The 56,813-nt window shown below is 66.8% G+C and carries 50 protein-coding genes and 1 tRNA gene (1 of these 51 running past the window's edge); 31 read left to right on the top strand and 20 right to left on the bottom strand.

Annotated features, from left to right (window positions below; all coding sequences use genetic code 11):
* From pyk to AC06FB_RS14980, 3 genes are all read left to right on the top strand, one after another.
* Nucleotides 1-75 carry the 3' end of a pyruvate kinase gene (gene pyk, locus AC06FB_RS14990; RefSeq protein WP_065175757.1) on the top strand. 1,392 nt of this gene lie to the left of the window's left edge, so the window shows 75 of its 1,467 coding nt (coding positions 1,393-1,467); its start codon lies beyond the left edge, outside the window; it ends in the stop codon at nt 73-75.
* A gap of 166 nt (nt 76-241) precedes the next feature.
* Complete coding sequence (locus tag AC06FB_RS14985; RefSeq protein ID WP_478053841.1) at nt 242-1,246, top strand: class I fructose-bisphosphate aldolase; 1,005 nt, start codon at nt 242-244, stop codon at nt 1,244-1,246.
* A 130-nt stretch (nt 1,247-1,376) separates the two neighbouring features.
* The gene (locus AC06FB_RS14980; protein WP_065175758.1) at nt 1,377-2,516 is read left to right on the top strand and encodes an ABC transporter substrate-binding protein; all 1,140 of its coding nucleotides are present in this window, start codon (nt 1,377-1,379) and stop codon (nt 2,514-2,516) included.
* A 74-nt stretch (nt 2,517-2,590) separates the two neighbouring features.
* Here the strand turns inward: AC06FB_RS14980 and AC06FB_RS14975 are convergent, their stop codons facing one another.
* Nucleotides 2,591-3,190, bottom strand: coding sequence for an O-acetyl-ADP-ribose deacetylase (locus AC06FB_RS14975; RefSeq protein ID WP_053517092.1), 600 nt, complete (start codon nt 3,188-3,190; stop codon nt 2,591-2,593).
* 273 nt (nt 3,191-3,463) lie between these two features.
* Nucleotides 3,464-4,423: a cysteine synthase A gene (gene cysK, locus AC06FB_RS14970; protein WP_478053840.1), complete on the bottom strand. Its 960-nt coding sequence runs from the start codon at nt 4,421-4,423 to the stop codon at nt 3,464-3,466.
* 206 nt (nt 4,424-4,629) lie between these two features.
* On the opposite strand from cysK, the gene AC06FB_RS14965 reads away from it, so the two are divergent.
* The 8 genes from AC06FB_RS14965 (at nt 4,630) to AC06FB_RS14930 (ending at nt 15,940) form a co-directional block, all read left to right on the top strand.
* Nucleotides 4,630-5,613 (top strand): LysR family transcriptional regulator, encoded by a 984-nt coding sequence (locus AC06FB_RS14965; RefSeq protein WP_478053839.1) that lies wholly within the window; start codon nt 4,630-4,632, stop codon nt 5,611-5,613.
* A gap of 351 nt (nt 5,614-5,964) precedes the next feature.
* On the top strand, nt 5,965-7,071 hold the full coding sequence (locus AC06FB_RS14960) for an efflux RND transporter periplasmic adaptor subunit (protein ID WP_065181660.1): 1,107 nt from the start codon (nt 5,965-5,967) through the stop codon (nt 7,069-7,071).
* Entirely contained in the window at nt 7,068-10,193 is a 3,126-nt protein-coding gene (locus AC06FB_RS14955) for an efflux RND transporter permease subunit (protein ID WP_065181659.1), read from the top strand. The genes AC06FB_RS14960 and AC06FB_RS14955 overlap by 4 nt, the downstream gene beginning before the upstream one ends.
* Nucleotides 10,186-10,770: a GNAT family N-acetyltransferase gene (locus tag AC06FB_RS14950; protein ID WP_197600542.1), complete on the top strand. Its 585-nt coding sequence runs from the start codon at nt 10,186-10,188 to the stop codon at nt 10,768-10,770. Before AC06FB_RS14955 ends, AC06FB_RS14950 begins: the two co-directional genes overlap by 8 nt.
* Nucleotides 10,771-10,897: 127 nt before the next feature.
* A complete protein-coding gene (locus tag AC06FB_RS14945; RefSeq protein ID WP_065175761.1) occupies nt 10,898-12,406 on the top strand; it encodes an alanine/glycine:cation symporter family protein in 1,509 nt (502 codons plus the stop codon).
* Entirely contained in the window at nt 12,407-13,243 is an 837-nt protein-coding gene (locus AC06FB_RS14940; protein WP_065175762.1) for a TrmH family RNA methyltransferase, read from the top strand.
* Nucleotides 13,244-13,489: 246 nt separating this feature from the next.
* On the top strand, nt 13,490-14,479 hold the full coding sequence (locus AC06FB_RS14935) for a hypothetical protein (protein WP_478053838.1): 990 nt from the start codon (nt 13,490-13,492) through the stop codon (nt 14,477-14,479).
* 9 nt (nt 14,480-14,488) lie between these two features.
* Entirely contained in the window at nt 14,489-15,940 is a 1,452-nt protein-coding gene (locus AC06FB_RS14930) for an alanine/glycine:cation symporter family protein (protein ID WP_197600540.1), read from the top strand.
* 118 nt (nt 15,941-16,058) lie between these two features.
* Here the strand turns inward: AC06FB_RS14930 and AC06FB_RS14925 are convergent, their stop codons facing one another.
* The 4 genes from AC06FB_RS14925 to AC06FB_RS14910 form a co-directional block, all read right to left on the bottom strand.
* Nucleotides 16,059-17,480 (bottom strand): M28 family peptidase, encoded by a 1,422-nt coding sequence (locus tag AC06FB_RS14925; protein WP_053517073.1) that lies wholly within the window; start codon nt 17,478-17,480, stop codon nt 16,059-16,061.
* A 178-nt stretch (nt 17,481-17,658) separates the two neighbouring features.
* On the bottom strand, nt 17,659-18,063 hold the full coding sequence (gene mscL, locus AC06FB_RS14920; protein WP_053517072.1) for a large-conductance mechanosensitive channel protein MscL: 405 nt from the start codon (nt 18,061-18,063) through the stop codon (nt 17,659-17,661).
* A gap of 52 nt (nt 18,064-18,115) precedes the next feature.
* Nucleotides 18,116-18,832 (bottom strand): fumarylacetoacetate hydrolase family protein, encoded by a 717-nt coding sequence (locus tag AC06FB_RS14915; RefSeq protein ID WP_065181655.1) that lies wholly within the window; start codon nt 18,830-18,832, stop codon nt 18,116-18,118.
* Nucleotides 18,833-18,910: 78 nt separating this feature from the next.
* On the bottom strand, nt 18,911-19,192 hold the full coding sequence (locus tag AC06FB_RS14910) for a hypothetical protein (RefSeq protein WP_128988456.1): 282 nt from the start codon (nt 19,190-19,192) through the stop codon (nt 18,911-18,913).
* Between the two features lie 180 nt (nt 19,193-19,372).
* Between AC06FB_RS14910 and AC06FB_RS14905 the strand changes: the two genes are divergently transcribed.
* Nucleotides 19,373-19,708: a Rieske (2Fe-2S) protein gene (locus tag AC06FB_RS14905; RefSeq protein WP_053517065.1), complete on the top strand. Its 336-nt coding sequence runs from the start codon at nt 19,373-19,375 to the stop codon at nt 19,706-19,708.
* Between the two features lie 125 nt (nt 19,709-19,833).
* On the opposite strand, the gene AC06FB_RS14900 is transcribed toward AC06FB_RS14905, so the two are convergent.
* The 4 genes from AC06FB_RS14900 to thiS form a co-directional block, all read right to left on the bottom strand.
* A complete protein-coding gene (locus AC06FB_RS14900; protein ID WP_053517063.1) occupies nt 19,834-21,681 on the bottom strand; it encodes an SLC13 family permease in 1,848 nt (615 codons plus the stop codon).
* A 27-nt stretch (nt 21,682-21,708) separates the two neighbouring features.
* Nucleotides 21,709-22,443 (bottom strand): tRNA (guanosine(46)-N7)-methyltransferase TrmB, encoded by a 735-nt coding sequence (gene trmB / locus AC06FB_RS14895; protein WP_053517060.1) that lies wholly within the window; start codon nt 22,441-22,443, stop codon nt 21,709-21,711.
* On the bottom strand, nt 22,443-23,237 hold the full coding sequence (locus tag AC06FB_RS14890; protein WP_053517058.1) for a thiazole synthase: 795 nt from the start codon (nt 23,235-23,237) through the stop codon (nt 22,443-22,445). The genes trmB and AC06FB_RS14890 overlap by 1 nt, the downstream gene beginning before the upstream one ends.
* Before the next feature lie 114 nt (nt 23,238-23,351).
* Nucleotides 23,352-23,552: a sulfur carrier protein ThiS gene (gene thiS / locus AC06FB_RS14885; protein WP_053517056.1), complete on the bottom strand. Its 201-nt coding sequence runs from the start codon at nt 23,550-23,552 to the stop codon at nt 23,352-23,354.
* A 240-nt stretch (nt 23,553-23,792) separates the two neighbouring features.
* Here thiS and AC06FB_RS14880 point away from each other — a divergent pair, with 240 nt between their 5' ends.
* The 9 genes from AC06FB_RS14880 (at nt 23,793) to AC06FB_RS14840 (ending at nt 31,439) form a co-directional block, all read left to right on the top strand.
* Nucleotides 23,793-25,595, top strand: a complete 1,803-nt coding sequence (locus AC06FB_RS14880; RefSeq protein ID WP_180875532.1) for an autotransporter outer membrane beta-barrel domain-containing protein — start codon at nt 23,793-23,795, stop codon at nt 25,593-25,595.
* 128 nt (nt 25,596-25,723) lie between these two features.
* Nucleotides 25,724-25,797 (top strand) — tRNA-Gly (locus AC06FB_RS14875).
* 219 nt (nt 25,798-26,016) lie between these two features.
* Nucleotides 26,017-26,463, top strand: coding sequence for a hypothetical protein (locus tag AC06FB_RS14870; RefSeq protein WP_065181652.1), 447 nt, complete (start codon nt 26,017-26,019; stop codon nt 26,461-26,463).
* Between the two features lie 142 nt (nt 26,464-26,605).
* A complete protein-coding gene (gene rimK, locus AC06FB_RS14865; RefSeq protein WP_263175475.1) occupies nt 26,606-27,484 on the top strand; it encodes a 30S ribosomal protein S6--L-glutamate ligase in 879 nt (292 codons plus the stop codon).
* 253 nt (nt 27,485-27,737) lie between these two features.
* Nucleotides 27,738-28,214 carry a hypothetical protein gene (locus tag AC06FB_RS14860; protein ID WP_263175474.1) on the top strand — a complete coding sequence of 159 codons (477 nt, stop codon included), beginning with the start codon at nt 27,738-27,740 and terminating at the stop codon, nt 28,212-28,214.
* An 89-nt stretch (nt 28,215-28,303) separates the two neighbouring features.
* Complete coding sequence (locus AC06FB_RS14855) at nt 28,304-28,777, top strand: hypothetical protein (RefSeq protein ID WP_065175768.1); 474 nt, start codon at nt 28,304-28,306, stop codon at nt 28,775-28,777.
* Between the two features lie 8 nt (nt 28,778-28,785).
* Nucleotides 28,786-29,463: a response regulator transcription factor gene (locus AC06FB_RS14850; protein ID WP_053517044.1), complete on the top strand. Its 678-nt coding sequence runs from the start codon at nt 28,786-28,788 to the stop codon at nt 29,461-29,463.
* Nucleotides 29,426-30,796: a sensor histidine kinase gene (locus tag AC06FB_RS14845; protein ID WP_053517042.1), complete on the top strand. Its 1,371-nt coding sequence runs from the start codon at nt 29,426-29,428 to the stop codon at nt 30,794-30,796. Before AC06FB_RS14850 ends, AC06FB_RS14845 begins: the two co-directional genes overlap by 38 nt.
* Before the next feature lie 259 nt (nt 30,797-31,055).
* Entirely contained in the window at nt 31,056-31,439 is a 384-nt protein-coding gene (locus tag AC06FB_RS14840; protein ID WP_478053837.1) for a hypothetical protein, read from the top strand.
* Nucleotides 31,440-31,493: 54 nt separating this feature from the next.
* Here the strand turns inward: AC06FB_RS14840 and coaE are convergent, their stop codons facing one another.
* The 3 genes from coaE to AC06FB_RS14825 are packed head-to-tail and all read right to left on the bottom strand — an operon-like array spanning nt 31,494 to nt 34,245.
* A complete protein-coding gene (gene coaE, locus AC06FB_RS14835) occupies nt 31,494-32,105 on the bottom strand; it encodes a dephospho-CoA kinase (protein ID WP_053517038.1) in 612 nt (203 codons plus the stop codon).
* 10 nt (nt 32,106-32,115) lie between these two features.
* Nucleotides 32,116-32,979 carry a prepilin peptidase gene (locus AC06FB_RS14830; RefSeq protein ID WP_053517036.1) on the bottom strand — a complete coding sequence of 288 codons (864 nt, stop codon included), beginning with the start codon at nt 32,977-32,979 and terminating at the stop codon, nt 32,116-32,118.
* A gap of 6 nt (nt 32,980-32,985) precedes the next feature.
* On the bottom strand, nt 32,986-34,245 hold the full coding sequence (locus tag AC06FB_RS14825) for a type II secretion system F family protein (protein ID WP_263175469.1): 1,260 nt from the start codon (nt 34,243-34,245) through the stop codon (nt 32,986-32,988).
* Nucleotides 34,246-34,606: 361 nt separating this feature from the next.
* Here AC06FB_RS14825 and AC06FB_RS14820 point away from each other — a divergent pair, with 361 nt between their 5' ends.
* From AC06FB_RS14820 to pilB, 3 genes are all read left to right on the top strand, one after another.
* A complete protein-coding gene (locus tag AC06FB_RS14820) occupies nt 34,607-35,053 on the top strand; it encodes a pilin (protein WP_053517032.1) in 447 nt (148 codons plus the stop codon).
* 178 nt (nt 35,054-35,231) lie between these two features.
* Nucleotides 35,232-38,279: a fused MFS/spermidine synthase gene (locus AC06FB_RS14815; RefSeq protein ID WP_478053836.1), complete on the top strand. Its 3,048-nt coding sequence runs from the start codon at nt 35,232-35,234 to the stop codon at nt 38,277-38,279.
* A gap of 11 nt (nt 38,280-38,290) precedes the next feature.
* Nucleotides 38,291-40,018: a type IV-A pilus assembly ATPase PilB gene (pilB, locus tag AC06FB_RS14810; RefSeq protein WP_053517028.1), complete on the top strand. Its 1,728-nt coding sequence runs from the start codon at nt 38,291-38,293 to the stop codon at nt 40,016-40,018.
* Between the two features lie 69 nt (nt 40,019-40,087).
* Here pilB and AC06FB_RS14805 read toward each other — a convergent pair whose 3' ends face one another.
* Nucleotides 40,088-41,461, bottom strand: a complete 1,374-nt coding sequence (locus AC06FB_RS14805) for a sigma-54-dependent transcriptional regulator (protein WP_053517026.1) — start codon at nt 41,459-41,461, stop codon at nt 40,088-40,090.
* Between the two features lie 54 nt (nt 41,462-41,515).
* A complete protein-coding gene (locus AC06FB_RS14800; RefSeq protein ID WP_478053835.1) occupies nt 41,516-43,135 on the bottom strand; it encodes a sensor histidine kinase in 1,620 nt (539 codons plus the stop codon).
* 330 nt (nt 43,136-43,465) lie between these two features.
* On the opposite strand from AC06FB_RS14800, the gene sucC reads away from it, so the two are divergent.
* The 3 genes from sucC (at nt 43,466) to AC06FB_RS14785 (ending at nt 47,379) form a co-directional block, all read left to right on the top strand.
* Nucleotides 43,466-44,635: an ADP-forming succinate--CoA ligase subunit beta gene (sucC, locus tag AC06FB_RS14795; RefSeq protein ID WP_005418614.1), complete on the top strand. Its 1,170-nt coding sequence runs from the start codon at nt 43,466-43,468 to the stop codon at nt 44,633-44,635.
* Nucleotides 44,636-44,659: 24 nt separating this feature from the next.
* Nucleotides 44,660-45,535, top strand: coding sequence for a succinate--CoA ligase subunit alpha (gene sucD, locus AC06FB_RS14790; RefSeq protein WP_005418610.1), 876 nt, complete (start codon nt 44,660-44,662; stop codon nt 45,533-45,535).
* A gap of 209 nt (nt 45,536-45,744) precedes the next feature.
* On the top strand, nt 45,745-47,379 hold the full coding sequence (locus tag AC06FB_RS14785; protein WP_053517022.1) for an NAD+ synthase: 1,635 nt from the start codon (nt 45,745-45,747) through the stop codon (nt 47,377-47,379).
* A 72-nt stretch (nt 47,380-47,451) separates the two neighbouring features.
* Here AC06FB_RS14785 and AC06FB_RS14780 read toward each other — a convergent pair whose 3' ends face one another.
* On the bottom strand, nt 47,452-48,339 hold the full coding sequence (locus AC06FB_RS14780) for an outer membrane protein assembly factor BamD (protein ID WP_053517021.1): 888 nt from the start codon (nt 48,337-48,339) through the stop codon (nt 47,452-47,454).
* 113 nt (nt 48,340-48,452) lie between these two features.
* Here AC06FB_RS14780 and rluD point away from each other — a divergent pair, with 113 nt between their 5' ends.
* Genes rluD through AC06FB_RS14760 form a run of 4 tightly spaced genes read left to right on the top strand, consistent with a single transcriptional unit; the run spans nt 48,453 to nt 51,130 of the window.
* The gene (rluD, locus tag AC06FB_RS14775; RefSeq protein ID WP_053517019.1) at nt 48,453-49,442 is read left to right on the top strand and encodes a 23S rRNA pseudouridine(1911/1915/1917) synthase RluD; all 990 of its coding nucleotides are present in this window, start codon (nt 48,453-48,455) and stop codon (nt 49,440-49,442) included.
* Nucleotides 49,439-50,212 carry a peptidoglycan editing factor PgeF gene (gene pgeF / locus AC06FB_RS14770; RefSeq protein WP_478053834.1) on the top strand — a complete coding sequence of 258 codons (774 nt, stop codon included), beginning with the start codon at nt 49,439-49,441 and terminating at the stop codon, nt 50,210-50,212. The genes rluD and pgeF overlap by 4 nt, the downstream gene beginning before the upstream one ends.
* A gap of 20 nt (nt 50,213-50,232) precedes the next feature.
* On the top strand, nt 50,233-50,739 hold the full coding sequence (locus AC06FB_RS14765) for a DUF4166 domain-containing protein (RefSeq protein ID WP_429000949.1): 507 nt from the start codon (nt 50,233-50,235) through the stop codon (nt 50,737-50,739).
* A complete protein-coding gene (locus AC06FB_RS14760) occupies nt 50,714-51,130 on the top strand; it encodes a thiol-disulfide oxidoreductase DCC family protein (RefSeq protein WP_253120073.1) in 417 nt (138 codons plus the stop codon). Before AC06FB_RS14765 ends, AC06FB_RS14760 begins: the two co-directional genes overlap by 26 nt.
* Before the next feature lie 25 nt (nt 51,131-51,155).
* On the opposite strand, the gene AC06FB_RS14755 is transcribed toward AC06FB_RS14760, so the two are convergent.
* The 4 genes from AC06FB_RS14755 to otsB form a co-directional block, all read right to left on the bottom strand.
* Nucleotides 51,156-52,466 (bottom strand): OmpA family protein, encoded by a 1,311-nt coding sequence (locus AC06FB_RS14755; RefSeq protein ID WP_180875512.1) that lies wholly within the window; start codon nt 52,464-52,466, stop codon nt 51,156-51,158.
* Between the two features lie 322 nt (nt 52,467-52,788).
* The gene (gene otsA, locus AC06FB_RS14750; protein WP_053517011.1) at nt 52,789-54,153 is read right to left on the bottom strand and encodes an alpha,alpha-trehalose-phosphate synthase (UDP-forming); all 1,365 of its coding nucleotides are present in this window, start codon (nt 54,151-54,153) and stop codon (nt 52,789-52,791) included.
* On the bottom strand, nt 54,150-55,931 hold the full coding sequence (locus AC06FB_RS14745) for a glycoside hydrolase family 15 protein (RefSeq protein ID WP_053517094.1): 1,782 nt from the start codon (nt 55,929-55,931) through the stop codon (nt 54,150-54,152). Before AC06FB_RS14745 ends, otsA begins: the two co-directional genes overlap by 4 nt.
* Nucleotides 55,932-55,971: 40 nt before the next feature.
* Complete coding sequence (gene otsB / locus AC06FB_RS14740) at nt 55,972-56,730, bottom strand: trehalose-phosphatase (RefSeq protein WP_478053833.1); 759 nt, start codon at nt 56,728-56,730, stop codon at nt 55,972-55,974.
* Between the last annotated feature and the right edge of the window lie 83 nt (nt 56,731-56,813).

Raw genomic sequence — 56,813 nt, 5'->3', positions numbered from 1 at the left:
CACGGTGCGACCAACACCCTGCGCCTGCTCGAGGTGGGCGAAGACGGTCGCGCCAGCGGTCTGGGCGATCTGTAACGGCTGCGGAACCGGGTCGGAGCCCCACCGGGGCTCTGACCGGAACGGCGCAGGACAGCGCCTCTCCTGAACGGACATTGGAATCGTTTCCAGTCTGGCCTCCACGTCGAGGCCACGGGCTGCGGGGCTATACTTACGTTTTTCCCGCACCCGCCACAGGAAGTACATGAGCATCGAACAGCTGGCTGAAACCGCCCAGGCCATGGTTGCCCCGGGCAAGGGCATCATCGCGATCGACGAATCCACCGGTACCATCGCCAAGCGCTTCGCCGGCGTGGGCATCGAGAACACCGAGGAGAACCGTCGCGCCTATCGCGAACTGCTGCTGACCACGCCGAAGCTCAACGAGCACATTTCCGGCGCCATCCTGTACGACGAAACCATCCGCCAGTCGACCAAGGACGGCGTGCCGTTCGCCAAGTACATGGCCGACCACGGCATGATTCCGGGCATCAAGGTGGACAAGGGTGCGCATCCGCTGGCCGGCTGCCCGGGCGAACTGGTCACCGAAGGCCTGGACGGCCTGCGCGAGCGCCTGCAGGAGTATTACAAGCTGGGTGCGCGCTTTGCCAAGTGGCGCGCGGTCATCAACATCGGCGAGAGCATTCCGTCGGGCACCTGCATCGAATCCAACGCCCATGCGCTGGCCCGCTACGCCGCGCTGTGCCAGGAATGCGGCCTGGTGCCGATGGTCGAGCCGGAAGTGATCATGGACGGCGACCACGACATCGAGACCTGCTACGAAGTCACCGAAGCCACCCTGCGTTCGCTGTTCGACGCCCTGTACCAGCAGAACGTGCTGCTGGAAGGCACCATCCTGAAGGCTTCGATGGTCATCTCGGGCAAGGACTGCGAAGAGCAGGCCGACGTCGAGGAAGTGGCCGAGTCCACCGTGATGTGCCTGAAGAGCACCGTGCCGGCGATCCTGCCGGGCGTGGTGTTCCTGTCCGGCGGCCAGAGCGATGAACAGTCCACCGCCCACCTCAATGCGATGAACCAGCTGGGCAACCTGCCGTGGCCGCTGAGCTTCTCCTACGGCCGTGCCATGCAGCAGGCGGCACTGAAGCTGTGGGCCAAGGACATGAAGGGCGACTACGCCGCCGCGCAGAAGACCGTGTTCGAGCGCGCCAAGGAAAACGGCCTGGCTGCACTGGGCAAGTGGAACGGTTGATCGGTTCCATCGCAGGATGAACAGGGCAACGCCGGCCTCACGCCGGCGTTTGCTTTTGCGGGTATCTTTTCCGCCTCCCGCGGGCCCGGCCGGCCCGGGGGACACACATGGAAGGCCAAGGAGAAAAAACATGCGTTTGGCAGCAATCACGCTGGCCGTTGCTACGGTCCTCGCCGCAGGCGGTTGCAACCGCTCCGGCAGCAATGCGGATGTGGGCAAGGCCCCGTCGCTCGAGTTCGACAAGCCCGTTTCCGGCGAGATCACCTCGCGCAGCGGCATCAATTTCAATGACGGCAGCCACCACCAGCTGTACCAGATCACGCTGGAGGACAAGCAGCTGGTGGGCATGAAGCTGACCGGTGCCCTCAGTGGCTCGATTGCCGTGTTCAACAATGGCAGCCTGGTCGCCAGCAGCCGCACCGGCTATGAGCGCAGCGGGGATGTATCGCTGGCGTTCCGCGCCAACGGTGCCGGCACCTACCAGGTGGCGGTCAACGCCGACAGCCCGACCGCCTACGGCCCTTACCGCCTGCGGGTGGAGAAGCTGGTGCCCTACGACGGCAAGCCCATCGCAGGCAGCGGCGAAGTCGTGGACATGCTGGTCTCCGGATCGCAGGACTACACCCTGCAGGTGGACAAGGCCGGCCTCTATGAGGTCAACCTGTCGTCCGATGCGTTCGATACCGTGCTGAAGCTGAAGGGCGGCGAGATCGACGCGGAGAACGACGATGGCGGTGACAGCACCAATTCGCGCCTGTCGCTGCCGTTGCAGCCCGGCAAGTACACGCTGGGCGTGCGCGGGCTGGACGACGATGCGTCCGGCACCTTCAAGCTGACCGTTGCCCGCACCGAGCTGCCGGGCAACATCGTCGAGCGCGACGGTACCCAACTGCCGCAGTCGGGCAGCGTGTTCACCATGCTCGACAGCGAAGGTCGCCGTCGCTTCCTGCTGACACTGGAGCGTCCGGGCGACGTTCGCCTGGATGCGATCTCCGGTCAGGTGGACACCGTGCTGCGTGTGGTCGGCGGTGATGTCGAGCTGGTCGACGACGACGGCGGCAACGGCACCAACGCGCGTCTGCAGGAATCGTTGCCGGCCGGTCATTACACGGTCGATGTTTCCAGCCTCAGCGACGAGCAGGGCCTGGTCGAGGTGCGCGTGCAGATCGATGGCGCCAGCGCTGCCGGCGCCGCGGCGTCGGCGGCCCGCGCAGCGGCGGATGCGGCGGCCGTGCCGGATGACGCCGCAGTCGACGCGGCCAGCCGCTGACGCGTCCAGGGGCACTTCCGCAATGAAAAGGCCGGGCATTGCCCGGCCTTTTCTTCAGTGCCGCCGCCCCGTGTTCAATGCGCGGCAGCGAAGCCGGTATCGCCCAGTGGCGGCAGCAGCGTGCCGCGCACTTCGTTGTCCGCGTTCTGCCCGGCACTGGCCAGGGCCTGCTGATACGCCTTGGCCGTGGCGGTATTGAAAGCAACCAGCACGATCCGCATCGGCTGTGCATGGCTGCGTTGCCACGCCAGGGTTTCCGTCACGGCGATCTGCGCGGCCTGGTACAGCGGATAGCCGTACACGCCACAACTGATGGCCGGGAACGCGATCGACTGCACCCCGAGCGATTCGGCCAGCTGCAGCGATTTCCAGTAGCAGTTGGCCAGCAGCGCGGGTTCATCGCGCAGGCCGTCGTGCCAGACCGGGCCCACCGTGTGCAGCACGTGCCGCGCCGGCAATGCATGGGCGCCGGTGGCGCGCACTTCACCGGTCGGGCAGCGCACGCCTGGGCGCAGTTCCGGCAGTTGCCGGCATTCGGCCAGCAGGCCGGGGCCGGCGGCACGGTGGATCGCACCGTCCACTCCGCCGCCGCCCAGCAGCGATTCATTGGCCGCGTTGACGATCGCATCCACCGCCAGGGTCGTGATGTCGCCCTGCCACACTTCGATCTTCATGCGTCCGTCTCCTGCCTGTCGGATGTTCCGCGCAGTACCTGCGGCGGCTGTACCCAGCGTAGGGGACAGGCCATCGATGCTGCGTCATGACCGTCTCACGCGCTGCGATCCGACGGTCTTCACGCACGATGGCGGTCGCCACCTTCACGCAGGCTGAAGCAGAAAGGGGTCAGAGCCTTTTCCGTATGGAAAAGGCTCTGACCCCATGTTTCCGAGGTGCGCCGGCAGGGTCAGAGCCCTCTCCCGGACGGGAAAGGGATCCGACCCTGTGCATCACGGCAGGCCGGCCAGCCAGTCGTCGTCGGAACCTTCGTTCACGTCGGCGAACAGGGGCGTGGAGAAGTAGCGCTCGCCGGTATCCGGAAGCATCGCCAGGATCACCGAACCCGGCTCGGCACGGGTGGCCACATCCAGCGCACTGGCGACCGTGGCGCCGGCGGAGATGCCGACGAAGATGCCTTCCTCGGCGGCCAGCCGGCGCGCGGTGGCGATGGCGCGTTCGTCGTCCACGCTCAGCAGCTCGTCCACCACGTCGCGGTTGAGCACGTCCGGCACGAAGTCCGGCGTCCAGCCCTGGATCTTGTGCGGCTTCCAGTCATCGCCCTTGAGCAGCGCGGCGCCGGCTGGCTCGGTGGCGATGATGCGGGTCTGCGGCCGTGCGACCTTCAGCACCTCGCCGACACCGGTGAGGGTTCCGCCGGTTCCCCAGCCGCTGACGAAATAGTCCAGGCGCCTGCCGGCGAAGTCGCGCAGGATCTCCGCCGCCGTCGTGTTGCGGTGGTAGGCCGGGTTGGCCGGATTGGCGAACTGGCTGGCGAGGAACCAGCCATGCTGTTCGGCCAGTTCGCGCGCCTTGCGCACCATGCCGCTGCCACGTTCCGCCGCCGGGGTCAGGATCACCTTGGCGCCGTAGGCACGCATCAGCTTGCGGCGTTCCACCGAGAACGTCTCGACCATGGTCGCCACGAACTTGTAGCCACGGGCGGCGGCCACCATCGCCAGCGCCACGCCGGTGTTGCCCGAGGTGGCTTCGACGATGGTGTCACCCGGCTTGAGCAGGCCACGGGCCTCGGCGTCGAGGATGATCGCCAGCGCCAGGCGGTCCTTGACCGAACCGCCGGGATTGAACGACTCGACCTTGGCGTAGAGGCTGACCTGCGGCGGCGCCAGGCGCTGCAGCTTGACGATGGGGGTGTTGCCGACGGTGTCGAGGATGGAGTCGTACAGGGCCATGGAAGCGCTCCGGAGGCGGGGCCACGCCAGGACGGCGGGCGGAAGAGGGAGGGCTGGCTGTTCACGCCAGCGGCTGCCGGCTGACCGTAGCGCCGGCATATGACGCCCGGAAATGACCAGATGCCTTTCTTAAACAACCTTTGGTTATAAGCTGGTGACGGTAATTGACCCTAGAGTGGACCTCCGCCCCTGCTGCCTGCCCGCCCATGACGCTGACCCAGCTGCGCTATCTGGTCGCCATCGCCGACGCCGAGCTGAACATCACGCTGGCTGCCTCGCGCGTGCACGCCACCCAACCCGGCCTGTCCAAGCAGCTCAAGCAGCTGGAGGACGAGCTGGGCTTCCTGTTGTTCGTACGCAAGGGTCGCAGCCTGGAGTCCGTTACCCCGGCCGGTACCGAGGTGATCTCCCGCGCGCGCGCCGTGCTGGCCGAGGCCAACAACATTCGCACCTACGCGGCCAACCAGCGCCGCGAAAGCCAGGGCCAGCTGATCCTGACCACCACCCATACCCAGGCGCGTTTCGTGCTGCCGCCGGCGGTGGCGGCGATCAAGCAGGCGTATCCGCAGGTCAGCGTGCACCTGCAGCAGGCCGCCGAAGCCGATGCGCTGGATCGGTTGAACCAGGGTGATGCGGACATCGCCATCATCAGTACGGCTGGTGGGGAGCCTGGCGATGGCATCGCCGTACCGTTGTTCCGCTGGCGGCGGCTGGTGGTGGTGCCCAAGGGCCATCCGCTGGATCGCGTGGGCCGCGCACCGGACCTGGCGGCGCTCGCCCGCCAGCCGCTGATCAGCTATGAATCGTCCACGCGCCCGAACTCGTCGCTGCAGCGTGCCTTTGCTGCCAACGGGCTGGTTCCGGATCTGGCGCTGACTGCGCTGGACGCCGATCTGATCAAGACCTATGTCCGTACCGGTCTGGGTGTGGGCCTGCTGGCCGAAATGGCGGTCAGTTCCCTCGACGAAGACCTCAAGGCATGGCCGGCACCCGCTCCGATCGCCGAGTGCATCGCCTGGGCGGTGCTGCCGCGTGACCGCGTGCTGCGTGATTATGCGCTGGAGCTGGTGCATGTGTTGGCGCCGCAGATCGATCCGCGGGACCTGCGCCGGGTACTGGACGGCAACCAGGTGGCCGCGTGGCCGCTGCCGCCGACCTGGGAATCGCTGACCCAGACCATCACGGTGTGAGGATGCTCGGGCAGGGCTGCGCCCTGCACCTGCGAAGAACTGGCGCAACAGCAACAACGCGGCCAGGCCCCGATGGATCGGCCGCGGAGAGGAACAACCGGATCGGATCCCCGCCAGGATCCGACCCGGTCCGACGCCCTCCGCCGGACCTGTCCGACTCTACGGCAGCCGCACGCCCAGCGGTCGTCCGGATACATCCCGACATACGCCGACACCGCCGCACAGACCCTTGCATGGAACGGGTTCAGGCCGCTATCGCGACGCCGGTTCCACGCCGGTAAACGCTTGGCATATACCGCCTTCGCGGGGGGATGCCTACACTCGGCGGCCGTGCATCAATCAGGACCGTTCATGTTGGCTCGTATCGCTTCGACCCTGGCCCTTGGCCTCAGCCTGGCTGTCCTGGCCGGGTGCGCAGGCAAACAGGAGGCCGCCGCGCGACGGCAGGGGGAAGCGGTGCCGGTCACCGCGCAGATCGTGCAGCCCACGCAATGGAACGACACCCTGCAGGCGCTGGGTACGGCCAAGGCGCGGGAGTCGATCAGCGTCACCGCCAAGGTCAGTGAGATCGTGGAGAAGGTGCACTTCGAAAGCGGCCAGCAGATCGCTGCGGGTGCGCCGATCGTGACTCTGCGTGGCCAGGCCCAGGAAGCGGCGCTGGTGCAGGCGCAGGCCACCTTCCACGAGGCCGACCAGCTGTACCGCCGGCAGCGCGAACTGGCCACGCAGCGGTTGGTGTCCAGCGCCACGCTGGATACGCAGAAGTCGATCCGCGATGCCGCCGAGGCCCGTGTCGCGCAGATGCAGGCCGACATCGGCGACCGTCGTGTGCGTGCGCCGTTCGCAGGCGTGCTGGGTATCCGCCAGGTCAGCCCTGGCACGCTGCTGACGCCGACCACGGTGATTGCCACCCTGGACGACATCGAGCGCATGCACGTCGATTTCCAGGTGCCCGAAGTGGAACTGGCCGCGCTTTCGGCGGGCGACAAGGTCAGCGCGACCAGCGTCGCGTGGCCGGGGCGCACGTTCGAAGGAGAGGTCACCACCATCGATGCACGTATCGACCCGGCCACCCGCGCGGTGACCGTGCGGGCCGACTTCGCCAACGCCGACCATGCGCTGCGCCCGGGCATGCTGCTCGATGTGCGCCTGTTCCGCCCCGAGCGCCCGGCGCTGGTGATCCCGGAGATCGCGGTGGTGCAGGTGGGCCGTGACAGTTTCGTGTACCGCATCGGCGCCGACGACAGCGTCGAGCGCGTGGACGTGGTCACCGGCGCGCGCCGTGCGGGCGTGGTCGAGATCAAGCAGGGGCTGGCCGCCGGTCAGCGCATCGTGGTCGACGGCACCGGCAAGCTGCGCCCGGGTCTGAAGGTGGCCGCCCGTGATGCGGCGCCGGCCAGCGGTGCCAAGCCTGCCGATGCGCCTGCGCCGGTCGCGACCGAGGAACACGGCGGATGAAGCTGTCCGACGTTTCCATCCAGCGGCCGGTGTTCGCCGTAGTGATGAGCCTGCTGCTGCTGGTGCTGGGCATCATGTCCTTCACCCGCCTCACGCTGCGCGAACTGCCGGCCATCGACCCGCCCATCGTGTCGGTGTCGGTTGACTACACCGGTGCCTCGGCGGCAGTCATCGAAAGCAGGATCACCCAGGTGCTGGAAGATGCGCTCGCCGGCATCGAAGGCATCGATACCATCAACGCGCGCAGCACCAACGGCCGCTCGCAGGTCAGCATCGAGTTCACCTCCAACCGTGATATCGAGGCCGCGGCCAATGACGTGCGCGATGCCGTCAGCCGGGTTGCCGACCGCATGCCGGAAGAGGCGCGCCCGCCGGAGATCGCCAAGGTCGAGAGCGATGCCGATCCGATCATCTGGTTCAACATGGTCTCCTCGACCATGGATACGCTGGAGCTGAGCGACTACGCCGACCGCTATGTGGTCGACCGCTTTTCCAGCCTCGATGGCGTCGCCCAGGTCCGTATCGGTGGTCGCCAGCGCTATGCGATGCGCATCTGGCTGGACCGCGATCAGCTGGCCGCGCGTGGACTGACCACCGGTGATGTGGAAACCGCGCTGCGCAACGAGAACGTGGAACTGCCCGCCGGGCGCATCGAATCCACCGACCGCGATTTCACCCTGCGCGTGGAACGCAATTACATCAAGCCCGAAGACTTCGCGACCATCCCGCTGGGCAAGGGCAGCGACGGTTACGTCGTGCGCATGGGCGACGTGGCGAAGATCGAGCTGGCGTCGGCCGAGCGCCGCGCCTATTACCGCAGCAATGGCGAGCCGGGCATCGGCCTGGGCATCGTCAAGACCTCCACCGCGAACTCGCTGGACGTCGCGCGCACCGCGCGCGCCGAAGCCGAGCGGGTCGCGTTGACGCTGCCCAAGGGCACGCAGATCTTCGTTGCCTTCGACAACACCACCTTCATCGAAGCGGCCGTCGATCGCGTCTATGCCACATTGGTGGAGGCGATGATCCTCGTGCTGGCGGTGATCTGGCTGTTCCTCGGCAGCTTCCGCGCAGCGCTGATTCCGGCCGTGACGGTACCGGTGTGCCTGGTGGCCGCATTCATCGCGCTGTACGCGTTCGATTTCTCGATCAACCTGCTGACATTGCTGGCGCTGGTGCTGTGCATCGGCCTGGTGGTCGACGATGCGATCGTGGTGGTGGAGAACGTGCAGCGCCGGATCGATCTGGGTGAGCCGCCGCTGGTGGCGTCCAAGCGGGGTACCACGCAGGTGGCCTTCGCGGTGATCGCGACCACCGCGGTGCTGGTGGCGGTGTTCCTGCCGGTCGGGTTCCTCGAGGGCAACACCGGGCGCTTGTTCCGCGAGCTGGCGGTGGCGCTGGCCGCGGCCGTGGCGCTGTCCGCGTTCGTGGCGTTGACGCTGACACCGATGATGGCCTCCAAACTGCTCAAGCCGCATACCGGGCAGGCGCCGCGGGGCCTGCATGGCTTCGTCAACCGCAACCTGGAGCGGCTGGCCGGCGCCTACGGCCGCATCCTGCAGCGCCACGTCGACCGTACCTGGATCTACCTGCTGGTGATGGCGGCGGCATTGGCTGCCAGCTGGCTGCTGATCAAGGTGCTGCCCTCGGAGCTGGCGCCAGCTGAGGACCGCGGTTCGTTCCAGATCATGATCGACGGCCCGGAAGGCGCAGGCTACGACTACACCGTGCAGCAGGTGCAGCAGGTCGAAGCGATGCTGGCGCCCCACGTCGGAGCGGACAAGCCGATCGTGCGCGCCAACCCGCGCGTGCCCGGTGGCTGGGGCGCAAGCGAGGAAATGCACACCGGCCGGGTGAGCATCTTCCTGCAGCCGTGGCGCCAGCGCAGCGAAGGCACCCCGGAGGTCGCCAATGAGCTGCAGAAGGAGCTGGACACCATCCAGGGCGTGCGCGTGCGCACGCAGGTCGGCGGTGGCCTGGTCCGCAGCGGCGGCCAGCCCTTCCAGATCGTGCTGGGAGGCCCGGAGTACGCCGAGATCGCGCAGTGGCGCGACCGCATCCTGCTGCGCATGGCCGACAATCCCGGCCTGGTCGGCCCCGACTCGGACTACAAGGAAACCCGCCCGCAGATGCGGGTGAACATCGACCGCCAGCGTGCGGCCGACCTGGGCGTGCCGGTCACCGCAATCGGCTCGGCGCTGGAAACGATGATGGGCTCGCGTCGTGTCACTACCTTCGTCGACAACGGCGAAGAGTACGACGTGCTGGTCCAGGCGGGCCGCGACGGGCGCGCCACGCCGGCCGATCTGGCCGCGATCCGCGTGCGTGCCACCTCCGGTGAGCTGGTGCCCTTGTCGAACCTGGTCACCCTGAGCGAGGTTGCCGAGGCAGGCACCTTGAACCGCTTCAACCGCCTGCGCTCGATCACCATCAGCGCCGGCCTTGCGCCGGGCTACCCGTTGGGCGAGGCCATTGCCTGGGCACAGAACGTCGCGCGCGAGGAGCTGCCGCAGTACGCGCAGGTGAACTGGAAGGGCGAGTCGCGCGAGTACCAGAGCGCCGGCGGTGCGGTCCTGCTGACCTTCGCCATGGCCCTGCTGGTGGTGTACCTGGTGCTGGCCGCACAGTTCGAGAGCTTCATCCATCCGCTGACGATCATGCTGACGGTACCGCTGGGCGTGCTCGGCGCGCTGGTCGGCCTGTGGTTGAGCGGGGGCACAGTGAACCTGTTCAGCCAGATCGGCATCGTGATGCTGGTCGGCCTGGCGGCGAAGAACGGCATCCTGATCGTCGAGTTCGCCAACCAGCTGCGTGACGACGGCCGCAGCGTGCGCGAGGCCATCATCGAATCATCGATGGTGCGCCTGCGTCCGATCCTGATGACCTCCATCGCCACCGTGGTCGGCGCGATTCCGCTGGTGGTGGCCGGTGGACCGGGTTCGGCGAGCCGTGGCACGATCGGTATCGTGATCATCTTCGGCGTCACCCTGTCCACCTTCCTGTCGCTGTTCGTGGTGCCGGCGTTCTACGCACGGCTGGCCCCGTACACCCGCTCGCCGGAAGCAGTGAAGCGCGAGCTGGAAAAGCAGGAAGCAGCGTCGCCCTCGGTGGGCGGGCATGCCTGACCGTCGCGCCGACGGGGGCGGATCCCTTTCCCCGCAGGAAAGGGCCCCGACCCCAGTGCTGCGCGGCGACGGTTTCCAGCTGCGTCCATGGCGCGGCGGCGACCTCGAATCGCTGCTGCGTCATGCCAACGATGCCGAGGTGTCACGCGGCCTGCGCGATCGCTTCCCCTATCCCTACACACGTGAGGACGGTGAGGCGTTCCTTGCCGGTCGCGTGTTGACCCCGGGCACCCTGGCACTGGCCATCGAGATCGACGGCCAGGCCTGCGGCAGCATCGGTGCCCAGCCGGGCGTGGCCGAGCGTGGGCATACCGCCGAGCTGGGCTACTGGCTTGGCCGGGCGTACTGGGGGCGGGGCATCATGACCCGCGTGGTGGGCGTCTTCGCGCCGTGGGTGATGGACGAACTGCGCCTGTTCAGGCTTCAGGCCACCGTGGTGGACTTCAATCTGGGGTCGGCCCGGGTGCTGGAAAAGAACGGTTTCCAGGAAGAGGGCGTGGAGCGCTGCGCCATCTACAAGCGCGGCACCCTGCATGACCTGCGTCGGTTCGCGCGGGTGCGCACCGAGCTGCCCTGAACGGCGCCGGGCCATGCCTGGCGGATGCGTTCCGGCGCTATCGCAGCGACCTTCGATCAGGGAGAATCGACCGGTCCCTTCCAGCCGACGGGACGTCCATTCACCCCGCCGACTGGAGAGAGCGCGCGTGGAAGCTACCGTACATTTCGTCAACAGCATCATCTGGAGCAAGGCACTGATCTTCGTGTGCCTGGCGGCCGGCCTTTATTTCAGCGTCCGCACCCGCTTCATGCAGATCCGCGGCTTCGTGGAAATGTGCCGCCTCACCGTCAAGGGCGAAAAGTCCGACGCCGGCGTTTCTTCGTTCCAGGCCCTGGCCATGTCCATGGCCGGGCGCATGGGTATCGGCAACATCGCCGGCGTGGCCACAGCCATCGCCTTCGGTGGCCCCGGTGCGATCTTCTGGATGTGGGTGATGGGCTTCCTCGGTGCATCCACCTCATATGTGGAATGCACCCTGGCGCAGATCTACAAGACCAAGGATGCCGAAGGCCGCTACCGTGGTGGCCCGGCCTACTACATTGAAAAGGCGATGGGCCTGAAGTGGTATGCCATGGCCTTCGCCATCGCCACGATCATCGCCGCCGGCTTCCTGATGCCGGGGGTGCAGGCCAATGCCATCGCCGACAGCATCATCAATGCCTGCCGTGGCGGTGCGCTGTGCGGTCCGCTGGATGGCCAGGCCTTCGGCATGGAATCGGTTGCCGCGCTCAAGCTCGGCATCGGCATCGTGGTCGCGCTGCTGCTGGGTGTGGTGATCTTCGGCGGCGTCAAGCGCATCGCCACCTTCGCCGAGATCGTGGTGCCGTTCATGGCGGCGGCCTTCATCCTGATGGCCATCGTCATCATGATCCTCAATGCCGACCAGGTGCCGGAGATGTTCGGCATCATCTTCAACAGCGCGTTCGGCACCCATGCGGCGTTCGGCGCGATGATGGGCCTGGCGATCGAATGGGGCGTCAAGCGCGGCATCTACGCCAACGAAGCCGGACAGGGCTCGGGCCCGCACGCGGCGGCGGCCTCGGAAGTCTCGCATCCGGCCAAGCAGGGCTACGTGCAGGCGTTCGCGATCTACTTCGACACCATGATGGTGTGTACCGCCACCGCGTTCCTGATCCTGGCCAGCGGCACCTACAACGTGTACTCGCCGGTGGAAGGCGCGGCTCCGGTGTTCCAGGGCCTGGCCGGCATTCCGGAAGGGGCGGGCTATGCGCAGGCCGGCGTTGAAGCCGTGCTGCCGGGCTGGGGCGCGTCGTTCGTCTCGCTGGCGATCTTCTTCTTCGCCTTCACCACCATCATGGCGTACTACTACATGGCCGAGACCAATCTCAGCTATGTGAACCACAACAAGCACCGTCCGCTGACCGTGTTGTGTCTGCGCCTGGGCATCATCGCCATGGTGGTGTTCGGTGCGTTCCACAACGCGACCCTGGCCTGGGGCCTGGGTGACATCGGCGTGGGCCTGATGGCCTGGCTGAACATCATCGCCATCTTCATCATCCAGAAGCCCGCCATGCTGGCGCTGCGCGATTACGAACGACAGAAGAAGCTGGGCCTGGATCCGACGTTCGATCCCGATGCACTGGGCATCCGGAACGCCGATTTCTGGCGCCAGCGCAAGCAGGAGAACGTGTAAGTGAACAACCCCTGGAACAACCGCCGCCCGTCCGCTCGTCCGCCGCGCGCCACACCGTTGCCGCGCACGGACCTGCCGGCAACGGGCGGCGGTGGACGCGGAGGCAGCGATGAGCTGCGCCTGTACGGCCTGAATGCCGTGCTGGCCGCGTTCGCAGCGCGGCCGCAGGCACTGCGCAAGCTGTATCTGCTGGAGGCCCGGATTCCGCGCCTGCAGCCGCTGTTGAAGTGGTGCGTGGCCAACCGCGTGGGTTACCGCGTGGTCGAGGAAGGCGATCTGAACAAGCTGGCCGGCACCACCCACCACGAAGGCGTGGTGGCCGACGTGCTGCGTGCGCCGACCGTGCCGCTGGCGCAGTGGCTGCAGCAGATCGGCGAAGGCCCGTCACTGGCGCTGTGGCTGGATGGCGTAGGCAATCCGCACAACCTCGGCGCGATCCTGCGTTCGGCGGCGCACTTCGGCGCGAAGGCGCTGCTGTTGCCGGCCGGCAGCACGCTGGCGCTGTCCGGTGCGGCTGCCCGCGTGGCCGAAGGCGGTGCCGAAGCAGTGCCGCTGGTGCAGCTGCCTGCGACCCCGCAGGCGATGGCCCAGCTGCGCGATGCCGGCTTCGGTCTGGCGGCCACACTCGTCGATGGCGGTGACGATGTATTCCGCACGTCGCTGCCGGCGCGTCTGGTCTACGTCATGGGCGCCGAAGGCGAGGGGATGGACCGCGACCTGGCCGGGGAATGTGACCTGCAGGTCTCCATTCCCGGCAGTGGCGCGGTGGAGAGCCTAAATGTGGCCTCGGCCACCGCAGTGCTGCTGGCGCAGTGGGCGAGCCGTCGCGACGGCTGACGGACAGGTCGCCGCCATCGGCTGCCAGGACCCGGCCCCCGTGGCCGGGTTTTTTTTGCGCGATGTGCCGGCGGGACCACCGCGGACGTCGTGCAGCGTCAAGGCGGCTTAAGGCGGATTGCGTCGTCTTGCGTTGCGTACAGCCTGATTTTTCCGATCAAGCATGCTTTTGAAACTTGCCTCATTGTTGCGCCCTCTTGCTCGACGCAGGTTGGAGTTCCATTCCTGTCAGGCAAGGTGTTCCACATGCATGGTCGTCATCGTTGCGCCCTCGGCGCGCTCCTCTCGCTGTCAAGCCTGCTTGCGTCGGTCGATGTGCATGCCAGTGCACGCAGTCTGGAAGGCGTCAATTTCACGGGTCCGCTGATCACCCCGAATCCGGCCGGCATGCCGAAGGGGCGCGGCTACATCGAACCCTATCTGGTACGTGTCGACAGCCGTGATCACTTCGATGACCGTGGCCAGCGCCAGCGCAGCGGTGAACGCAGTGGCGGCTGGACGGTGGTGGTGCCCATCGCCTATGGATTGGGCGAGCGGATCACCGGCCAGGTCAACCTGAGCGCGTCGCGCGCCGAATCCGGTGCCGCGCACAGCCGGGGTTTCCGCGCGGGTGACACCACTGCGCGCCTGCAGTATCTGCTGCAGGCGGCCAATGCGGATGGCACCCGGCCCGCGGTTTCAGTGGCGCTCGTGCAGCGTTTCAGCACGGGCAGCCATGACCGCATCACCGGCAATCCGCTCGACGCGCAGGGTGACGGCGTGCAGCGTACCGTCGCCGCGCTGGGCGTGCAGCAGGTGGTGTGGTTGGGCAACGAGCGGCCGCTGCGCTGGCGTGCCCAGCTCAGCGCGGGTCCGGCGCCTTCCCGCACGGCCCTCTCCGGTGCCAGCGTGTACGGTACCGCCGCAGGCTTCCAGGGCCACATCGCGCGCGGTTCGGTACTGGGCCTGTCGATCGGCGCCGAATACAGCGTCAACCCCCGCTGGGTGGCGGTGATGGAAGTGGCGGCCAGCCGCGAGACCCGGCAACGCCTCAGCGGCTTCGCTCCCGGCGCGGACGGCGCCATCGCGCGCGTCGACGAATGGCGCCCGGCCAGCCGTACGCTGACTTTCGCCCCCGCGTTGCAGTACCACTTCAGTCCCTCGCTTGGCCTGATCGCCGGCGTGGAGGTCACGGTGGCCGGCCGCAATGCCGCCCGCCTCATCAGCCCCCAGGTCGCCCTGGGCATGTCCTTCTGAGGGGGCGCGATGAACGTCGAATCGATCGTCAATGCCCTTCTCGGCGTGGTGTGGAGCCCTTACCTGGTGGTGCTGTGCCTGCTCGCCGGCCTGTACTTCAGCGTGCGCACCCGCTTCATCCAGCTGCGCGCGCTGCCGGACATGCTGCGCCTGGTGTTCCGCCATGAGCGGTCCGATGCAGGGGTGTCCCCGTTCCAGGCGTTGTCCCTGTCGCTGTCCAGCCGGGTGGGCGTTGGCAATATCGCCGGTGTGGCGATGGCCATCGCCTTCGGTGGTCCCGGTGCGATCCTGTGGATGTGGGTTGTCGCTTTCCTGGGTGCGTCCAGCGCCTTCATCGAATCGACGCTGGCGCAGATCTACAAGGATCGCGACGCCGGTGGCCAGTATCGGGGTGGCCCGGCCTACTACATCGAGAAGGGACTGGGCCAGCGCTGGTATGCGGTGCTGTTTGCACTGGTCGCCGTGCTGGCCGGCGCGATGCTGGCGGGTACGCAGTCCAATGCGATCACCAGCGCGGTGAATGAAGCCTGGGACGTACCGGTCGTGTTCACCACCGGCGTACTGCTGGTGGCGCTGGGTGCCATCCTTGTCGGCGGTGTACGCCGCATCGCCGGTGTCGCCCAGTGGCTGGTACCGCTGATGGCCATCGCCTATCTGCTGGTGGCCGCGATGGTAATGGTGCTCAACGCGGACAAAGTGCCGGAGGTCGCAGCGCTGGTGCTGCGCAGTGCCTTCGGCATGGATGCAGCGTTCGGCGCCATGATCGGCACGGCGATCCAGTGGGGCGTGCGCCGCGGCGTGCTGTCCAACGAAGCCGGCATGGGCAGTGGTGCGCACCCGGCGGCCGCAGCGGAGGTCTCCCATCCGGTCAAGCAGGGCCTGGTGCAGTCGTTCTCGGTCTATATCGACACGATGGTGGTGTGCAGTGCGACCGCCTTCCTCATTCTGTCGACCGGCCTGTACAACGTCTACGACCCGGCGGTGAACGGCATTCCGGATGATGCGCGTCTGCTGCTGGGCAATCTGCCGGGCGTCGAGGCCGGACCGCGTTTCGTGCAGCACGCGGTGGAATCGGCATTGCCGGGCTTCGGCCGTTCATTCGTGGCGTTGGCCATCCTGCCCTTTGCGTTCACCACCATCCTGGCGCTGTACTACATGGCCGAGACCAACATCAGTTACCTGTGCCGGGACCGCCCGATGCCGTGGGTGATGGGCGGGTTCCAGCTGCTGTTCCTGCTGGCCACCGGCTACTCGGCGCTGAACAGTGCCACGGTCGCCTGGTCGCTGGGGGATATCGGCGTGGGCCTGATGAGCTGGTTGAACATCTTCGCCATCCTGCTGCTGCAGAAGCCGGCGCTGGCCGCGCTGCGCGATTACGAGCACCACCGTCGCTTGGGGACGGATCCCCTGTTCGATCCGCACCGGCTTGGTGTTCGCAACACCTGCGCGTGGGAACGGTAACTGTCCGGGCAGATGGGGTGACCCAGCCTGGTGGGTGCGATCCCCTCTGGTGGGTGCGGACCTCGGTCCGCACCTCCTTTCCCGCTGCACCCGCCGGGCATCGCCCGGCGTGGCCCCCTCACTCGTTCGGCGGTGTGGTCGCTTTGGCTTCACTGCCGAAGTTGCCGTCGGCTTCTGCGGCCAGGTAGGCGAATACGGTGTATGCCGCCACATTCTGCGCCAGCGCCTTCGGGTCGATCTTGTCCAGCGTGTCGTCGGCGGTGTGGTGCAGGTGGAAGTAGTCCGAACCATCCTGTGCCAGCCACGCCCAGGCGCCACCCTTGGCCGCCAGCGGGCCGATATCCGGCCCCGGGCCGCCCTTGTCGGCTGCGTACTCGATGCCCAGCGGCTTCATCACCTCGGCGATCTGCCGGGTCGCTTCGCGCGAGCCTTCCGGGTTTGGCGAGCCGGTATTGAACGCATAGATGCGGCCGGCACCGAAATCGCTCTCGGCAGCCAGCTGGTGCAGCGCCACGTCCTTTGCATGTGCTTCGGCGTAAGCCTTGCCGCCGTACAGCCCCTGCTCTTCGTTGGCGAACGCGATCACCCGGATCGTGCGCTTGGGGGCCTGCTTGAGCTGGCCGATCAGATGCCCCGCGGCCATGGTGATGCCGACACCTGCGCCGTCATCGACGGCACCGGTGCCCAGATCCCACGAATCCAGATGGCCACCGATCACCACGACTTCCTTGGGCAGGGTGCGGCCAGTGATCTCGCCGATCACGTTGTAGGAGGTCGCCGTACCGTCCCAGCCGCAGTCCAGCGCGACTTTCACCGTAGTGCTGCCACGTGCCAGCAGACGTGCCAGCTGGTCGGCATCGGGCACCGACAGGGCCGCGGACGGTACCGGGGTCAGGCCGTCATCGAATCGGGTGATGCCGGTGTGCGGCACGCGGTGCGAATCGGTGCCGGCCGATCGCATCAGGAAGCCGACGGCGCCCTTGCGGATCGCTTCGGAAGGTCCCTTGCTGCGGATCGCGCCACCACGGCCGTAGTCGCGGCCATCGCGGAACGGCAGCATCTGGTAATCGACGAAGGCGATCTTGCCCTTCAATGAACCGGCGGGCGCAGCCTGCAGCGCGGCCAGGTCGGCGAAGCGCACAACCTCTGCTTCAACGGTACCGCCCGGGCTGCCACCCAGTGCGGTGATCTGCAGCGGCTGCGGGTTCCTGCCGGTCACGGCGGCGTGTTCGCTGCGGCGCTCCCACTTCGGGAAGGTCACCGGTTCTTTCCAGACCTTGTCGAAACCCAAGGCCTTGAACTTGGCTTCGGCCCAGGCGACCGCACGCGCGTCGGCTTCGCTGCCGGCGATGCGTGGACCGATTTCGGTGGTCAGCGACTCGACCACCTTCCAGCCGGTGTCATCGGCCAGGGCCTGATCGCGCAGCTGCGCGGCCGTGGCCAGCGACGCCGGGGGCAGGGTAGTGGCGCGCGGTGCCGCGAAGGCCGGGGCGGCCAGCAGGGCAAGGGAGGATGCGATGGCAAGGACGCGGCGACGCATGGACAACTCCGGGAAGGGACCAAGCCTTGGAGCTTAACAGTCGTTCAGACGCGCGCATGGGCGGGAGGTCATGTCCGGAGCGAACGCTGTTTTCCGCCACATCCGGCAAAGCGAAAGCCCCGCCGGAGCGGGGCTTTCACATGCGGCGGGCTCGCCGGGTACGGCCCGGCGCTACGCCTTATTTCTTCAGGCTGTCGCGGATCTCGCGCAGCAGCACCACTTCCTCGGCCGGGGCGGCGGGAGCGGCTTCCTTCTTGCGCGACAGACGGTTGATGACCTTGATCACCAGGAAAATGGCGAACGCCACGATCACGAACTGGATCAGGGTGTTGATGAAATCACCGTAGCCGATCACCACCGCCGGAATCTCCTTGCCGTCCGGCCCGATGCGTGCCGGCGACAGCGTCCACGCCAGCTGCGAGAAGTCCACCTTGCCGATCAGCAGGCCCAGCGGCGGCATGATGATCTTCTCGACCAGTGCAGTGACGATCTTGCCGAAGGCGGCGCCGATCACCACGCCGACGGCGAGGTCGATGACGTTGCCGCGCATCGCGAATTCCTTGAATTCGGTGAGCACTCCCATGTGTTTTCTCCTGTGGGGGATGTGGACAGCGCGCAGAGTAGCGCAGGTGGTGTCAGCCGGCGATCACGCCGTGGCGCTCGGCCACGTTTTCCAGGCGCGCGCTGAAACGGTCGCCCGGCTTCAGTGCGGCCACTCCGGACGGCGTGCCCATGAACACCAGGTCACCGGCGCGCAGCTGCCACAGCTTGGACAACTCGTGCAGGATTTCCGGCACGTTCCAGATCATCTGGTCCAGCAGGGCCTGCTGACGCACTTCGCCGTTGACTTCCAGCGACAGGTTCAGCGCCGCCAGATCGCCCACTTCGCCGGCATGCACGATCTCGCTGATCGGTGCGGAGGCATCGAAGCCCTTGGCGGCGTCCCAGGGATGGCCCTTCTCCTTGGCGGCCGCCTGCAGATCGCGGCGGGTCAGGTCCAGGCCGACGGCATAGCCGTACACCAGCGCTTCGGCATCGGCCACGGGAAGCTCGCCGGCCGGGGCATCACGACCGATGGCCACCACCAGCTCCACTTCGTGATGCAGGTTGGCCGTCGCGGGCGGATAGGGGATGGCATCGTCATGGCCGACCACCAGCGCATCGGCAGGCTTGCTGAAGAACATCGGCCGGCCGCGGTCGTCGGCCGCCGGCACCGCGGCTCCCATTTCGCGCGCATGGTCGGCAAAGTTGCGACCCACGCAGTAGACGCGGTGCACGGGGAAGCTGCCACCGCCCACCACCGGAACACGCGGCGTGGCAGGTGCAGGGATCACATCGGAAACATCGGACATGCGGGCATCCAGGAAGGGAATGCCCGCAGTCTAGAACGCATGGCGCCCGCCGTCAGCGGGCACGCCGGCCGGCAGGGCTCAGCGCGAGGCCGGCAGCACCGGCTTGCGCACCACCCGGTACTCGCCCTCGACCACGGTCGGGTCGGCCGGTCGGGCTGCACCCGCCTTGCGCGAGGCCAGCAGCTTCCACGCCAGGCCGACCAGGATCATCGCCGCACCGACGAACACGCCGATGAACACCATCGCGGCCAGGATCGCCAGGCCGAGCAGGCCCACGGCAACGCGCACCAGCGGGTGACGCGGCTTGCGCGGCGCGAACAGGGTGCGGAACTGGTTGAAGGCGGAATCGCGATTGAACATGGCGGCTCGATGGGCTGGGAAATCAGCGAAACCAGAGTATCGGGAGCCCGCACTGTCATTGAGTGAAAAACTCGTTAAATATAGCCTGTGCTTATTACGAATCAATGACTTGTGTTCATCCTGCAGCCAGTCACCTGAGCAGGCATGCGACAATGCTTCTTTACTGTCCGAGCCTTCGCCATGACTGCCGCTGTTGCCCTGATCGCCCTTGATGCCATTGCCGATGGTGCGTTTGCCGAGGTCGAAGCAGTGGTCGAGGGCGATGCCGAGTCGTTGCTGCTGTATCGCGACGGCGCACAGGTGCGCGCCTTCCTGAACATCTGCCCGCATGCCGGCCGTCGCCTGGACTGGGCGCCGGGGCAGTTCCTGAAGAGCCGCGAGGGGCATCTGGTCTGCGCCGCCCACGGCGCCTCGTTCGCGCTGGACAGCGGTGACTGCATCGCCGGCCCCTGCAAGGGCGACCGCCTGCGCGCGGTGCCGGTGGACGTGCGTGATGGGCAGGTCTACCTGGCCTGAGGCCAGATGCAGTCGAGCATGGCTCGACGCTACCGATCTGTCGAAGGCGGAGTGCCTGCCTTTGGCGTTGGTGTTGACGTTGCTTCTGCGGGTGCAGGGCGCAGCCCTGCCGATGAACCCGACCCTCAGAACATCAGGTTGATCATCAGCACCACCACACAGGTGTAGATCAGCGACAACGGTCCGCCGACCCGCCACATCTCGCGCGGGGTGTAGTTGGCCGGGCCGGTGATCATCGAGATGACCGGATTGGAGGCCGTCATCAGATTGTTGGAGGCCGACAGCGCCACGATCAGTGCGAACGCGGTGGGGTTGCCACCCGCCGCCAGCGCCAGATTCACCGCGATGGGCACCATCACGATGGTTGCGCCGACATGGCTGATCACCAGCGAGAACACCGTTGTCAGCAGCGCCAGGGCCAGCTCCAGCACCCACACCGGTATGCCGGTGGGGAGCTTGTCGATGGTGTGGCCGGCGACCCAGGCCGCCGCGCCGCTGGAGTCCATCGCCCAGCCGAGCGGGATCAGTCCGGCCATCATGAACACGGTTTTCCAGTTGATCGAGGCATAGGCCTCGTCCATCCGCAGCACGCCCGTCAGCAACATGCCGGCCACGCCGGTCATCAGGGTCAGCGCTACCGGAAGCTTGCTGGTCAGCGCGATCAGGATCGTCAGCGCGAAGATCGCCATGGCGATCTTGAACTTGTGCGGGCGCTGTTCGCCGGTCGGGTAGTCGGTGACCACCACGAAGTCACGGCTCTTGGCGGCCTGCGCCAGGTCGGTCCAGATGCTGTGGAAAACCAGCATGTCGCCAGCGCGCAGCTGCACGTCGCGCACGTCCTCGCGGATCACCTGTTTGTCGCGGTTGATCGCCAGCAGGCTGATGCCGCGCTCCTTGCGCAGGCGCAGGTCGGCCGCACTCTTGCCGATCACGTTCGAGGTCGGCGGCACCACCGCCTCGGAAATGCCCGCGCGGCTGGGATTGAACAGGTCGCCCAGGTGCTTCAGCCGCGAGGACATGCGCAGGAACTGGTTCTGGGCGAAATCGCCGATCTGCTCGCGCGGTCCCATCGCGCCCAGCACACTGCCCACCCAGATGCGCATTTCCGCCGGTGGCGCCAGCCGCGTATCGTTGCCGGTCTTCAGCGCCAGCAGCAGCGGCGCGTCATGCAGGCTCTCGGCCTCGCCCAGGGTCATGCCGACCAGCGGGCTTTCGGCGGTGACCACCAGTTCGAACACATCGCCTTCGATGCCGTAGGTTTTGGCGAAGTAGCTCTCGGTACGGGCCGGGGTGACCCCATCGTTGACCAGAGTCTCTTCCTCGATCAGCTTGCGATCGCCGTAATAGCGGAAGTACAGCAGCGAGGCGATCAGCAGCGCCACGCCGATCGGCAGCGGCGCGAACATGCGCAGCGGCTCGATGCTGGCCAGGCCGGAGGGCAGGTTGTTGTTGGCCGAGGCCAGCAGGTCGTTCAGCAGGATCAGCGGCGAGTTGCCGACCATGGTCAGCGCACCGCCCATCACGATCGCCGCCGAGATCGGCAGCAGCAGCCGCTGCATGGTCAGCCCGGTGCGTGCCGCCAACCGCGAGGCGACCGGCAGGTACAGCGCCATCACCGACGGGTTCTGCATGAAGGACGAGTTCAGGCCGGCGATGGCCGTGGTCATCATCAGCAGGCGCTGCTCGATGCCATGTCCGCGTCGCAGCAGCCAGGCCGCGAGCCGGTTCAGTGCGCCGGTGCGGTCAAGGCCCGCACCGAGGATGGTGGTGGCGATGATGCTCATCACCGCGTTGCCGGAGAAGCCGCCGAAGATTTCCTCCGGGGCGATCAGGCCGGTCACACCCAGTACCACCAGCACCACCAGCGCGACGACGTCGGCGCGGATCCGCTCGAACAGGAACATCGCCATCGTGAAGCCGACCAGCCCGAGTACGAGCTTCATGTCGTTGGTCAGCGTCAGCGCGGTATCCATGTGGGGCGCGGCGTCCTCGGGCGATCGTCAGGTGCGGTCGTACAACAGGTCCCAGACGCCATGGCCGAGCTTCTGGCCGCGGGTCTCGAAGTGGGTCTGCGGCCGCCATTCCGGGCGCGGCACGCTGCCCCGCGGACCGGCCCGGTTGACCAGGCCGGCGGTCGCATCGAGCACGTCCCACATCTGTTCGGCGTAGTCTTCCCAGTCGGTGGCGCAGTGCAGGCGGCCGCCCGCACGCAGCTTGCGCACCAGCAGCTCTGCGAAGGCCGGCTGCAGCAGGCGGCGCTTGTTGTGGCGCTTCTTGTGCCACGGGTCCGGGAAGTAGATGCGCACTTCATCGAGCGCGCCATCGGCGATCTCGTTCTGCAGTACTTCCACCGCGTCATGGTGGTACAGGCGCACGTGGTCGGCGTTGTCGTCGGCCAGGGCGTTCAGCAGGCGGCCGACACCGGGCGCGTGCACTTCGATGCCGATGTAGTCGCGCGACGGGTCATGCTGGGCAGCAAAGCGCAGTGCAGCGCCGTTGCCGAAGCCGATCTCCAGCACCTTGTGCGCCGGGCGACCGAAGGTGGCGTCCAGGTCGCGCGGCTGGCCGCTGTAATCCAGGCCGAAGCGCGGCCAGCGTTCGTCGAACGCGCGCTGCTGGGCAGGCGTGAAGCGGCCCTGGCGCAGCACGAAACTGCGCACCTCGCGGCGCCCTTCGCTGACGGTGAACGGCTTGGGCGGGGCCTTGGACCCAGCGCTGTCGAAAGGATTGGTCATCAGCCGATCAACCCATCCACCGGCGACGACGCGCTGGCGTAGCGCTTGCGCGGGATGCGCCCGGCCAGGAACGCCTCACGGCCGGCTTCGACCGCCTTGCGCATCGCGCTGGCCATCAGCACCGGGCTGCGCGCGCCGGCAATGGCCGTGTTCATGAGCACGCCATCGCAGCCCAGCTCCATCGCGATCGCCGCATCCGATGCCGTACCGACGCCGGCATCGACGATGATCGGCACCCGGGCGTCTTCGATGATCTGCAGCAGGTTGTACTTGTTCTGGATGCCCAGGCCCGAACCGATCGGCGCGGCCAGCGGCATCACCGCAGCGCAGCCGATCTCTTCCAGGCGCTTGGCCAGGATCGGGTCGTCGGAGGTGTAGACCATGACCTCGAAGCCATCCTTGACCAGCTGTTCGGCGGCCTTGAGGGTCTGCATCACGTCCGGGTACAGGGTCTTCTGGTCGCCCAGCACTTCCAGCTTGGTCAGGTTGTGGCCGTCCAGCAGTTCACGGGCCAGGCGGCACGTGCGCACCGCGTCTTCGGCGGTGTAGCAGCCGGCGGTGTTGGGCAGGATGGTGAAGCGCTCCGGCGGCAGCACGTCCAGCAGGTTCGGCTCGCCGGGGTTCTGCCCGATGTTGGTGCGGCGGATGGCCACGGTGACGATCTGGGCGCCAGCGGCCTCGGTGGCCAGGCGGGTTTCTTCCAGATCCTTGAACTTGCCGGTGCCGGTGAGCAGCCGCGAGCCGTAGGTCTTGCCGGCGATCACCAGCGAATCGGGGGAGACATGAACGTTCATGGCGCGATTATCGCTTATCCGCCTGAAGATGGGGTCGTCACTTCGATGCCGCCGGGAGGCAGGCGCAGGGGCAGCGCCTGCCTCCCGGCGAGCGCGCAGCGCGGGCGTCGTGCCTCAACCCCCACCCAGGGCGTGCACGATCTCCACCACGTCACCTTCGGCAAGGCGATGCTCGCCATGGCGGCTGCGGCTGACGATCTCGCCATTGACCTCGACCGCCACCCGGCGCTGCAGCAGCTGCTCGGCCTCGAGCAGGTCATGGAGGGTTGCCGAAGCGTGCAGGGTGCGGGGTTCGCCGTTGAGCTGGATGTTCATGGCGGCATTGTCGCGTATGGCCCGTCAGGACGGAAACCATCCGTTCCTCCGCACGGCGCCCGCATCGGCGCAGCCTGCGATTGGCGGGCTGCGCGGCAATTCATGCGGCGGCGCAGCGTGAGCAATCGTCGGTGCGGTGAAACCATTCACCGTGCGCCGGCGTACGCACGCCGGATCCTCAATGACGTCCCCACAGGAGTTCTTTACATGCTGCTCAGCAAACGCCCGATCCGCTCCCTGATGGCGGCCGCGATCGCACTGGCCGCGGTTCCGGCCATGGCAGGCGAATCCCCTTACTCGCACGCGGTGTTCTTCGGCGACAGCCTGACCGACGCGGGCTATTTCCGGCCGCTGCTGCCCCCGGCAACACAGCAGGTCACCGGCCAGTTCACCACCAATCCGGGCTGGGTCTGGTCGCAGCAGGTCGCCAACTACTACGGCCTGAACGGTACGCCCAACGGCAACGGCCAGAACGGCGACAACTATGCCGCCGGCGGTGCGCGCGTGTCGGTGGAGGTCACTGGTGCCCTGGGGCCCATTCCGTCGCTGAAGACGCAACTCACCCGCTACCTGGCCGCAAATGGCGGCAAAGCCGATGCCAACGCGCTGTACACCGTCTGGGGCGGCGCCAACGACCTGTTCGCGGCCGCTGCGGCGCCGGCACAGGCGCAGGCCATCATCGGCGCGGCCGTCACCGACCAGATCGCCCTGGTCGGCGCGCTGAAGCAGGCGGGCGCCCAGTACGTGCTGGTGCCGAACCTGCCCAACGTCGGCCTGACGCCGTCCTTCCGTGGCCCCAATGCCGCCGCCGCCACCGCGCTGTCGGCCGGCTACAACAACGCCCTGTATGGCGGGCTGAAGCAGGCGGGCATCGAATTCATCCCGTTGGATACCTTCACGGTGCTCAGTGAAGTGGCCGCCAATCCGGCCATGTACGGTTTCACCAACGTCACCAGCACGGCCTGCACCATCGACCCGGCCAATTCGACGCAGAGCATCATCGGCTGCAACCCGACGTCCTACGTCAGCCCGGATGCCGCGAAGACCTACCTGTTCGCCGACGGCGTGCATCCGACCACGGCAGGCCATGCACTGCTGGGCCAGTACGCGGTATCCGTGCTGGAAGGCCCGCGCCTGCAGCAGGTGCTCAGCCATTCGGCGCAGACCATCGGCCGTTCGCGCGCCGACCAGGTCGGCATGCATCTGGGCGGTCGTCCGGCTGACGGCCTGTCGTGGTGGGGCGGTGTGCGCGGCGACATGCAGCGTTATGACCACGCCGATCTCTACGACGGCCTGGCGCCGGCCGGCCTGTTCGGTGTCGACTGGTCGCGTGACGGCATGGTCTTTGGCGGCTTCGGTGGCTATGGACGCATGGATGCCGATTTCGGCAACAGCCGCGGCGATTTCACCCAGTCCGACACCACGCTGGGCCTGTTCGCTGGCTGGTACGGCGAGCGTGCCTGGGTCAACGGGCAGGTCAGCTACAGCTGGCTCGACTACGACGTGACCCGCAAGGTGCAGCTGGGTCCGGCCACCCGTGAGCATGGCGGTTCGGCAGATGGCAGCAATCTCACCGCCGCCATCAATGCGGGGTACGAGTTCGGCACCGAGGGCGGCTTCCGCCACGGTCCGGTGGCTGCCGTGATCTGGCAGAAGGTGAAGATCGACGGCTATACCGAGAGCGCCGACGCTGGCACGCTGGCCACTGCGCTGGGTTACAACAACCAGGAGCTGGACTCCACTGTCGGTCGCATCGGCTGGCAGGCGCGCTTCGATGGCGGCACCTTCAAGCCCTACGTGCAGGCCACCTACGATCACGAGTTCGAAGACACCAAGCAGGCCAGCGCCTGGCTGCAGTCCCTGCCGGAGCTGGGCAGCTACCGCGTGCCGGGCCTGAAGTTCGACAAGGACTACGCCACCGTGGTGCTGGGCGCCCGCACGGAGCTGTTCGGGCTGCAGAGCAACATCGGCCTGAGCACCTCCACCGCGCAGAAGCGTGCACGTGACGCGACGCTGTTTGCCAGCTTCAGCGGCAGTTTCTGACGAACGCACCTTCCCAGGCCCCGCAAGGGCCTGGGAAGGCTGCATGGCAGCGTCGGGCCATGCCCGGCGCATGCGGTGGCCACCATTGCGCAACACCGGCCCGACCGCATAGACTTTCACCACGCGACGCGGGCGTAGCTCAATGGTAGAGCTGTAGCTTCCCAAGCTACTGACGAGGGTTCGATTCCCTTCGCCCGCTCCATCTTCCGCAACGATGCGTGTGTTTTCCGGATCGGCCGCGAACCTGGATGTTTCCCCTTTTGCATCTTTCTGTGCCTGCCGGCTCTGTGAGTCGGTGAAGCGTGGGCGCTTCCCGTGCTTGCCGATGGTCTGGCGGGGCGATAAGCCGGTAAAGTGCGGCAACATTCAAGCCAGTGGCAGGGGGGGGGGAATGCGGAATCGGATTCTTGCGGTTGCGTTGATGGGTATTGCGGCGGCGTGCACGCCGACCGAAGAAGATGCAAGAAAACAGAAGGTCGAGGCTGATCGGGCCATAGCGGAGGCGGGGGTCCGTCGGGCGCTGAAGGATCCTGACTCGGCAAAGATCGTCATCCGTCAGGCGTTTGCGATGTTCGACGGTACGATTGTCTGCGGGATGGTCAACGCGAAGAACAGCTTCGGCGGCTACACGGGCGACCGCGCGTTCATGATCAACGTCAATGCGGATGGCAGTACCGGTGCGCCCTCCGTTGCGCAGGACGACGTCAGCAGCGCGGTATCCGTGGAAATGTGCGATTTCCAGCGGGACTATGCCGCACAGCCTGGCCACGTCGGCAAGGCGGTCACGCCGGAGCAGTCCAGAGAGCTTTTGGCGGCCTACACCAAGAGGGTGCGGGAGGTCGTTGCACGGATCAACACGGGCCGATAAAACGCGGCAGCCGCAGCCCGACGGCATCGGTGTCGGGCTGTTGCTGGCTGGACTGTGGCGCCCTGTCTCGGCAACCACGCGGCATCATCCGCCCGCCACACGGCCGCGCTATGCTGCGCGCCTGCCGACCGATCCCGCCGCGATGAAGCTCGCCATCCTGTCCCGCAACAGCTCCCTGTATTCCACCCGCCGGCTGGTCGAGGCGGGGCGTGCGCGCGGCCACACGGTGCGCATCCTCGATCCGCTGCGCTGCTACATGCGCATCGCTGCCGACGGATTCTCGATGCACTACAAAGGGCGGCCGATGACCGGTGTGGACATGGTCATTCCGCGCATCGGTGCGTCGATCACGCGCTATGGCACTGCGGTCCTGCGCCAGTTCGAGCTGATGGGCGCGCGTACGCCCAATCCGTCCGACGCGATCCTGCGCTCGCGCGACAAGCTGCGCGCGCATCAGCTGCTGGCGGCCAAAGGCATCGACATGCCGGTCACGGTGTTCGGCGATAACCCCGATGACACCGTCGATCTGCTGTCGATGCTGGGGCCGCCGCCGCATGTGGTGAAGCTCAACGAGGGAACGCAGGGGCGCGGCGTGATCCTGACCGAAAAGGCCAGTGCCTCGCGCGGGATCGTCGAGGCGCTGCGTGGCCTGTATGCCAACTTCCTCATGCAGGAGTTCATCGGAGAAGCCAAGGGGGCCGATCTGCGCTGTTTCGTGGTCGGCGACCAGGTGGTGGCCTCGATGCAGCGGCAGGCGCCTGAAGGCGACTTTCGTTCCAACCTGCACGCCGGCGGCACCGCCGTGGCGGCCAAGGCCAGCCGCGCCGAACAGCAGGTCGCGGTGCGCTCGGCCAAGGCTCTGGGGTTGTCGGTCTGCGGCGTCGACCTGATCCGCTCGCAGCGGGGCCCGCTGGTGCTGGAGGTCAACTCGACCCCGGGCCTGGAAGGTATCGAGGCAGCCTGCGGGGTGGACGTGGCCATGCGCATCATCGAGCACGTCGAGAAGCTGAAAAAACCCTGATTTTTCAGTAAGTTGAGATTCTCTTTGGGCGGCGAGACGCTGCTTTAACATGCCTTTAATCGGTGCGGGCGTAGGCTTCAGCGAACCGCAGCTCTGCCTCTCAGCAGGATCGGTATCGGGATACGACTTCAGGCCCAGGCGGGTGCACCGCCTGGGCCTTTTTTATGCGCGTCCGTAGGCCACGCGCCACTTGTGGCGACCCAGGGGCGCTCGTAGAGTTGGGCCTTCGTTCCGATGGACCGGGAGGTAGGCGATGTACCGCATCACGATGATCGCGTTGTTGCTGTGCCTGTCGGGCGCTGCTGTCGCCAAGACAGAGAAGAGCGCCCTGCAGATGGATCGCCAGGCTCCGGTTGCCGGCCAGGTCCAACAGGTCGAGAAGGCGCTGCAGGCGCCGGAGTACGCCGAACTGAGCGCCGATGACCGCAGCCAGATCCAGCAGGCGCTGGCCCGCATCACCCAGCGCATGGGGGACCGGCAGCGGGTCGATGAGCTGCCGCCGCAGGTACAGGCGCAGGTGTTCAACGACCAGGAGCGGGTCAACCAGCTGCTCGCCCGCGCGCACGACGACAGCCGCCAGGTCTGCACCTACCAGCGCACCACCGGCAGCAACATGCCCAAGGGCCGTTGCCTCACTGTCGCCGAACGTCGCCGCATCGAAGAAAAGGGCAAGGCGCTGATCAATGACCAGCGCACGTTCAACAATCTCAACCCTGCCAGCAACCGCTAGGCCGTCCGCCGCCCCCACGCGTGGCACTTGCTGGCGTGAAGGTGGTGCGAATACAGTCGGCTCTCAACTCAGACAAGGATCCGTTTGCCATGAAGTCCCTCCTTTTGCCTGCGCTCCTGTTCTCCGGATTGGCCCTGGCCGCCACCGCCTCCGCATCCAAGCAGGGCGGCGAGGTCTTTGCCTCCGGCAAGCCGCTGCAGCAGCAGCTCGAGCGCATCGAAGTCGAACTCAACGACGGCGAGACCTACAGCGAACTGACGATGGCCGACCGCAGCCGGGTCCGCGAAGCGCTGGTGCGCCTGCGCGCTGCCGTGGAGCAGTACCCGAACCGGGATCTGATGCCTGAACGGGTACGAACCGATGTCATCAACGACCAGCAGGTCGTGAACACGGTTTTGACACAGTCACGTGAAGATAGTCGTCTAATATGCCAACGTGAGAAAGCCACGGGTTCGAACCGGCACACGACGCAGTGCATGACTGTCGCCGAGCGCGCCCGGCAGAAGGACAAGGCACAGCGTGATATGGGCCAGGCCCAGCGCGTCGGAAAATTCGTCAACTAGAGGTGACAGTGAGAATCCTGGTAATCGAAGACAACAGCGACATTGCGGCCAATCTGGGCGACTACCTCGAGGACCGGGGCCACACCGTGGACTTCGCCGCCGATGGCGTGACCGGACTGCATCTGGCCGTAGTGCACGAGTTCGACGCGATCGTGCTGGATCTCAACCTGCCGGGAATGGACGGAATCGAGGTCTGCCGCAAGCTTCGCAACGAAGCACGCAAGCAGACCCCGGTGCTGATGCTGACCGCTCGTGACTCGCTGGACAACAAGCTGGCGGGTTTTGATTCCGGTGCGGACGACTACCTGATCAAGCCGTTCGCGCTGCAGGAAGTGGAAGTGCGTTTGAACGCGCTGTCCCGACGTGGCAAGGGGGTGCAGACCCGCGTGCTGGAAACCGGCGACCTGGAGTACAACCTGGACACGCTGGAAGTGCGCCGCCAGGGCAAGCTGCTGCAGCTCAACCCGACCGCACTGAAAATCCTGCAGGCGCTGATGGAAGCGGCGCCGGCCGTGGTCACCCGCCAGGAACTGGAAACCCGCGTGTGGGGCGAGGAGCTGCCCGACTCGGATTCGCTGCGCGTCCATATCCACGGTCTGCGTGCCGTGGTCGACAAGCCGTTCGAAGTGCCGCTGATCCAGACCCGCCATGGCATCGGATACCGCATCGCCACCCCGGAAAGCTGATCCCGTGGCAACCAAGGGGGAGCGCCGGCGCACGCCGTATCGGCGCCGCCTGCGCAGTCGAATCATCGTGTCATTCGTGTTGTTGGGCTTCTGCCTGACAACACTGTTCGCGTTCGCCACCAACTGGGCCCGGATTCGGGTGGAGAACCAGCTGGTCGAGGATGTGATCAACCACAACATTGAAGAATACGCCCGTCGCTTCTACGAGCACCCCGGACGCAATCCGGCCGTGCCGGTACAGCAGATCCGCGCGTATGCCTATTCGGCGGACAAGTTCGACAAGGCGCGTGAGTCCTGGCCGCAATGGGCTGACCTGCAGACCGGCAACTACAACCTCAGCGGGACCGACGAACAGGGGCAGCCGTACGCCTACAAGCTTGCCGTGCGCAAAGCCGACGATGCGTGGTTCTTCCTGGCCTATGACATGACCGACAGCATGCGCGGCAGCAAGCAGCTCAACCGCGCGCTGGTGCTGTCGGTGCTGGTGTTCAGCCTGCTGTCGCTGGTGCTGGGCTGGTGGTCGGCCTCGAAGGTGATGAAGCCGGTATCGGACCTGGCGGCCCGCCTGCGCGCCTACCGGGGCGGCACCAGCGAGCCTGAGCCGCTGGCGCCGCGCTTCCCCGACGACGAAGTGGGCCAGCTGGCCCAGGCGCTGGACGACTACTCCTCGCGATTGACCGAAGTGGTGCAGCGCGACCGTGAGTTCAATGCGGACGTCAGCCACGAACTGCGCACGCCGCTGGCGGTGATCCGCGGCGCCACCGAGCTGCTGCTGACCCGTCCCGGCCTGGATGAAAAGGTGCTGCAGCGCCTGCAGCGCATCCAGCGTGCCGAGCAGCAGTGCAGTGATCTGATCGGCGCTTTGCTGCTGCTGTCGCGGAACGAGCGGGGGCAGGGCACCAGCAATGTTGCCCGCGTGGCCGAGCAGCTGCTGGACGCGCACCGCGCGCAGCTGGGTGGCAAGCCCCTTGAACTGGCACTGGAGGGCGAGCGCAACCTGGTGATCGATGCGCCCGAGGCCGCGCTTTCGGTGGCGCTGGGCAACCTCATCGGCAACGCGGTGAAGTACTCGCAGGATGGCGAAGTGCGCGTGCACGTAGGGGCCAACTCGGTCTCGGTCACCGACAGTGGTCCGGGCCTGAGCGAGGAAGATGCGGCCAAGCTGTTCCAGCGCGGTTACCGCGGTACGCACGCGGGCCATTCGCAGGGCGGCGGCATCGGCCTGTCGATCGTCAGCCGCCTCTGCGACCTGTACGGCTGGCAGGTCAGCGTGCGCCCCGGGGGCGAGCGCGGCGTGATCGCAACGCTGACGTTCTCGCCCAGGCCGCTGTAGCAGATCCTTTGCCTGCCGAGCAGGGCCCGGCCCTACAGGGACGCCTCTTCCAGGGCGTCGCTGTCGCTAACGGCATGAACGTATCTGTTCTGCACGGCCAGACACCCGGCGCGCGCACGCTCTGCCGCGTCCGCTGCGTGTCCGATCTCACGGTTCCGGGTAGTCATAGGGCAGTTGACGCTTTTACCTCCTGATTGCCAGACGTGCAGATGGCCAAGATGCCAGTCCGCGCACTTTGCCGGCTGCCAGGAGCATCGCCATGTCGCATCGCATCCGTTACCCCAACCTGCATCAACTGGTCGGTGATTCGATCAGCCAGTTGTCTCCGGACGTCGCCCAGCGCGTCGAGGACGTACTGTCCCGCTGCGACGGCCAGATGCCGGCCCAGCAGGCGCCAGTCGACGCCGGCGGCGTCAGCGCCGACGCAGCGCAGCCTGCCGATCTCAGGCGCGCCGTCGAAGGTCTCGGCACCCTGACCCGGATGATGTACGCCGCGCACATCGCGCGCACGCGGGGTGGCCAGCAGAACGTGCTGCCACCGGGCGCGATGGAAGGCCTGATTCTGGCCGCGCGGGAACTGACGTGTCACGTGCAGCAGCAGCTGCAGGCCGAGAGAATCAGGGGGACAGCCACATTGCAGTGATGGTCGGGGGCACTGCCACGACGATTCTGCAACGCCGGGCACGTGCCCGGCGGGTCAGCCCGCGGCCAGTGCCAGATAGCGCTGGTGCAGCGCCTCCACCTGCGCCTGCAGGTCGTCCGGCTGCCCATCGTTGACCACCACGTCATCGGCCAGTGCCCGGCGCTGCGCGCGGCTGGCCTGGGCGGCGATCATCTGGTCGGCCAGGGCGGCGTCGATGCCATCGCGCTGCATCAGCCGGGCGTGCTGTACGGCCTCGGGTGCATCCACCAGCAGTATCCGGTCCAGCCATGGATAGGCCTGGCGGCCGCCCACCTCGGTCAGCAGCGGAATCGCAGCAATGGCGTACGGGCTCGGCGCCTGCGTGCACTGCTGCTGCATCAACAGGCGGATGGCGGGGTGGGTGATGGCTTCCAGTGCCGTCCGTTCGGCCGGGTCAGCGAAGACATGGGTGCGCAGGCGCGCCCGGTCCAGGCTGCCATCGGCCAGCAGCATGTCCGTGCCGAACCGGTCGGCAATGCGGGCCAGTGCCGGGCTGCCGGTGGCCACCACCGCGCGGGCGGCCAGATCGGCGTCGGCCACCACGATGCCCAGCGCTTCGAAGCGCCGCGTCACTTCGCTCTTGCCGGCCGCGATGCCGCCGGTCAGGCCGACCACGTAGCGGCTCACGGCGGCCCCCTCAGCGCAGGCCGCTCAGGGCCAGGTAGCGCTCCACCAGCGGTTCGCCCCACATGAAGAACAACCAGCCGGCGATGGCCAGGTACGGGCCGAACGGAATCGGCGTGGCGCGATCGCGTCCCCGGCTGTAGAGCCAGATCGAACCGACGATGGCGCCGATCACCGAGGACAGCAGGATGATCGGCAGGATGCCCTTCAGGCCGCACCAGGCGCCGAGCGCCGCCAGCAGCTTGAAGTCACCATGGCCCATGCCCTCCTTGCCGGTCAGCTGCTTGAACAGCCACCAGACCGTCCACAGCGACAGATAGCCCACGGCCGCGCCGACCAGGGCCGGCTTGGCGGGCATGTACAGATTGTCGATGCTGCCGATCAGGCCCAGCCACATCAGGGGCAGGGTCAGCTGGTCGGGCAGCAGCTGGGTGCGCAGGTCGATGCCGGACAGCGCGATCAGGAAACAGGTCAGCACGATGGCGCCGAAGCCCTGCCAGCCGAAGCCGAACTGCCACACGCAGGCCAGCACCAGCAGGGCGGTCATCGCTTCCACCAGCGGGTACTGCAGCGAGATCGGCGCCTTGCAGTGGCGGCATTTGCCCCCCTGGATCAGCCAGCTGAACAGCGGGATGTTCTCGTACCAGGACAGCTTGTGCTTGCAATGCGGGCAGTGCGACGGCTCGACCACGATGCCCGGCGGTGGCGGCTCGTAGAAGTCCGGTTCCTCCAGCACTTCGCGCGCATCGCGCTTCCACTGCCATTCCAGCCGCTTGGGCAGGCGCAGGATGACAACATTGAGGAAACTGCCCAGCAGCAGTCCCAGTCCGGCCGCGGCGGGGTAGCCGAGGCCGGGGTGCTGGTCGAGAAAAGCCATGTATTTTTATCCGACGACGGCGCCCAGTTTGAAGATCGGCAGGTACATCGCAATGACCAGGCCGCCGACAATGGTACCAATGAACACCATGATCATCGGTTCCAGCAGGCTGCTCAAGGCATCCACGGCGTTGTTGACCTCCTGCTCGTAGTATTCGGCGACCTTGAACAGCATGGTGTCAAGGGCGCCGGCCTCCTCGCCGATGCCGGTCATCTGGATCACCATGTGCGGGAACAGGTTCAGCTGCTTCATCGCCATGTTGACCGGATAGCCGACCGAAACGTCGTCGCGCATGCGCAGCACCGCCTCGCCGTAGACCTTGTTGCCGGTGGCGCCGGCGACGATGCCCAGGGCCTCCACCAGCGGCACGCCGGCCTTGAAGGTCACCGCTGTGGTGCGGGAGAAGCGGGCGATCGCACTGTTGTGCATGATCTGTCCGATCACCGGCACCTTCAGGATCAGCCGGTCGACGGTGTGCTGCATCTTCTCCGATCGCCGGTAGGTCATGGCGATCGCCACCACCGCGCCGATGGCGACGATGGCGATCAGCCACCACCACGACACCATGAACCGCGACAGGTTCACCACCATCTGGGTGAATGCCGGCAGGTCCGCACCGAAGCTCTGGAAGACTTCCTCGAACTGCGGGACCACCCAGACCAGCAGGATCGTGCTGACCAGGAACGCCACCACCAGCACCATGGCCGGGTAGAACAGCGCCTTCTTGATCTTGCCCTTCAGCGCCTCCAGGTTTTCCTTGTAGGAGGCGATGGTGTCCAGCACGGTCTCCAGCACGCCGGCGCTTTCGCCGGCCCGTACCAGGTTGCGGTAGAGCTCATCGAACTGCACCGGATGCTTGCTGATGGCCTCGTACAGCGACGAGCCGCCCTCGATGTCGGTGCGGATCGTGTCCACCATCTTCTTCATGCGCGGGTTCTTGTGCCCGCTGCCGATGATCTCCAGCGCCGACACGATCGGCACGCCGGACTTCATCATCGTGGCCATCTGCCGGCTGAAGAACGCGATGTCCTTCGGCGAGACCGGCCTGCCAGCCGCACCGAACAGCGGCTTCGGCTTGGGCTTGACCTGGCCCGGGCTGATGCCCTGTTTGCGCAGTTCGGCGCGCAGCAGGTTGGCGTTTTTCGCCAGCTGCTCGCCCTTCATCTTTATGCCCCGCTTGTCGGTCCCCTCCCAGACAAACGGCTGCAGCTCCATCGTGGCGCGGGCCACGGGCTCCTTCTTGATCGCACTGCGACTCACAGACATGTTGGCTCCCCAGGCCCGCCATCCCCAGGCGGGCATCCTGAGCGGCGATGGTAGCCGGTTCAGGCCCGTCCGGGGAGCCTGCCGACGTGACGGCGTGCAGGGTTCTCGACGCGTCGAGGCGGAAGGTGACGCGCTGCGTCACATTGCCGCGTCCATCGCAGATTCGGAGCAGGGGGGTTCCCATCCGCGAAATAGCTGCCATCATTGGCGCGGGGAAATCGGGGGAGGCGTGGCCATGGGAGATTGGCACGCAACCTGCGTTGATCCACCCGCGGGGACGGGCAGCCTGCTCATCCGGTCATCTGGCCGGCCGGTTGCCGCACCCGGAAAATCAACCACCACTACTTGGGGACGTACCACCATGAAGAACCAGAAGGGCTTCACCCTGATCGAACTGATGATCGTCGTTGCGATCATCGCCATCCTGGCCGCCATCGCGCTGCCGGCTTACTCGAACTACACCAAGAAGGCCAAGGTCTCGGAAGTGATCCTTGCGGCTTCTTCGCTGCGTACCGACGTGTCGGAATACGTGGCCAGCAACAATGCCCTGCCGCCGGCGTCGTGGAAGCCGGACTTCCAGGAAACTCAGTACGTCTCCAAGCTGGAATGGGATGGCAAGTCGATCGTTGCCACTGCGAAGGGCGTTGGCGATACCCTGATTGACAACAAGACCATCACGCTGACCCCGTCGGGTGATGGCTCGAAGGGCGTGGTTCCGAGCTGGAGCTGCGGTGGCTCGATCGATGTCAAGTTCCGCCCGGGTTCCTGCCAGGCCGCTGCCGGTGAAGAAGAAACTCCGGAAGAGTGATTCTCACAGCTAGTGTGATCGGATGAAGGACAGGGAGCTTCGGCTCCCTGTTCTTTTTTTATGGCAGCCATCAAGACGATTCCTGTTCGCAGTCTCAACACAGTCATGTAAATCCTTGCGAGATGCCCCCCGGATGGTGTCTCCTTGCAGATTCGACCGTGCGACTGGGGAGTTCGCAATGCGCCGTCCTTCATTCAGCCATGGCCCATGGCTGCTTCTGATCTTCGTGCTCTCCGGCTTCGCCGGGCTGATCTACCAGTCCATCTGGACGCAGTACCTGGGGCTGTTCCTGGGGCATTCCTCGCACGCGCAATCGCTGGTGCTGATCCTGTTCATGGGCGGCATGGCGCTGGGGGCGTGGCTGGTCAGCCGCCGCAGCGCGCTGCTGCGCCGGCCGCTGCTGGCCTACGCGGTCATCGAGCTGGTGATCGGGGTGCTGGGCATCGGTTTCGACGGGCTGTTCCAGGGCGTGACCGGTTGGGCGTACACCCACCTCATGCCAGGCATGGAGGGCACCTCGTCCACGGCGCTGCGCTGGGCGCTGGCCACGGCCCTGGTGTTGCCGCAATGCATCCTGCTGGGCGCGACCTTCCCGCTGATGAGTGCGGGTTACATGCGCCTGCAGCCCGGATCGCAGGGTGAGGTGCTGGCCGGGCTCTATTTCTCCAACAGCCTGGGCGCGGCCGCCGGCGCCCTGGTGGCCACCTACGCGCTGCTGCCGGCGGTAGGGCTGCCGGGCACCGTCCTCAGTGCCGGCCTGCTCAACATCGTGGTGGCCATCCTGGTCTATCCACTGGCCCGCGACGGCAGCGCGCCTGCGGTAGTGGCCTCCGCCGCGCCGGCTGCCGGCGGCGTACGACCGGAGACTACAGTGCCGGTGCGGCTGGTGCTGCTGGTCGCAGCGGCGACCGGCGCGTCATCCTTCGTTTACGAAATCACCTGGGTGCGCATGCTGTCGCTCGCACTCGGCACCACGCTGCATTCGTTCGAGCTGATGCTGGCGGCGTTCATCCTCGGCATCGCCTTCGGCGGCCTGTGGCTGCGCCGCCGCGCCGACCGGATGCCGTCGCCCCTGCGCGTGGCAGGCTGGGTGCAGGTGTGGATGGGGCTGGCGGCGCTGGCCTCGATGTTCGTCTATGCGCAGGCCTTCGATTGGGTCGGCTGGCTGATGCGGGTCATCGTGCGCAGTGCGGATGGTTACGTGCTGTACAACCTGGCCAGTGCCGCCATTGCCGGCCTGGTGATGTTCCCGGCGGCGTTCTTCGCCGGCATGACGCTGCCGCTGCTGACCCTGGCGCTGCTGCGCGCCGGGCAGGGCGAGCGCGCGATCGGCCAGGCCTATGCGTTCAATACGCTCGGCGCGATCGTCGGTGTGCTGGCGGCCATCCATCTGCTGATGCCGCTGCTGGGGCTGAAGTACGCGCTGCTGGTCGCGGCGGTGATCGACATCGTGCTGGGCCTGGTGCTGCTGCAGCGCCTTCGGCTTGCGGCTCCGGGCCGTCTGCGCTCGCCCCTGTGGCAGGCTGGCGCGCTGGGTGTCGCTGGCGTAGTGGCGGCCGTCGTGCTGGTCCGCTTCGATCCGCTGGTGCTGAATTCGTCGGTGTACCGCCATGGCACGGCCCGTCTGGCGGATACCGCCACGATGCTGTTCTCGCGCGATGGGCAGACGGCCACCGTGGCGGTCTATGAAAGCACCCAGCCGATCGGCCGCATGCGTGCCATCGCCACCAACGGCAAAGTGGATGCAGGCATGGCCGTGTCGATGGCACAGGCACCCACCAGCGACGAATCGACCATGATCCTGCTGGCGGCTCTGCCGTTGGCGCTGCGCGATGATTACCAGCGCGTCGGTGTGATCGGTTTCGGATCCGGGCTCAGCACGCACACGCTGTTGGGCGACCAGCGCGTCGGGCGCGTGGAAACGGTGGAGATCGAGCCGGCCATGGTGGAGGGCGCGCGTCTGTTCGGCGAGCGTGTCGAGCGCGCCTTCAACGATCCGCGCTCGCACGTGGTGATCGACGATGCGAAGTCCTATTTCGCCGCCAGTCCGCGCAAGTACGATCTGATCATTTCCGAGCCGTCCAATCCCTGGGTGGGTGGAACGGCGGCGCTGTTCAGCGACGAGTTCTATGCGTTCGTGCCACAGCAGCTCAACGAAGGTGGCGTGTTCGTGCAGTGGCTGCAGCTGTATGAGATCACCCCCGAACTGGTCAGCTCGGTACTGGCGGGGCTGCTGGAACAGTTCTCCGATGTGCGCGCTTACCTGGCCAATCGTGGCGACCTGATCCTGGTGGCGACGCCGAAGGGCACGTTGCCGCCGATGAAGGGCAGCCTGTTCCAGCAGCCGCAGCTGCGCGGGGAACTGGCGCGGATCGGCGTGCATTCCGTGGCCGATCTGGAGAACGCCCTGTCCATGGATGACGCAGCGCTGCGCGCCTTCGTTCCTCTGTATCCGGCCGCGCGCAATTCCGATTACTTCCCGACCTTGAAGTTGAATGCCCCGGTAGCACGTTTCCAGGGGGCGTTCACCCGTGATTTCCAGCAGGTGATGACGGCCCCCTGGCGGATCGTCAGTGCGCCGCCAACGGGGCAGGTGACGGGTGCTGCGGCGGGTCTGCCGCAACCGGCGTCCAGCCGGGATGACAAACGTCCGACCGCACGGGCCGTGGCAGCTTTCCTGCAGGGCGAGGTGCCCACGGATGCGGCGGATGCCGATTGGATGAGTGCGCAGGCGCTGCGTGGGCTGGCAGCGCGCTGCGAACTGGACGGATCTCCGATGGAAACCACCCGGCTGCTGTTCGTGCTGGCCGGAGAAACGATCCCGTTCCTGCCGGCAGCGCAGCGGGCGGCCCTCTGGGCGCAGCGCGACTGGATGGACTGCACCCCGGCAGATCCCGTCGTGTCCGCCAGCCTTGCCCTGGTTGCCGCCGCGGCCACCGACGACCACCACGCTGTACTCACGGAAGGCCGGCGATTGTTGGGCAGCGAGCATGCGCCGATGCTGCTGGCCGACCCTGCCACCGGCTATTATCTGTTCGGTGCAATGCAGCACGCTGCGCGGCAGCTGGGGGATACCACGGCGTCGCGGCAACTGACGGACCAGTACTGGAAGGCGCTCGCGCCCGATGCGCGAGGAAACGGACCACTGCGTTTGCTGAGCTACCTGGCCGCTATGGGCCGGCAACCCGTTTCTGAAACTGAATTCCGGCCGTCAGGGCACGAGTAACGAGGAATCCCATGAGCGTTGTTTCATCCCCCAACCTTGTCGGCATCACCGGGCTGGCGCGCCGCTTGGTCCAGGATGGTGCGCTGGACGAGGCCACCGCCCGCGACGCCATGACCCGGGCCGCCGCCGCGCGGCAGCCGCTGCCGCAGTGGTTCGCGCAGAACAAGGTGGTGGGGGCAGCACAGCTGGCCGCGGCCAATGCGGTTGAGTTCGGCATGCCGCTGTTCGACGTCTCGACCTTCGATGCCAGCCAGAACGCGATGAGCCTGGTCAGCGAGGAACTGCTGCGCAAGCACAACGTACTGCCGCTGTTCAAGCGTGGCGGCAAGCTGTTCGTCGGCACCAGCAACCCGACCCACGCACTGGACGAGATCAAGTTCCACACCAACCTGGTGGTGGAGCCGATCCTGGTCGACGAGGACCAGATCCGCCGCACTCTGGAACAGTGGCACGCCAGCCACGACACGCTGGGTGACGCGCTGGGCGGTGACGATGAGGGGATGGCCAACCTCGACGTGGGCCTGGGCGATGAGGATGGCGCGGGCGGCGACTCCGGCATCGATGCCAAGGGCGACGACACCCCGGTGGTGAAGTTCGTCAACAAGGTGCTGGTCGATGCGATCCGCAAGGGCGCGTCGGACATCCATTTCGAGCCGTACGAAGACGATTACCGCGTGCGCCTGCGCATCGATGGGCTGTTGAAGATGGTCGCGCGCGCGCCGGTGAAGTTGAACCAGCGCATCGCTGCGCGCCTGAAGGTGATGGCGCAGCTGGACATCGCCGAGAAGCGCGTGCCGCAGGATGGCCGCATCAAGCTCAACCTGTCCAAGTCCAAGCAGATCGATTTCCGTGTGAGCACGTTGCCGACGCTGTTCGGCGAGAAGGTCGTGCTGCGTATCCTCGACGGCAGTGCCGCCAAGCTGGGCATCGACAAGCTCGGCTATGAGCCCGACCAGCAGAAGCTGTTCCTGGATGCGATCCACAAGCCGTACGGCATGGTGCTGGTGACCGGGCCGACCGGTTCGGGCAAGACGGTGTCGCTGTATACCGCGCTGGGCATTCTCAACGACGAGACGCGCAACATCTCCACGGCGGAAGACCCGGTGGAAATCCGGCTGCCCGGCGTCAACCAGGTGCAGCAGAACAACAAGCGCGGCATGACGTTCGCCGCTGCGTTGCGCTCGTTCCTGCGCCAGGATCCGGACATCATCATGGTCGGCGAAATCCGCGACCTGGAGACCGCCGAGATCGCCATCAAGGCCGCGCAGACCGGCCACATGGTGCTGTCCACCCTGCATACCAACGACGCGCCGCAGACCATCGCGCGCCTGATGAACATGGGCATCGCGCCGTACAACATCACCAGCTCGGTGACCCTGGTGATCGCCCAGCGTCTGGCGCGACGGCTGTGCCCGAACTGCAAGCGCCCGGCGCAGCTGCCGGAGCATGCATTGCTGGCCGAGGGCTTCACCCAGGCCCAGCTGGATGAGGGCATCCAGCTGCATGAGGCGGTGGGCTGTGATGAATGCACCGAGGGTTACAAGGGCCGTACCGGTATCTACCAGGTGATGCCGATGACCGACGAGATCGCCACGATCGTGCTGGCCGGTGGCAATGCGCTGCAGATTGCCGAAGCCGCGCAGGCGATCGGGGTCAATGACCTGCGGCAGTCGGCATTGAGGAAGGTCGCGGCGGGCGTGACCAGCCTGGCCGAGATCAATCGCGTTACCAAGGATTGACGCGGTTGTGCTGGCGGCGTCGGAGCCCTTTCCTGCGGAAAGGGATCCGACCGCTGGGTCTTGCGGCCCTTACTCCATGCCCAGCTTCTTCAGCTTGTAGCGCAGCGCGCGGAAGGTGATGCCCAACTGCGCGGCGGTACGGGTCTTGTTCCAGCGGTTTTCTTCCAGCGCGCGCTGGATGGCGCTGCGTTCGAGCTGTTCGATGTACGAGGGCAGGGCGGCACTGCCCGGCTGCAGATCGACCACGGCTTCGGCGGCCGTGCCGTTGCCGGGCATGCGGGGGGCGTGTTGCGGCAGGCGCAGATCGTCGACACCGATGCGGTCTTCCTCGGCCAGGGCCAGCGCGCGCTCAAGGATGTTCTCCAGTTCGCGCACGTTGCCGGGGAAGGCGTACTGCGCCAGTGCCTCCAGCGCCGAGGGCGCGAGCAGCGGCGTGGTGCGGCCGTGGCTGCGGGCCAGCCGCGCCAGCACGGCAGCGGCCAGCTCCGGCAGATCCTGGCGGCGTTCGCGCAGCGGCGGCACCTTCAGTTCGATCACATTGATGCGGTAGTACAGGTCGTGGCGGAAGCGGCCGTCCTCGACCAGCTCGGCCAGATCCTTGTGGGTGGCCGACAGGATGCGCACATCGACCGGTTCCTCGCTGGCCGCACCCACCGCGCGCACCGACTTCTCCTGGATCGCGCGCAACAGCTTCACCTGCATCTGCAGCGGCAGCTCGGCGACCTCATCCAGGAACAGGGTGCCACCATGGGCGGCCTGGAACAGGCCGGGCTTGTCGGCGTGGGCGCCGCTGAAGCTGCCCTTGCGGTGGCCGAAGAACTCGCTCTCCATCAGTTCGCCGGGAATCGCGCCGCAGTTGACCGGCACGAACGGCCCGGCAGCACGTGCCCCCTGGGTGTGGATGGTCCGCGCGACCAGTTCCTTGCCGACGCCGGATTCGCCGAGGATGTAGACCGGGGCCTGGCTGCGCGCGACTTTGCCGATGGTGGCACGCAACACGTCCATCGCCGGCGAATTGCCGAGCAGCCGGGCGCCCTGTTCGGCGACGGGGCCCGGTACGGGCCGCTCGCTGTTGTTCAATTCCAGCGCGTGCTTGACCAGTCCGCGCAGTACGGCGATGTCCACCGGCTTGCTGACGAAGTCGAAGGCGCCCGCCTTCAGGGCTTCCACTGCCAGATCCATGCTGCCGAAGGCGGTGATCATCGCCACCGGTGTGCGCGGGTAGTGCTGGGCGATCTCGCTGACCAGCTCGATGCCGTTGCCATCCGGCAGGCGCATGTCTGTGATGCACAGGTCATAAGGATTGCTGGCCAGCAGCTCGCGCGCTTCGGCGAGGTTGGCTGCAGTACTGATGCGCAGCCCCATGCGGCCGAGCGTCAGCACCAGCAGTTCGCGGATGTCGCGTTCGTCGTCGACGACGAGGGCGCTGCGGGTTTCGTTCATGGGCGGAAAAGATAAACGAGGGGGCTGAAAGCGACAAATGTTTGACGCACAGAATCAGGACCCATCGGGCAGCAGGGTGTGCGGACCTGGCAGGACCAAGCGGAAGCACGAGCCGCCGGCTGGCACCGGGATGTAATCCAGCCGTGCCTGGTTGGCCCTGCACAATTCGCGGGCGATGTACAAGCCCAGGCCGGTGCCGTGCTCGGAGGTGGTGAAGAACGGCCGGAACAGCTGCGCCGCCACGCTTTCGGGAATGCCGGGGCCACGGTCCATCACGTCGATCACCGCGCTGCGTTCGTGCCGGGCTACACGCAGCCGCACGCGGGCCGGCTGCTGGCCGATGCGGCCGTACTTCAGGGCGTTATGGACCAGCACGGTCAGCACCTGGTAGAGGTGGCGGGTGTCGACCTGCGCCGGCACCGAGGTGTCGCTGACGATCGGTTCGATGCTGTCGGTTTCCAGCGTCTGGCCCTGCTTGTACTCCAGCACGAAGCGGCGCACGAAGGAGACCAGATCCACGTTCTCCGGCGTGGCACGTTCGCGCCGGGCCAGGCCCAGCACGCTCTCGACGATGCCGTTGGTGCGCTGGCACTGCTGGCGGATGATCTGCAGCAGGCGGCGGTCGCTTTCGTTGAAGCCGGTACCTTCTTCCAGCAGCTGCACGGCATAGTTGATCGCCGCCAGCGGATTGCGGATCTCATGGGCCAGGCTGGCCGAGAAGCGGCCCATCGCCGACAGGGTGAGCGACTCGGCGCGCCGCGACACCACGCTGGAATCATCCAGGAAGACCAGGGCCAGTTCGCTGCCGGCCAGCAGGCGCGCGAAGCGCGGTTGCACTTCGGGTTGGTCCGGATTGAGCTGCAGCGGCAGTTCGTCCTGGGTCCAGCCGTTGCGCCAGCGCTGCAGGCGACGGGCCAGCTCGGGTGCGACGCTGGCCAGATCGAGGCGGCCGGTTCCGCCCGCACCGTCGCTGTCGCCGAGCAGCATCGAGGCAGCCTCGTTGGCCAGCGTGATGCGGCTGTCGGCATCCACCACCAGCACGCCGGTGCGCATGCGGCGGATGATCAGTTCGTTGATCTGGAACAGATTGGCCACCTCGTCACCGCGCTGGTTGGCCAGCTGCTGGTTGCGGCGGGCGCGGCTGCCGACCTGGTAGCTGATGAAGGCCAGGGCCAGGTAACTGGTCGTGAACATCGCCAGCTCGGCCAGGGTGCGGGTCGGGTCGCCGCCCTCCAGCAGCTTCCACAGGTATTCGCCCACCGTTGCCAGGCTCGCCGCCAGGGCCAGCCCAAGGCCCCAGCTCAGCGGCAGCAGGGTGGCGGCCGCGGCGATGTTGAACAGCAGCGACATCGAGATGCCGGCACTGGCGCCGGGCAGGGCGTGGGCCAGCAGGATGGCGGCGATGATGTCCACCAGCACGCCGGTGACCACGATCGGCCGCAGCCAGCGTTCGTTGCGGCCGATCGCCAGGGCCAGCAGCGACAACGCCAGGTAGGCCGCGCCGACGGTGTAGGCCAGCCGCGGGTGGTGGGCCTCGCCGACCATCATCGACAACGGGCTGTACAGCAGGGCGGCGATCACGGCTGCGATCAGCACCCGGTACAGGGCGAAGAAGTACAGCTCGCGCCGCGGAATCGATTCGATGCGGTCGATCAATGAAGCACTGGGTGACACGCCGGAACTCCCCTTCTGGCTGCCTGGATCTGGGTTGTGCGACGGGCATGCCCGAGCGGACGCAGATGCCCAGTATACGGTCGTGGCGATGCCCGGCCGCGGGTCCGCGTCGCGCAATCGGCCTGTGGCGAGGGCGGCCGGGCGGCTGCCGGCGATCCGCAACTGCCTGAATGACAGCGGAAATCCGCCCGGATCCGGTGCTGCGTACAGACTTCTTTGCGCCCCGGCGCCGGCTCGGCCACAATAGTGGGCCCGCCGCGGTCCGTGCCGGTGCCTCCCCCGGAGGCCCTGAGGAATTGCGTGCGGTCGTTCCTATTCCCACGGTGACGCATGAATTTCCACGAATACCAGGCAAAACAACTGCTTGCCGAATACGGCATCCCGGTCCCGGCCGGCAAGGTCGCGGCTACTCCGGACGAGGCGGTTGAAGTCGCCCAGTCGCTGGGCCAGGGCCCCTGGATGGTCAAGGCGCAGATCCACGCTGGCGGCCGCGGCAAGGCTGGCGGCGTCAAGTTCTGCAAGACCGTCGATGACGTGAAGGCCGCAGCGGCCAAGATGCTCGGCACCAAGATGGCCACCTACCAGACCGCCGGCGTCGAGCTGCCGATCAACCTGGTGCTGGTGACCACCGCCGGTGAGATCGTCAAGGAACTGTACCTGTCGGTCCTGGTGGATCGCGGCACCCGCACCATCAGCTACATCGCCTCCTCGGAAGGCGGCATGGAAATCGAGCAGGTGGCTGCCGAGACCCCGGACAAGATCCACACCCTGAATGTGGACTTCGTCGAGGGCGTGCAGGGTTACCACGGCCGTGACATCGGCTTCAAGATGGGCCTGACCGCCAAGCAGGCCGGCCAGTTCGCCAACATCATGGTGAACCTGTACCGCATCTTCAACGAAAAGGATCTGGCGCTGGTTGAGATCAACCCGCTGGCGATCCTGGACGACGGCAACCTGTACGCGCTGGACGGCAAGTTCAACAGCGACGACAACGCCAACTTCCGCCACAAGGAACTGGTCGCGATGCGCGACAAGTCCCAGGAAGATGAAACCGAAGTGACCGCTTCGGAGCTGGACATCAACTACGTCACCATGGACGGCAACATCGGCTGCATGGTGAACGGCGCCGGCCTGGCCATGGCGACCATGGACGTCATCAAGCTCAACGGCGGCGAGCCGGCGAACTTCCTGGACGTGGGCGGCGGTGCCAACAAGCAGCGCGTCATCGAAGCGTTCAAGCTGATCCTGTCCTCGGACAAGGTGGAAGGCATCTTCGTCAACATCTTCGGCGGCATCGTCCGCTGCGACATGATCGCCGAGGGCATCATCGCCGCCGTGAAGGAAGTGGGCGTCAAGGTGCCGGTCGTGGTGCGCCTGGAAGGCACCAACGTGGAAGAAGGCAAGCAGCTGCTGCGTGACAGCGGCATGGCCATCATCCCGGCTGACAACATCAACGACGGCGCCAAGAAAGTCGTTGAAGCGGTCAAGAACGCCGCCTGATCCACGACACCGAAGGAAATTCCCATGTCTGTTTTGATTAACAAGAACACCAAGGTGATCGTGCAGGGCTTCACCGGCCAGCAGGGCACCTTCCACGCGACTCAGATGATCGAGTACGGCACCCAGGTTGTTGGCGGCGTGACCCCGGGCAAGGGTGGCACCACCCACATCGACCTGCCGGTCTTCAACACCGTTGCCGACGCCGTGCAGAGCACCGGCGCCAATGCTTCGGTCATCTACGTGCCGCCGCCGTTCGCGGCCGACGCGATCCTGGAAGCCGCAGCTGCCGGCATCAAGGTCATCGTCTGCATCACCGAAGGCATCCCGGTGCTGGACATGCTGCGCGTCAAGAACGTGCTGACCCGTTCCTACCCGGACACCGTGCTGATCGGCCCGAACTGCCCGGGTGTCATCACCCCGGGTGAGTGCAAGATCGGCATCATGCCGGGTCACATCCACAAGCCCGGCAAGATCGGCATCGTGTCGCGTTCGGGCACGCTGACCTATGAAGCGGTCAAGCAGACCACCGAAGTCGGCCTGGGCCAGTCCACCTGCATCGGCATCGGCGGCGACCCGATCAACGGCCTGAACTTCGTTGACTGCCTGAAGCTGTTCAACGAAGACCCGCAGACCGAAGGCATCATCATGGTCGGCGAGATCGGTGGCGACGCCGAGGAAGCCGGTGCGGAATACATCAAGAACCACGTGAAGAAGCCGGTCGTCGGTTTCATCGCCGGTGCCTCGGCGCCGGCCGGCAAGCGCATGGGCCATGCCGGTGCGATCGCCTCCGGCGGCAAGGGTACGGCGGAAGGCAAGTTCGCCGCCATGGAAGCGGCTGGTGTCGTCACCGTGCGTTCGCCCGGCGACCTGGGCGCTGCCATCGCCAAGCTGGTGAAGTAAGATCGTCGCCGGCCTCCGGCCGGCACGATTCTGTAGAGCCGAGCCCATGCTCGGCTCGCTTTGGAAAAGCCGCCTCCGGGCGGCTTTTCTGCGTCTGGGCGTCGCGCAGTCATCCGCCGGCCATGGCCCCGGCGCTACCTGCAGGGTACGCCCGGCAGGCACACGGTGCGGCGTTACAATGGGCCATTGCAACCACAGGCTGGACTTCCATGGCTTCGATCCGCATCGCGATGGCGCAGTTCGATTTTCCGGTCGGCGATGTCGCCGGCAATACCGAGCGCATCATCGAGATGATCGGCCAGGCGCGCGATGAGCATGGCGCCGGGCTGGTGATGTTCCCCGAGCTGGCGGTCAGCGGCTATCCGCCGGAAGACCTGCTGCTGCGTCCGGGGTTCCTGTACGAATGCGAGCAGGCGATCGCGCGCATTGCAGCTGCCTGCCGCGGCATCACCGCTGTGGTCGGCTGGCCGCAGGCGGCGGGCGCGGTGGTGTACAACGCCGCCAGCGTGCTGCGCGATGGCCGGGTCGAACAGACCTATCGCAAGCGCGAGCTGCCCAACTACGCGGTGTTCGACGAGCGCCGCTACTTCGACGTCGATCCTGATGGCGGCAGCTGCGTGTTCGACGTCGACGGCATTCCGGTGGGCCTGCTGATCTGCGAGGACCTGTGGTTCGCTGAGCCGCTGGCCGATACCGTGCGTGCTGGCGCGCAGCTGGTGGTGGTGCCCAATGCCTCGCCCTACGAGCGCGGCAAGCACGCCCAGCGCGATGCCGTGCTGGCCGCGCGCACCCGCGAGAGCGGTGCGGCGATCGCGTATCTCAATGTTGTCGGTGGCCAGGACGCACTGGTGTTCGACGGCGCTTCGGTGGTGGCCGATGGCGACGGTACGGTGCACCCGGCCGCCGCTGCGTTCGTCGACCAGTGGCTGGTGGTGGAGTACGACGGTGCCAGCCGTCGCTTCATGCCACACGTCTGGATGGACGATGGCGACGAGAGCATGGACGCCCTGGCCTGGCGCGCGGTGACCCGTGGCATCCAGGATTACTGCCGCAAGAATGGTTTCACGAAGGTGTGGCTGGGCCTGTCCGGCGGCATCGATTCGGCCCTGGTGCTGGCCCTGGCGGTGGATGCGATGGGGGCCGAGAACGTGACTGCCGTGCGCCTGCCGTCACGCTATACCGCAGGCCTGTCCAACGATCTGGCTGCAGAGCAGTGCCAGGCGTTGGGAGTGAAGCTGGAAGCGGTGTCGATCGAGCCGGCGTTCAAGGGCCTGATGGAATCGCTGGCGCCGCTGTTCGAGGGCACAACCCCGGATGTGACCGAGGAGAACCTGCAGTCGCGCAGCCGCGGCGTGATCCTGATGGCGCTGGCCAACAAGTTCGGTGGCCTGCTGCTGACCACCGGCAACAAGAGCGAGTATGCGGTCGGCTACGCCACCATCTACGGTGACATGTGTGGCGGCTACGCGCCGTTGAAGGATCTGTACAAGACCGAAGTATTCGGTCTGTCGAAGTGGCGCAATACCGTGGGGGGTGCGCCGGTGATTCCGCCGGCCGTGATCAGCCGCCCGCCGTCGGCCGAACTGCGCGAGAACCAGCTGGACCAGGATTCGCTGCCGGCCTACGACGTGCTGGACGGCATCCTGTACCGCTACGTCGACCAGGAGCAGTCGCGCGCCGAGATCGTTGCAGCCGGTTACGATGCGGCCGTGGTCGACCGCGTGCTGCGGCTGGTGCGCATCAGCGAGTGGAAGCGGCACCAGGCCGCACCGGGGCCGAAGGTCTCCCGTCGCGCCTTCGGCCGCGAACGCCGCTATCCGATCAGCAACGGCTACAAGGGCTGAGGCCCGCGCCTCCGCAGGGCCCGGCCATGGCGGGCCCCACAAAAAGGAAGGGCCCCTTGCGGGGCCCTTTTCTTACTTCTTTTCCAGCCGCGCGTTGCGCTGGCCGGTACTGGCGGACTTCTCGCCTGCGAACGGGTTGAGCTTGCGGATCATCCAGGGGTACTTCGGCCAGTTGCCTGCCAGCCACGGGTGATCGGGCTGGTTCAGCTCCAGCACGCGCCGGGCATCGTCGGCCAGGGTCTTGTTGCCCAGGTGGGTGTAGGAGTCGGCCAGGACTGCCACGGCGTCGTACTGGAAGGCGCTCTGCGGATAGGTTTCCAGCAGGTAGTTGGCGCGGCCAGCGGCCGACACCCAGGCGCCACGGCGCATGTAGTACAGCGCGTTGTCCAGCTCGTGCTGGGCGAATACGTCACGCAGCTCGATCATCCGCTGGCGGGCGTCGGCGGCGTAGCGGCTGTTCGGGTAGCGGTCAACGACGATGTTGAAGTCCGAATACGCCTGGTGCGGCGTGGACAGATCGCGGCGGCTGGGGTCCAGGGACCATACGCGACGCAGGAAAACCGTATTGCGGTTGGAGTTGGCCAGGCCGCGCAGGTAATACAGGTAGGCGATGTTGCGATGGGTCGGATAGGTCCGGATGAAACGGTCGATGCTCGACACCGCATCGTCGTGCTTGCCGGCCTTGTACTGCGCGTAGGCGGTTTCGATCATCGCCTGTTCGGTGTACGGGCCGTAGGGATACTGGGCCACCAGGCGACGGAAGCTGGCTTCGGCGCCGCTCCAGTTGCCCCCCTTCATCAGCGTGTGGCTCTTCTCGTACAGCTGTTCGACCGGCGTCCCCTCGTCGGGGCGATCACCCTTCTTGGCGCCGCGATGGCAGCCGGTGGCGGCGATGACCAGCACCAGCAGCAGGGCGGTGAGGCGGACGGGCGCGGAGAGCATGGCGGAGCGTCGGATCATGGGGTCAAGGCGGGACGCGTCTGGAATACGAAGGGTCGATGATAGCCTAGTGTCCTGTCCTGCGACTGAAACCGACCGCCGGGACCCCAAAATTTCAAAGATACCCCCCTGCCATGTCTGAACAACCCTCCGAATCGGCCCGCCAGGCCATCGTCCCCGACACCGCCGCCGGCCGGCGTTTCGACGCCGTCGTGGCCGAACTGTTCCCCGAGTACTCCCGTTCACGCCTGACCGAATGGATCAAGGCCGGCGACGTCCTGCTCGATGGCGCCCAGGCGCGGCCGCGCGATCCGCTGCGCGGTGGCGAGGTGGTGACCCTGAACGTGGTGCTGGAGACCCAGACCGATGCCCAGCCGGAGGACATCCCGCTGGACGTGCTGTTCGAGGACGAGCACCTGCTGGTGATCAACAAGCCGGTCGGCCTGGTGGTCCACCCGGGTGCCGGCAACCACAGCGGCACCCTGGTCAATGCGCTGCTGTACCGCGACCCGTCGGTGGCGGTTCTGCCGCGCGCCGGCATCGTGCATCGCCTCGACAAGGACACCAGCGGCGTGATGGTGGTCGCCCGCACCCTGGAGGCGCAGACGGCCCTGGTCGAACAGCTGGCCGCGCGTGATGTGCACCGCCAGTATCTGGCCATCGTGATGGGCGCTCTGGTGGCCGGCGGCACCGCCGATGCGCCGATCGACCGTCATCCGCGCGACCGCCTGAAGATGGCGGTGCGCGAAGACGGCAAGGACGCGATCACCCATTACCGCCTGCGCGAGCGCTTCCGGGCGCACACCGCGCTGGAATGCCGGCTGGAAACCGGCCGCACCCACCAGATCCGCGTGCATATGGCGCACCTGCGCCACCCCATCATCGGCGACCCGCTGTATGGCGGTGCGCTGAAGCTGCCCAAGGGCGCCAGCGACGAACTGGTGGCCGCGCTGCGTGGCTTCAAGCGCCAGGCCCTGCACGCCGAGACGCTGGAGTTCGTGCATCCCATCACCGGCGAGCCGGTGCGCAATTCGGCGCCGGTACCGGACGACATGCTGCACCTGATGAAGGTGCTGCGCGAAGACAGCGAGGCCTTTACCGAGCGCGAGCGGGATCGCTGGTGAAGGCGACCGCGCTGCCGCTGCTGCAGGCTGACTGGCCGGCGCCGCCGGGCGTGCGGGCGCTGACCACACGCCGGCACGGCGCGGGCATTTCGCCGGCACCCTTTGCCCAGTTCAACCTGGGCAACCGGCACGCAGCCGATGGAGATGCGCCGGCCAACGTCGAACACAACCGGCAACTGCTGCAGCAGGGACTGGCGCTGCCCTCCGCGCCGCACTGGCTGCGCCAGGTGCATGGCACCACCGTGCTGCGCTTTGATGGCCCGCCAGTGGCCGGGGCCAGCGAGCCGGTGGCCGATGCCGCGGTGACGTCGGTGCCGGGGGTGGTGCTGGCCATCCTGACCGCGGACTGCCTTCCGGTGGTGTTTGCCGCCGCCGACGGCAGCGAAGTGGGCGCGGCCCATGCGGGCTGGCGCGGCCTGGCCGATGGCATGCTGGAACACACGGTAGCCGCGATGCGCACCGCGCCGTCGCAGCTGCGGGTCTGGCTGGGCCCGGCGGCAGGGCCTGCCGACTATGAGATCGGCGAAGAGGTGTATCAGGCCTTCGTCGGCCACGAACCGGCGGCGGCCGCCGCCTTCGTGGCCACCCGCGCAGGGCACTGGAAGGTCGATCTGTTCGCACTGGCCCGCCAGCGCCTGCAGTCCGTGGGCGTGGACCCGGCCCAGGTGTCTGGCGGCACGATCTCCACCATTGCCGATCCGGACCTGTATTCGCACCGTCGCGACCGCCGCACCGGCCGCATGGCAACGCTGGCCTGGATCGCTCCCTGACCGTGCCGCTGTTCGCGCAGGTGCTGGGGCCGGCCTTCCCCACCCTGGCAGCACCGGTGCAGGCGTTGCATGCGGCGCCGCTGCCGTGCCGCCGTACCGGGCAGGCGCGGATCGCACGGGGCCGCCATTGGCTGGTGCCCATGCTGGCCGCGTTGGCGCGGCTGCCGAAGGAGGCGCACGCCTTGCCGGTCGAGGTGGTGTTCAGCGTCTGCGGGCAAGGCGAGCAGTGGGCGCGACGTTTCGGGCGCTGGCCGATGGTGTCGCGGCTGTGGGCACAGGAAGGCGGTCTGCATGAGCAGCTCGGTGCCGTGCACTTCGGATTCGAGCTGCGGGCGCGTGAAGGCGGCATCGACTGGTCGGTGCGCAGCGTCCGCGTGTTCGGCCTGCTGCCGCTGCCGACGCGCTGGTTCGACGGCGTGCGCTGCCGCGAGGCCTGGGCCGCAGAGCGCTACACTTTCCTGGTTGATGTGACATTGCCCTGGATTGGACCCCTGATCCGTTATGAAGGCTGGCTCGACCCGCACTGACGCAGTGATCGTGTTCGATGGCGTCTGTGCGCTGTGCAGTCGCTGGGTGCGTTTCCTGCTGCGTGTGGACCGCCACGGGCGCTATCGCTTCGCAGCGATGCAGGGTACGCATGGCAGCCTGCTGCTGCGCAGCCATGGGCTGGATCCGCAGGACCCGCGCTCCTTTCTGCTGCTGGACGAGCAGGGCGCCTGGACTGACACGGACGCGATCCTGCGCGTGCTGACCGGGCTGGGAGGCGCATGGCGGCTGGCGGGCGTGCTGCGCCTGTTGCCGCGCAGCTGGCGGGATGCGGCCTATCGCAGGCTGGCCCGCAACCGATACCGCTGGTTCGGTCGTCACGACCGCTGCACGCTGGCGACGACGCAGCAGGCCGGCCGTTTCCTGGACTGATGCGCCGGTCGGTCCGCGCGCGGTGTCAGTGCGGAGCCGCAAGCAGCCGATAGGCGATGCGCTGGTTGCGCGCGCGGCCGTCCTCGCTGCGGTTGTCGGCTACCGGATGCTCCTCGCCGTACCCCACCGCGACCAGCGTCGGTGCCGGCACGCCATGCGCCTGCAACGCCGTCACCACCACGTCCGCACGCTGCTGGCTGAGCTGCCGGTTGGCCTCGGACGCGCCCTGGCTGTCGGTGTGAGCGGCCACTTCCACCCGTGTGCCCGGCGCAGTGCTGCGCAATGCGTCGGCCACCACCTGCAGCGTTTCGCTGGAGCTGCCGCGCAGTTCGCTGGAGCCGGGATGGAACTCCAGCCGGGTCAGGTTCAGCGCAGCGATCCGCTGCGCGGCGCCGGCATCGGCCGGCAGCCGCGACAATGCCGCCCGGCCCGGACCCCACAGCCCACTCATCCGCAGGGCGGGGAAATCCTGGCGGAGCTGCCGCGAGATCGCCAGGCGCCGCTCTTCGCTCAGGGCGGTGGAGTCGATATCCAGCTGGTTGCCGGCGAACTCCAGGCGCAGTCCGTCGCCCTGCAGGCAGGGCAGGGTGCGGATCAGGCGCTCGAACCAGCGCGGCGACCGGGCCTGCGGATCGATCTCGATACGGCCACTGACGTGCCCTGCGCCATGCACCGCAATCAACGCGCTCCACAGGCGGCGGCGCAGGGCGTCGCTGGGCAGGCTGCCATGGACCGAGACCTGCGCGCCGCGCTGGTGCAGGAACAGCCGCGCGTCGTGTTCGCGGACGATCGCCTGTGGCGTCCACAGCGGCGTGCGTGCCTTCAGCTGCAGCCATGCGGTAGCGCCGAGCACGACCACGGCGGCCATCATCCACAGCAGGCTGCGCAGGGCCATGCCCTGCACCCGCGGGGTGAGCAGGGTGCCGGCCATCTGCGGTCGCTGCCGCTGCGGGCGGTTGCGCAGCTGGCGCGGCTCCGAAGGGGCCGGCTCGATGGGCTGGGACGTCAATGCGATCAGCCCCGGCAGCAGATCGCAGGCCACGACCCGGAACGCCCCCGATGACAGTCTGCTGCGCCGGGCCAGCCGGTCCATGACCGGATCACCCAGCGCACGCTGCAGGTCGCTGGCCAGCACCGGCAGCGGCGGCTGCCCGGGACGCCGCCAGGATCGGAAGTGAACCCCCAGGCCCGCCTGCTCGAAGGTCTGCTCCAGTCCGTCCAGTCCCCGTGGGTGGGAGGCTATCCAGCCGGCAATCACATCAACCACCCAACGGGTGCGATGGCCCAGTCCCAGGCGGTGGCTGGCTTCTTCGATGAAACGGTCGTACGCGTGCATGCAGTGGATCCCCGGAGTGATGTGCACGCAGTCGTGCACGGTGCGGCTTCTGTCGATTGCAGGAGCTCTGGGGGCGCCACTGTGGGGAGGTCGCGTCAATGCGAAATGAAATATCGCCGGTTCATTTTCTTTCGTTTTCCGCGATGGCGTCGCGAGGACGCCACGCAGCTGGCTGGAAGCCTTGGGGCAGCAGGACGTTCGCCTGCCTTAGTGCCACTTGCGACAGCGGCGGTGGAGATCACGCCACAGCGCCGGGATGGTTGCATGCGCAATTACTTTCGAGCCAAAAGCGTCAAGTTTCGGCGTACAGAATGCGCCTGATTCAGCCTTCGAGGGCGTCCAGGTAGCTGCGCCGCCAATGGTTGATGTCGTAGGTACGCAGGTGCTCCATCATGGCGTGCCAGCGCTCCTGGCGCTTGCGCAGCGACATGGTGGCGGCCGTGGCGATGGCATCGGCCACGCCGTCCAGATCGTGCGGGTTGACCAGCAGCGCCTGCTTCAGTTCATCGGCGGCGCCGGCCAGAAGGGACAGCACCAGCACGCCCGGATCCTCCGGGTCCTGCGAGGCGACGTACTCCTTGGCGACCAGGTTCATGCCATCGCGCAGCGGGGTGACCAGACCGACGGCCGCCGCGCGGTAGAAGCCGGTGAGGGTGGCATGGGTGAAGTTCTGGTTGACGTAGCGAAGCGGCGTCCAGTCCGGCTCGGCATGGCCACCGTTGATGTGCCCGGCGATCTGTTCCAGCTGGCTGCGCAGTTGCCGGTACTCGGTGACATCACCGCGCGAGACCGGCGCGATCTGCAGGTAGGTCAGGGTGCCGCGCTGGTCGGGGTGGCGCTGCAGGTAACGTTCGAAGCCGAGGAAACGTTCGGGCAGCCCCTTGGAATAGTCCAGGCGGTCCACGCCGATGGCCAGCTGCCGATCCCGCAGACTGGCCCGCAGGTTCTTCACGGCGGCCTTGGCCGCTGCGGTGCTGGCCTGACGCGCGATAAGCCCGGTGTCGATGCCGATCGGGAAGGCGGCAGCGCGGAAGCGGCGCCCCCCCGGGGCCTCCAGTTCGCCGTTGTCGAGCACGCGACCGCCGCCGAACAGCCGCAGGTAGGTCTGGAAGCGGTCGGCATCGCGCTGGGTCTGGAATCCCACCAGGTCATAGGCATACAGCGCGGAGAACAGCCGCAGGTGGTCGGGCATGGCCTGCAGCAGGTCCGCCGAGGGCATCGGGATGTGCAGGAAGAAGCCGATGCGGCAGCCGATGCCGCGCTCGCGCAGCAGGGCACCCAGCGGGATCAGATGGTAGTCGTGGATCCAGACGATATCGTCCTCGCGCAGCAACGGCGCGAGCTTGTCCGCGAACATCGCATTGACCTTGTGATATGTCTCGCGCGTGCCGCGGTCATAGTCGACAAGGTCCAGGCGGAAATGCAGCAGCGGCCACAGCGTGCGGTTGGCGAAGCCGTTGTAGTAGCCGTCCACCTCGCGCTTGTTCAGGTCCATGGTGACGAAGCGGATGTCGCCGTCCTGCTGTTCATGCAGCGCGCCGCTGCCATCACGCACGGTCTTGCCACTCCAGCCGAACCACATGCCGCCGCGCTCCTTGAGCGCAGCCAGCAGGCCCACCGCAAGGCCCCCGGCGCGGTTCTCGCCGGGCACGGCAACGCGGTTGGAGACCACCACCAGACGACTCATGATGCCTCCTGCCACGAACGCGACAGGCGCATCGCTGCCGTGATCAGACCCACATGCGAATACGTCTGCGGGAAGTTGCCCCACGCTTCGCCGCTGTCGAAGGCCAGGTCCTCCGACAGCAGGCCAAGATGGTTGCGCTGCTTCAACAGCGTCTCGAACATCTCGCGTGCCTCATCCATGCGCCCGATCGCCGCCAGCGCATCGATGTACCAGAAGGTGCAGATGGTGAAGCTGGTTTCCGGCTCGCCGAAATCGTCCGGTGCGATGTAGCGGTACAGCGAATTGCCATGCTTGAGGTCGCGGCCGATGGCCTCGACGGTGGCGATGAAACGTGCGTCGAGTGCATCGATGAAGCCGATGTCGGCCAGCAACAGCAGCGACGCGTCCAGGCGATGGCCGTCGAAGGTGTCGGTGAAGTGGCCCAGCGATTCGCTCCAGGACCGCTGCATGATGCGCGCGTGGATGATGTCGGCGCGCTCGCGCCAGTAGCGTGCACGGTCATCGCGCTTGAGCCTCACGGCGATCTTGCACAGGCGATCGCAGGCGGCCCAGCACATCGCGCTGGTGTAGGTGTGCACCTCGGTGCGGCCGCGGAACTCCCATAGGCCTGCGTCGGGGACGTCGTGCAGGGCAAAGGCCTGTTCGCCCAGCGGTTCCAGCCGGGCAAAGGTATGGGCATCCCCGGGGTCCTGCAGGCGACGATCGAAGAACAGCTGGGTGGAGGCCAGCACCACGCTGCCATACACGTCGTGCTGGCGCTGCACCCAGGCCAGATTGCCGCGGCGCACCGGGCCCATCCCGCGGTAGCCGGACAGGCTGGGAACTTCATCCTCGTCCAGCTTGGCCTCGAATCCGATGCCGTACAGCGGCTGCAGCGTGCCGTCGGTGGTGGCGAGGTTGAAGATGTAGCCGAGGAACTGCTCCATCGTACGGGTGGCGCCAAGCCGGTTCAGCGAACGCACCACGAACGCAGCATCGCGCAGCCAGCAGTAGCGGTAGTCCCAGTTGCGCACGCTGCCGGGAGCTTCGGGAATCGAGGTGGTCATCGCCGCGATGATCGCCCCACTGTCCTCGTACTGGCACAGCTTGAGAGTGATCGCGCTGCGGATCACCGCGTCCTGCCATTCCAGCGGGATCGACAGATAGCGCACCCATTCGCGCCAGTAGTCACGCGTGCGCTGGAACGCTTCCTGCACATAGCCGCTGATCGAGCGGTTGAGCGATTCATCCACGCCCAGGATCAGGTGCACAGGGTGGTTGAGGACGAACGGCAGGCCATCACGGACCATTCGGACCGGCACATCGGTGGTCAATCGCAGCACGTGGTCGGGCAGGATCCAGCGCACGTGGTTGCTGCCCCACGTGGATTCGGGAACACGTGCGCCCCAGTCGGCCAGCGGCCGTGCGCGGATGACGATACGTGGGCTGCCGGCCAATGGCCGCACCTGGCGGATCAGGCTGACCGGCCGGTAGAAGCGGTCGTTCTGCCGCCAGCGTGGCGCGAAATCGAGGATCTCCAGCGCACCTCCATGCGTGTCGCGCAGCACCGTGCGCAGGATGGCGGTGTTGGTGAGATATTCCTGCTCGCTGTCGGCGAAGTCCTCCAGCTCGACGGCGAAGTCGCCGCCTGTCTGCTGGTTCGGGCCCAGCAGCGCACAGAAGGTGGGGTCGCCGTCAAAGGTGGGCAGGCAGCTCCAGACGACACGGGCATGTTTGTCGACCAGGGCGCCGAAGCTGCCGTTGCCGACCACGCCCAGATCAAGATCGGGTTGGGTCATCACGCGGTACATCTCGGTTGCGGCCGTGGGGGTGGCCGGGTCAATAGGCATTCTCGCGCAGCCAGGCGTGCACGCTGCGTATGTCAGGCAGCGCGAACACGGCGGCGCTGGGTTCACGCTCGCCGATCAGCACGCTCCAGCCATGCTGGCCGTTGGCGGCGTCGAATCCGAATTCATCCGTCAGGTCATCGCCGAGGAACACGGGCAGGCGGCCCCGGAACGGCAGGTACTGCATCATCCGCCGGATCGCGCGGCCCTTGTCGGTGCCGACGGGCACGAACTCGACCACGTGATCGCCGGGTTGCAGGCGGTAGCTGGAGCGACCGCGCACATGGCGCTCAGCGAACGCCCGCACCTCGCTTCCAGCGTGCGGCGCCTCGCGCCAGTGCAGGGCCAGGCCCACACCCTTGTCTTCTACCAGTACCCCGGGATGGCCATGGGCAAAACGCATCGCCTGCTGATGCAGGGCATGCAGCCATTCGGCGGTGTCATCGTCATGTTCGTCGCGCAGCACGCGTCCGTCCTGGCCACGCAGTTCATGGCCGTGCAGGCCGGCCGCAGGCAGCTGCAGAGGCGCGAACAACTGGTCAAGCTGTGCCAGAGGACGGCCACTGACCAGTGCTACGGCACCTTCCAGGCGGTCGCTGATACGACCGATGGCCTCACGCACATCGGGCAGCAGCTGCACGGCGTCCGGTCGTGCAGCGAATTCAATCAGGGTGCCATCGACATCGAGGAACAACGCGCAGGCATCGTCCAGCAATGGAGGTGGCGGACGCAGGGGGAGCGGTTCAGCCATGACGCCCAGCCTGCCAGCGTGGGCGTGTACGTGGGGTCGAGAGCAGGCGACGACGGTGCGTCGGCGCTGTCTGTCGATTGCCG

Source organism: Stenotrophomonas sp. Steno-C15, from assembly GCF_056393265.1.
Note: the sequence above shows the minus strand (reverse complement) of the source record. Positions and strands in the feature narration are given on the sequence as shown.

Excerpts from the sequence above, each read along its gene's own strand:
- AC06FB_RS14965 (WP_478053839.1), top strand. The coding sequence starts at position 4,630 with ATGACGCTGACCCAGCTGCGCTATCTGGTCGCCATCGCCGACGCCGAG.
- AC06FB_RS14975 (WP_053517092.1), bottom strand. The coding sequence starts at position 3,190 with ATGAAGATCGAAGTGTGGCAGGGCGACATCACGACCCTGGCGGTGGAT.
- AC06FB_RS14955 (WP_065181659.1), top strand. The coding sequence starts at position 7,068 with ATGAAGCTGTCCGACGTTTCCATCCAGCGGCCGGTGTTCGCCGTAGTG.
- AC06FB_RS14870 (WP_065181652.1), top strand. The coding sequence starts at position 26,017 with ATGGGTATTGCGGCGGCGTGCACGCCGACCGAAGAAGATGCAAGAAAA.
- sucD (WP_005418610.1), top strand. The coding sequence starts at position 44,660 with ATGTCTGTTTTGATTAACAAGAACACCAAGGTGATCGTGCAGGGCTTC.
- AC06FB_RS14820 (WP_053517032.1), top strand. The coding sequence starts at position 34,607 with ATGAAGAACCAGAAGGGCTTCACCCTGATCGAACTGATGATCGTCGTT.
- otsB (WP_478053833.1), bottom strand. The coding sequence starts at position 56,730 with ATGGCTGAACCGCTCCCCCTGCGTCCGCCACCTCCATTGCTGGACGAT.
- AC06FB_RS14930 (WP_197600540.1), top strand. The coding sequence starts at position 14,489 with ATGAACGTCGAATCGATCGTCAATGCCCTTCTCGGCGTGGTGTGGAGC.
- AC06FB_RS14780 (WP_053517021.1), bottom strand. The coding sequence starts at position 48,339 with ATGATCCGACGCTCCGCCATGCTCTCCGCGCCCGTCCGCCTCACCGCC.
- AC06FB_RS14905 (WP_053517065.1), top strand. The coding sequence starts at position 19,373 with ATGACTGCCGCTGTTGCCCTGATCGCCCTTGATGCCATTGCCGATGGT.
- thiS (WP_053517056.1), bottom strand. The coding sequence starts at position 23,552 with ATGAACATCCAGCTCAACGGCGAACCCCGCACCCTGCACGCTTCGGCA.
- otsA (WP_053517011.1), bottom strand. The coding sequence starts at position 54,153 with ATGAGTCGTCTGGTGGTGGTCTCCAACCGCGTTGCCGTGCCCGGCGAG.
- AC06FB_RS14805 (WP_053517026.1), bottom strand. The coding sequence starts at position 41,461 with ATGAACGAAACCCGCAGCGCCCTCGTCGTCGACGACGAACGCGACATC.
- AC06FB_RS14910 (WP_128988456.1), bottom strand. The coding sequence starts at position 19,192 with ATGTTCAATCGCGATTCCGCCTTCAACCAGTTCCGCACCCTGTTCGCG.
- AC06FB_RS14760 (WP_253120073.1), top strand. The coding sequence starts at position 50,714 with ATGAAGGCTGGCTCGACCCGCACTGACGCAGTGATCGTGTTCGATGGC.
- rluD (WP_053517019.1), top strand. The coding sequence starts at position 48,453 with ATGTCTGAACAACCCTCCGAATCGGCCCGCCAGGCCATCGTCCCCGAC.
- AC06FB_RS14935 (WP_478053838.1), top strand. The coding sequence starts at position 13,490 with ATGCATGGTCGTCATCGTTGCGCCCTCGGCGCGCTCCTCTCGCTGTCA.
- AC06FB_RS14880 (WP_180875532.1), top strand. The coding sequence starts at position 23,793 with ATGGCGGCCGCGATCGCACTGGCCGCGGTTCCGGCCATGGCAGGCGAA.
- AC06FB_RS14960 (WP_065181660.1), top strand. The coding sequence starts at position 5,965 with ATGTTGGCTCGTATCGCTTCGACCCTGGCCCTTGGCCTCAGCCTGGCT.
- AC06FB_RS14745 (WP_053517094.1), bottom strand. The coding sequence starts at position 55,931 with ATGACCCAACCCGATCTTGATCTGGGCGTGGTCGGCAACGGCAGCTTC.
- AC06FB_RS14785 (WP_053517022.1), top strand. The coding sequence starts at position 45,745 with ATGGCTTCGATCCGCATCGCGATGGCGCAGTTCGATTTTCCGGTCGGC.
- pilB (WP_053517028.1), top strand. The coding sequence starts at position 38,291 with ATGAGCGTTGTTTCATCCCCCAACCTTGTCGGCATCACCGGGCTGGCG.
- AC06FB_RS14815 (WP_478053836.1), top strand. The coding sequence starts at position 35,232 with ATGCGCCGTCCTTCATTCAGCCATGGCCCATGGCTGCTTCTGATCTTC.
- AC06FB_RS14900 (WP_053517063.1), bottom strand. The coding sequence starts at position 21,681 with ATGGATACCGCGCTGACGCTGACCAACGACATGAAGCTCGTACTCGGG.
- AC06FB_RS14830 (WP_053517036.1), bottom strand. The coding sequence starts at position 32,979 with ATGGCTTTTCTCGACCAGCACCCCGGCCTCGGCTACCCCGCCGCGGCC.
- cysK (WP_478053840.1), bottom strand. The coding sequence starts at position 4,423 with ATGGCCCTGTACGACTCCATCCTCGACACCGTCGGCAACACCCCCATC.
- AC06FB_RS14840 (WP_478053837.1), top strand. The coding sequence starts at position 31,056 with ATGTCGCATCGCATCCGTTACCCCAACCTGCATCAACTGGTCGGTGAT.
- AC06FB_RS14860 (WP_263175474.1), top strand. The coding sequence starts at position 27,738 with ATGTACCGCATCACGATGATCGCGTTGTTGCTGTGCCTGTCGGGCGCT.
- AC06FB_RS14845 (WP_053517042.1), top strand. The coding sequence starts at position 29,426 with ATGGCATCGGATACCGCATCGCCACCCCGGAAAGCTGATCCCGTGGCA.
- mscL (WP_053517072.1), bottom strand. The coding sequence starts at position 18,063 with ATGGGAGTGCTCACCGAATTCAAGGAATTCGCGATGCGCGGCAACGTC.
- AC06FB_RS14890 (WP_053517058.1), bottom strand. The coding sequence starts at position 23,237 with ATGAACGTTCATGTCTCCCCCGATTCGCTGGTGATCGCCGGCAAGACC.
- AC06FB_RS14825 (WP_263175469.1), bottom strand. The coding sequence starts at position 34,245 with ATGTCTGTGAGTCGCAGTGCGATCAAGAAGGAGCCCGTGGCCCGCGCC.
- trmB (WP_053517060.1), bottom strand. The coding sequence starts at position 22,443 with ATGACCAATCCTTTCGACAGCGCTGGGTCCAAGGCCCCGCCCAAGCCG.
- AC06FB_RS14980 (WP_065175758.1), top strand. The coding sequence starts at position 1,377 with ATGCGTTTGGCAGCAATCACGCTGGCCGTTGCTACGGTCCTCGCCGCA.
- AC06FB_RS14915 (WP_065181655.1), bottom strand. The coding sequence starts at position 18,832 with ATGTCCGATGTTTCCGATGTGATCCCTGCACCTGCCACGCCGCGTGTT.
- AC06FB_RS14755 (WP_180875512.1), bottom strand. The coding sequence starts at position 52,466 with ATGCACGCGTACGACCGTTTCATCGAAGAAGCCAGCCACCGCCTGGGA.
- sucC (WP_005418614.1), top strand. The coding sequence starts at position 43,466 with ATGAATTTCCACGAATACCAGGCAAAACAACTGCTTGCCGAATACGGC.
- AC06FB_RS14925 (WP_053517073.1), bottom strand. The coding sequence starts at position 17,480 with ATGCGTCGCCGCGTCCTTGCCATCGCATCCTCCCTTGCCCTGCTGGCC.
- AC06FB_RS14985 (WP_478053841.1), top strand. The coding sequence starts at position 242 with ATGAGCATCGAACAGCTGGCTGAAACCGCCCAGGCCATGGTTGCCCCG.
- AC06FB_RS14855 (WP_065175768.1), top strand. The coding sequence starts at position 28,304 with ATGAAGTCCCTCCTTTTGCCTGCGCTCCTGTTCTCCGGATTGGCCCTG.
- AC06FB_RS14950 (WP_197600542.1), top strand. The coding sequence starts at position 10,186 with ATGCCTGACCGTCGCGCCGACGGGGGCGGATCCCTTTCCCCGCAGGAA.
- rimK (WP_263175475.1), top strand. The coding sequence starts at position 26,606 with ATGAAGCTCGCCATCCTGTCCCGCAACAGCTCCCTGTATTCCACCCGC.